This is a genomic window from Gimesia benthica (genome assembly GCF_009720525.1).
Lineage (GTDB): Bacteria > Planctomycetota > Planctomycetia > Planctomycetales > Planctomycetaceae > Gimesia > Gimesia benthica.
Window position 1 is genome coordinate 1,153,429 of the sequence record NZ_CP043930.1, and the last position, 57,671, is coordinate 1,211,099.

At 50.3% G+C, this 57,671-nt stretch carries 35 protein-coding genes and 1 pseudogene (2 of these 36 only partly in view); 14 read left to right on the forward strand and 22 right to left on the reverse strand.

The window, feature by feature from the left end; genetic code table 11:
- Positions 1 to 165, forward strand: partial view of a Gfo/Idh/MocA family protein gene (locus F1728_RS04610; RefSeq protein ID WP_155363102.1) — the 3' portion only. Its footprint begins 1,212 nt before the window's first position; only the last 165 of its 1,377 coding nucleotides appear in the window; its start codon lies beyond the left edge, outside the window; it ends in the stop codon at positions 163 to 165.
- Positions 166 to 343: 178 nt separating this feature from the next.
- Here F1728_RS04610 and F1728_RS04615 read toward each other — a convergent pair whose 3' ends face one another.
- The 4 genes from F1728_RS04615 to F1728_RS04630 form a co-directional block, all read right to left on the reverse strand.
- Positions 344 to 1,018, reverse strand: coding sequence for a class I SAM-dependent methyltransferase (locus F1728_RS04615; protein WP_155363103.1), 675 nt, complete (start codon positions 1,016 to 1,018; stop codon positions 344 to 346).
- 288 nt (positions 1,019 to 1,306) lie between these two features.
- Positions 1,307 to 2,233, reverse strand: coding sequence for a universal stress protein (locus tag F1728_RS04620; protein ID WP_155363104.1), 927 nt, complete (start codon positions 2,231 to 2,233; stop codon positions 1,307 to 1,309).
- A 280-nt stretch (positions 2,234 to 2,513) separates the two neighbouring features.
- Positions 2,514 to 2,714 carry a carbon storage regulator gene (locus F1728_RS04625; protein WP_155363105.1) on the reverse strand — a complete coding sequence of 67 codons (201 nt, stop codon included), beginning with the start codon at positions 2,712 to 2,714 and terminating at the stop codon, positions 2,514 to 2,516.
- A gap of 44 nt (positions 2,715 to 2,758) precedes the next feature.
- A complete protein-coding gene (locus tag F1728_RS04630) occupies positions 2,759 to 3,178 on the reverse strand; it encodes a hypothetical protein (RefSeq protein WP_155363106.1) in 420 nt (139 codons plus the stop codon).
- A gap of 341 nt (positions 3,179 to 3,519) precedes the next feature.
- Between F1728_RS04630 and F1728_RS04635 the strand changes: the two genes are divergently transcribed.
- The 6 genes from F1728_RS04635 (at position 3,520) to F1728_RS04660 (ending at position 13,640) form a co-directional block, all read left to right on the forward strand.
- Positions 3,520 to 5,601, forward strand: a complete 2,082-nt coding sequence (locus F1728_RS04635; RefSeq protein WP_194242681.1) for a sensor histidine kinase — start codon at positions 3,520 to 3,522, stop codon at positions 5,599 to 5,601.
- A 2-nt stretch (positions 5,602 to 5,603) separates the two neighbouring features.
- Positions 5,604 to 6,263, forward strand: coding sequence for a response regulator (locus F1728_RS04640; protein WP_194242682.1), 660 nt, complete (start codon positions 5,604 to 5,606; stop codon positions 6,261 to 6,263).
- 77 nt (positions 6,264 to 6,340) lie between these two features.
- A complete protein-coding gene (locus tag F1728_RS04645; protein ID WP_155363109.1) occupies positions 6,341 to 9,061 on the forward strand; it encodes a cation-transporting P-type ATPase in 2,721 nt (906 codons plus the stop codon).
- A gap of 239 nt (positions 9,062 to 9,300) precedes the next feature.
- On the forward strand, positions 9,301 to 9,798 hold the full coding sequence (locus F1728_RS04650) for a cytochrome c (RefSeq protein WP_155363110.1): 498 nt from the start codon (positions 9,301 to 9,303) through the stop codon (positions 9,796 to 9,798).
- Between the two features lie 273 nt (positions 9,799 to 10,071).
- Positions 10,072 to 12,441: a phosphoketolase family protein gene (locus tag F1728_RS04655; protein ID WP_155363111.1), complete on the forward strand. Its 2,370-nt coding sequence runs from the start codon at positions 10,072 to 10,074 to the stop codon at positions 12,439 to 12,441.
- Positions 12,414 to 13,640: an acetate/propionate family kinase gene (locus F1728_RS04660; protein WP_155363112.1), complete on the forward strand. Its 1,227-nt coding sequence runs from the start codon at positions 12,414 to 12,416 to the stop codon at positions 13,638 to 13,640. Before F1728_RS04655 ends, F1728_RS04660 begins: the two co-directional genes overlap by 28 nt.
- A 167-nt stretch (positions 13,641 to 13,807) precedes the next feature.
- Here F1728_RS04660 and hflC read toward each other — a convergent pair whose 3' ends face one another.
- Complete coding sequence (hflC, locus tag F1728_RS04665) at positions 13,808 to 14,845, reverse strand: protease modulator HflC (RefSeq protein WP_194242683.1); 1,038 nt, start codon at positions 14,843 to 14,845, stop codon at positions 13,808 to 13,810.
- A gap of 45 nt (positions 14,846 to 14,890) precedes the next feature.
- Complete coding sequence (gene hflK / locus F1728_RS04670; protein WP_155363113.1) at positions 14,891 to 15,898, reverse strand: FtsH protease activity modulator HflK; 1,008 nt, start codon at positions 15,896 to 15,898, stop codon at positions 14,891 to 14,893.
- A 480-nt stretch (positions 15,899 to 16,378) separates the two neighbouring features.
- Between hflK and F1728_RS04675 the strand changes: the two genes are divergently transcribed.
- Positions 16,379 to 16,663, forward strand: a complete 285-nt coding sequence (locus F1728_RS04675) for a sll1863 family stress response protein (protein WP_155363114.1) — start codon at positions 16,379 to 16,381, stop codon at positions 16,661 to 16,663.
- Positions 16,664 to 16,716: 53 nt separating this feature from the next.
- The gene (locus tag F1728_RS04680) at positions 16,717 to 17,199 is read left to right on the forward strand and encodes a TspO/MBR family protein (RefSeq protein WP_155363115.1); all 483 of its coding nucleotides are present in this window, start codon (positions 16,717 to 16,719) and stop codon (positions 17,197 to 17,199) included.
- 304 nt (positions 17,200 to 17,503) lie between these two features.
- Here the strand turns inward: F1728_RS04680 and F1728_RS04685 are convergent, their stop codons facing one another.
- From F1728_RS04685 to F1728_RS04715, 6 genes and pseudogenes are all read right to left on the reverse strand, one after another.
- Entirely contained in the window at positions 17,504 to 17,701 is a 198-nt protein-coding gene (locus tag F1728_RS04685; RefSeq protein WP_155367309.1) for a cold-shock protein, read from the reverse strand.
- Positions 17,702 to 18,349: 648 nt separating this feature from the next.
- Positions 18,350 to 18,793, reverse strand: a complete 444-nt coding sequence (locus tag F1728_RS04690; protein ID WP_155363116.1) for a carboxypeptidase-like regulatory domain-containing protein — start codon at positions 18,791 to 18,793, stop codon at positions 18,350 to 18,352.
- Between the two features lie 98 nt (positions 18,794 to 18,891).
- Positions 18,892 to 19,883 (reverse strand): annotated as a pseudogene (locus F1728_RS04700) (DUF1559 domain-containing protein).
- Positions 19,884 to 20,511: 628 nt separating this feature from the next.
- The gene (locus F1728_RS04705) at positions 20,512 to 20,820 is read right to left on the reverse strand and encodes a hypothetical protein (protein WP_155363119.1); all 309 of its coding nucleotides are present in this window, start codon (positions 20,818 to 20,820) and stop codon (positions 20,512 to 20,514) included.
- Positions 20,821 to 21,439: 619 nt separating this feature from the next.
- Positions 21,440 to 21,757, reverse strand: a complete 318-nt coding sequence (locus F1728_RS04710) for a hypothetical protein (RefSeq protein WP_155363120.1) — start codon at positions 21,755 to 21,757, stop codon at positions 21,440 to 21,442.
- A gap of 47 nt (positions 21,758 to 21,804) precedes the next feature.
- Entirely contained in the window at positions 21,805 to 23,181 is a 1,377-nt protein-coding gene (locus F1728_RS04715; RefSeq protein ID WP_228030506.1) for an SLC13 family permease, read from the reverse strand.
- A gap of 852 nt (positions 23,182 to 24,033) precedes the next feature.
- Here F1728_RS04715 and F1728_RS04720 point away from each other — a divergent pair.
- The 3 genes from F1728_RS04720 to F1728_RS04730 all read left to right on the forward strand — a co-directional run bounded on the left by F1728_RS04720 (position 24,034) and on the right by F1728_RS04730 (position 29,697).
- A complete protein-coding gene (locus tag F1728_RS04720; protein ID WP_155363122.1) occupies positions 24,034 to 24,405 on the forward strand; it encodes an STAS domain-containing protein in 372 nt (123 codons plus the stop codon).
- A 153-nt stretch (positions 24,406 to 24,558) separates the two neighbouring features.
- Positions 24,559 to 28,299, forward strand: a complete 3,741-nt coding sequence (locus tag F1728_RS04725; protein WP_155363123.1) for a DUF1553 domain-containing protein — start codon at positions 24,559 to 24,561, stop codon at positions 28,297 to 28,299.
- A gap of 84 nt (positions 28,300 to 28,383) precedes the next feature.
- Complete coding sequence (locus F1728_RS04730) at positions 28,384 to 29,697, forward strand: DUF1501 domain-containing protein (RefSeq protein WP_155363124.1); 1,314 nt, start codon at positions 28,384 to 28,386, stop codon at positions 29,695 to 29,697.
- A 192-nt stretch (positions 29,698 to 29,889) separates the two neighbouring features.
- Here F1728_RS04730 and F1728_RS04735 read toward each other — a convergent pair whose 3' ends face one another.
- The 4 genes from F1728_RS04735 to F1728_RS04750 form a co-directional block, all read right to left on the reverse strand.
- Positions 29,890 to 30,255 carry an integrase core domain-containing protein gene (locus F1728_RS04735; RefSeq protein WP_155363125.1) on the reverse strand — a complete coding sequence of 122 codons (366 nt, stop codon included), beginning with the start codon at positions 30,253 to 30,255 and terminating at the stop codon, positions 29,890 to 29,892.
- Positions 30,256 to 30,318: 63 nt separating this feature from the next.
- Complete coding sequence (locus F1728_RS04740) at positions 30,319 to 30,951, reverse strand: hypothetical protein (protein WP_155363126.1); 633 nt, start codon at positions 30,949 to 30,951, stop codon at positions 30,319 to 30,321.
- A 485-nt stretch (positions 30,952 to 31,436) separates the two neighbouring features.
- The gene (locus tag F1728_RS04745; RefSeq protein ID WP_155363127.1) at positions 31,437 to 32,333 is read right to left on the reverse strand and encodes a coiled-coil domain-containing protein; all 897 of its coding nucleotides are present in this window, start codon (positions 32,331 to 32,333) and stop codon (positions 31,437 to 31,439) included.
- A 668-nt stretch (positions 32,334 to 33,001) separates the two neighbouring features.
- Complete coding sequence (locus F1728_RS04750) at positions 33,002 to 33,538, reverse strand: PH domain-containing protein (protein ID WP_155363128.1); 537 nt, start codon at positions 33,536 to 33,538, stop codon at positions 33,002 to 33,004.
- Positions 33,539 to 33,769: 231 nt separating this feature from the next.
- On the opposite strand from F1728_RS04750, the gene F1728_RS04755 reads away from it, so the two are divergent.
- Together F1728_RS04755 and F1728_RS32830 are read left to right on the forward strand one after the other, a co-directional pair.
- Positions 33,770 to 34,165, forward strand: coding sequence for a DUF7133 domain-containing protein (locus tag F1728_RS04755; RefSeq protein ID WP_155363129.1), 396 nt, complete (start codon positions 33,770 to 33,772; stop codon positions 34,163 to 34,165).
- Positions 34,116 to 34,262, forward strand: coding sequence for a DUF7133 domain-containing protein (locus F1728_RS32830; protein ID WP_449267413.1), 147 nt, complete (start codon positions 34,116 to 34,118; stop codon positions 34,260 to 34,262). The genes F1728_RS04755 and F1728_RS32830 overlap by 50 nt, the downstream gene beginning before the upstream one ends.
- 31 nt (positions 34,263 to 34,293) lie before the next feature.
- Here the strand turns inward: F1728_RS32830 and F1728_RS04760 are convergent, their stop codons facing one another.
- The 6 genes from F1728_RS04760 to F1728_RS04785 form a co-directional block, all read right to left on the reverse strand.
- The gene (locus F1728_RS04760) at positions 34,294 to 34,584 is read right to left on the reverse strand and encodes a hypothetical protein (RefSeq protein ID WP_155363130.1); all 291 of its coding nucleotides are present in this window, start codon (positions 34,582 to 34,584) and stop codon (positions 34,294 to 34,296) included.
- Positions 34,585 to 34,635: 51 nt separating this feature from the next.
- Entirely contained in the window at positions 34,636 to 35,505 is an 870-nt protein-coding gene (locus F1728_RS04765; protein WP_155363131.1) for an SDR family NAD(P)-dependent oxidoreductase, read from the reverse strand.
- Entirely contained in the window at positions 35,505 to 37,076 is a 1,572-nt protein-coding gene (locus tag F1728_RS04770; RefSeq protein ID WP_315853513.1) for a cytochrome P450, read from the reverse strand. Before F1728_RS04770 ends, F1728_RS04765 begins: the two co-directional genes overlap by 1 nt.
- A 495-nt stretch (positions 37,077 to 37,571) precedes the next feature.
- The gene (locus tag F1728_RS04775) at positions 37,572 to 38,105 is read right to left on the reverse strand and encodes a sialidase family protein (protein WP_155363133.1); all 534 of its coding nucleotides are present in this window, start codon (positions 38,103 to 38,105) and stop codon (positions 37,572 to 37,574) included.
- Between the two features lie 237 nt (positions 38,106 to 38,342).
- Entirely contained in the window at positions 38,343 to 40,952 is a 2,610-nt protein-coding gene (locus F1728_RS04780) for a protein kinase domain-containing protein (protein WP_155363134.1), read from the reverse strand.
- A gap of 309 nt (positions 40,953 to 41,261) precedes the next feature.
- Positions 41,262 to 57,671, reverse strand: the 3' portion of a protein-coding gene (locus F1728_RS04785) for an Ig-like domain-containing protein (RefSeq protein WP_155363135.1). Its footprint extends 5,439 nt past the window's final position; only the last 16,410 of its 21,849 coding nucleotides appear in the window; the start codon falls outside the window, past its right edge; it ends in the stop codon at positions 41,262 to 41,264.

Genomic DNA, 57,671 nt, shown 5'->3' on the forward strand with positions numbered 1-57,671 from the left:
CCCGTTGAGGTCGGACATTCTACCGCCAGTATTTGTCACCTGGGTAACATCGCCATGCGGCTGAAACGAAAACTAAAGTGGGACCCGGAGAAAGAACAGTTCATCGGTGATGACGAAGCCAACCGGATGCTGCAACGCCCCTATCGCGAGCCCTGGAAAATCTGAAACGGAGACCGTGTTCCCAGTAGAGGCTTTCGATCAGATATATTTGTGGGTTCGTGTATTTCGTGGCTAGCAAAAAAGCAAATGTAAATTCTTGACATTTCAGGTGGTTCAAAGATGGAAACAAGTTATTTAACAGACTCATCTACATAATCCTATTGTCGCCCTCAGGGCAGGTCAGTTATGTTGCGTCAAAATCGAAGTCGAAATCGAAGTCGAAGTCGCTATGATTACGTAAGACAGAACCGTGTGTGCTGTTCTTCTGCCAGACAAATATTTCCAGGGGAGGCAGGTTCCAGAGAACCACGGAGCGATGCTTTGGCTGACCGAAATATTCGAATGCCAGATCGCAGACCCTACTGCGGAACTGATAGGTGACAAAGCTCCCGCCAGGCGCTAAGGTGTCATAAATCGATTCAATCAGGGAATGCCCCTCTTCGGGAGACATTACTGAAAAAGGTACCCCGGAAACAATCACATCGGGAGACGCAAGCTGGTAATGTTTGAGGATCTCCCGTAGATTTAATGCTGATCCTTTTTCAACAATCAATCGAGAATCTGTGAGCCGCCGAACCTGGTTCACGAATTCATTGACGACTTCAATACAAAGCAGAATAGACTGCTGAGGTAGTTGATTAAGCAGTGCCCGCGTGGTTTCTCCGGTGCCCGGCCCCAATTCAACAACCACCTGAGCAGCCTGCAGACACTCCAGTGAACTCAGTTTTCGCTGCAGGTAAATGGAACTCGGAAGAAACGAAGCCACCCGTAATGGATTCTCAAGAAAACCACGCAGAAAACAAGGTAGTATGGAGGGACGTGGAGAATCAGCTTCAATGAATGATCGAGAATTATCCATACTGAATATTTCTTAGGTTAGTATCACCAAGCTCTGAATTACGCGAATCAAATTTAGCAATGATTCCCAGAGATCTGATGCGGAATTCATTGTTCGCTACTTAAACGCAGTTAAACAGTATGTCATCCCCATGGTCTTTATTACCAGATCTTATCAGAAAAAGGACAAGACTGTGTCGAGCATCCCGGCATATAGTATTTCTTTATGTACCCGTTCGGACAGGTTAGAGATAAAACGGTCAACTCATTGTTCCCAGAAAAATAGATACTACTTTGGACTTTATCAGCTTCAGCTTGTTACAGGTGAAACAAAATCTGCAGGTTTGACTGCCAAAACAGAACAGTTGATTTGTGGAAGTAATTTTTCCGCTGTATTCCCTATTATCAATCCACTAATGCCCGTACGTGCGATGGTGCCCATAACAAGCAGCTCGATACTGTGCTTTTCCACCAGACTCAAAACTGCGATATCAGGTGGTGTGGAAGTGACGATGTGTATCTGTGGATGAGTTTTCAGCTGGAAATCAGTAAGCTGAGATTCGATATGGCGTTTGACTTCGAGCGGAGTTTTCAGATTGCTTTCCTCATGCTGGAAAGTAGAATGCCAGGAGTCAAATTCCGAATGTTCCTGTGAGTGAACTACATGGAGTTCCGAGCCGTGTAATTCCGCCATGGCGGCCCCTAGCTCCAGAGCGAGATCGCCAACAGGACGCAAGCAATGTGCAACCAGGATCGATTTAATCTGTGAATCTGATTGTGGCTGTGTAATCCATACAGGAGATGGACATAGTCTCAAGAGCTTCACACCAGTGCTGCCCAGCAATATTGATTTGAACGGGCCCAGATGTCGGGTTCCCGCTATCACCATATCGTATCCATCATGTACCACCTTCAGAATTATCTGTCGCCAGCTTCTGCCGAAACAGACCTCACTGTCAGCCTTGATTCCTGATTCTTTCGCTTGCGAAACCAGCCTGTTCAAGATTTCTTGAGCAGTTGTGACTATAGAGTCCTTCTCATTAGACTCTTCAATCATCCGTTGAGTTTCAGCAGAAACATCCAGGGTAAAAAAGAATGTGAGCTCTGCAGAATTCGATCCGGCCAACCAGATGGCGCGCTCTACCGCTTCCTGAGAGGCAGGTGAAACCTCATCTGAAACGAGGTGATCTCCTGATGACAGGTCAACACCCACTAGAATTTTTTTAAACCGCTGCATGAGTTCTGATCTACTCCATCCTTAATAGTGGATTGTTGCCCCTGAGGGTGATTTTCAGGTACCAGATCATATTGCTACCTGAAATACTTCTAAAAATCATCCTTTTATCAACCATTCAGTATATTTTTCGATGAATCATGATTCAACCAAATCCAGACCTTAGTAGTCGTGGCGGGGAATTGGCTATGCGACATGATAAGAAAATATCCCTCCCAGAGACTCCAAGGAATGGACAAACGGATCTGTATCATGCTGATGGCCGCAGTGACTGAGACCAGAGCTAAGACACCCGGGTGGGACAACTTTCTTCAAGCAAGGCCTTCCTATTGCCTGATTGAGAAAGATCGTTCCGGCGGATGATGACATCTGCCGGTGCAGTCACTCCCAGTTTCACTCGTTTCCCGCGAATCGAAACCACTGTCAGCTCGATGTTATCACTGATAACAACTCTTTCACCACGCTTACGAGTCAGGACCAGCATTGTACTCCTCCCAAAACTGGAAACGTTATGAGTGCCTGTTGAGATTACTGCGCAACTTTCCGCGAATGGCCTGAGCGCCTCTCTATCGGTTGCTGCGGGACGACTTCCACAAAATTCAATAATTTTATGAAGCCGGGAACATTTCGGACGGTTTCTTGAGCTACCTGCTTCTGATGCCAAGATGTTACCTGGCCACGCAGGATCAGAACCTCTGCTTGTGCTTCACATTCCAGGCAACGTATCTCTCCGTAATCACTGGAATGTAATAGATGACGAGCACCGGCGGCGGACAAGCTGCACACCCCTCTTTCGCCAGCGCTCGCCGGGAGAGTTTCGAGAGAAGGCTGCCCCTTTGTGAGCTCTGTCTCTGTTTGATGCCCGGTATTCATGGAAGTCCTGCGTTTGCTACCTGCGTGAGCATCTAAGTCAATCATATTCATTTGGTTCAAAGTGGCAGTACTCATTACAATCCTCCCTGCTAATTGATCAAAGTTTGTTTTGCAACCAGTTCACTTCTAGTGTCTAACCGCTGTTACCACTATCGCAGATCATCAGAATACTCAGACGATCTGCTTCGGCGAGTTGGGACAGATCTACTGGGATAATCCGTTCTGTTTCTCCAGTGCTCAGCTTAACTGCGACGATTTAAACTGCTGATTCCTGAACTATTCTGCCTCTTTTCGTCATAAACATGTTCCTGTTCGCATTACAGCATTGAAACCGCCTACGCCCCTCGCTGTGCGTCAGATTCTCACGCTTTTTAGTGGCGGAATTCTGACCTCAATGTCGTAAAATTATGCATAGCATGGCAACTTCTACAATAGATGTTAACACCATTTCAGGAATGGCGGATTCCGCTATTCACGGCAGAATTTTGCTTTGTATAATTTTCCTCAAGGTCCTTAATAGAGGTCCCCTTTCGGGCTCATCTAAAACCGTTTTCAGCGAGAAGCACGTCCAGGCTATGGTTGAGAAACAACATCGGCAAATGCAATTGGAAGACGAATTCCGCTACCATCAATTACGAGACGCCGTCGCCGACTATCACTACCACGTTCTGCTGGAAAACGGACATATTCTTGAAAAGCAACATGGGCCGAAGTGCGCTGCTATCACCGGCTATCGGCCCGAGGAATACGCCGCAACTCCCCGTCTGTGGATCGACCTTGTCCATGAGGGCGATCGACCTGCTATCGAACGACAAATTGAACTGGTCCTTTCAGGGGAACAGCCAAAGCCGTCTGAATTCCGTATCCGACGCAAAGATGGACAGCTCCGCTGGCTCAGGAAACTGATCATTCCTTACTATGATGCTGACGGTCAGTTAACCGCCTATGACGCGCTGTTGCGGGATATCACAGAAACAAAACTTGCACAGCAATCTCTTCGACAAAGTGAAGAAAATTATCGCTTACTCTTTGACGACGACCTCACAGGAGATTATCTCGCCACGCCTGAAGGTGAAATTCTGCTGTGCAATCGTGCGTTTGTCGACATGTTCGGTTTTGCAAGTCAGGAACAGGCTGTCGGTAGTAGTCTACAGGACTTTTACTCAGATCCTTATTCATGGGCTGCGTTCATCGAGAGAATCCGTGATATGGGGGCGCTCGATCGATTTGAACGCATTACACGTCGCAACGACGGCAAAGCCCTGCATGTTGTTGAGACCGTCATCGGAACCTTCGATGAACAGGGAAATCTTATCCGACTCAAAGGGTATGTCTTCGATGATACCCACTCCCGGGTTGAGAACGCCAAGCTCCGGCAACGCACGATTGATCTGGAAGAAGCTGTGCAGCAGCGCACGAGGGAAATACGAGCGGAACGCAGCCATCTTGAAGCGATTCTGGATTCGGCCCTTGACGCGATCATCTCGATAGACAGCCAGGGGGTGATCCAGACCATAAATCGTTCTGCGGAGAGATTGTTCGGTTATACCCGGAATGAAATGATCAACCAGAACGTGAGTATGCTCATGCCGGCTCCTTATAGCGAAGAGCACGACAGCTATATTAAACGGTATCTACAAACCGGCAAACCCCGAATTCTCGACTCAGTCCGTGAACTTGTTGGTCGCCGGAAAGATGGCTCGACATTTCCCATCGAAATTTCGATCACAGAAGTCGATCATCTGCAGGTATTCACCGGGATTGTCCACGACATCTCCGAACGCAAACAGCTTCAGGCTCACGTTCTGCAGATTGCTGAGGATGAACAGCGACGAATCGGGCAGGAACTGCATGATGGGATTGGTCAGGAATTGACTGGACTGGCTTTGTTTGCAGGCACGCTTGTCGAACTTCTGGATGCGATTCCAGAGGAATCGAACGAAGAAACTGCACGCCACTTACAAACAGCTGAGTTTTCCCGACTGCGGGCTTTAGCTGCGAGAATCTCCTCACAACTCAATGAGACGAATGTGCATGTCAGGCGTCTGGCCCATGGCGTAATGCCTGTGCAGATTGAGCCTCGTGGATTGCAGGCGGCACTCGCAGAGCTCTCAGCCTCGATTAATACACATCCTCGCGTCACATGCCGGTTCGAGTCCTCAGCAAGCGTCGTGCTTGCCGACAATGCCACAGCCACCCACTTGTATCGAATCGCACAGGAGGCGACCAGTAACTCTCTGCGCCACAGTCAAGCCACAGAAATCAGTATTATATTAGAAGGTGACGAAGATTATGTCGTACTTGAAGTGAACGATAACGGCATTGGAATCAGACCTGACAAAGACGGGGATCAATCGAATCAAGGGATGGGAATGGGGTTAAGGACCATGCAGTATCGATGTGGAGTCGCAGGTGGAACATTCCACATAGAAGCCGATCCCTGCGGCGGGACATCAATCAGATGTCTCGTACCGACCAAACTGATCAAGGAGTGCTAAACATGTCTATGCAAAGCATGCCTGCGAGAATCCTGATCATCGATGACCACCCCTTGGTCCGTGAAGCCCTGGCAACGCGCATCAATTTTCATGCTGACATGGAGGTCTGCGGTGAAGCAGGTACCGAAGAGGAAGCAATTTCACTGGTTTGTCAATTGAGTCCTGATCTGGTACTTGTTGATATCGCTCTGAAAAGTGGGCACGGTATCGAGCTTGTCAAGCAGATCAAACTGAGACACCCCAAAGTTAAGACTCTCGTCGTTTCCGGATTTCAGGAGTCACTGTATGCAGAGCGCGCTCTGCGCGCAGGAGCACTGGGCTACCTGAACAAGCAGGAATCTAATGAAAAAGTAATCGATGCGATCCACACTGTGCTGCGCGGAGAGCACTTTGTGAGTCCTGATATCAGCCAGAGGCTGATCAACCAGTCGCTGGGTTGCGTGGAAGCAGCAAAGACCCCGATCGAGAGACTTACTGATCGAGAGCTCGAAATCTTCCGGCTGATTGGTGAAGGCCTCACCAGTGGCATGATCGCAGAGCAACTGTTCCTGAGCCCTCACACCATCGATTCTCACCGTAACAATATCAAACGCAAGCTGGGTCTCAATAATGCTGCTGAGATGTCCCGCTCTGCTGTTCAATGGCTGCTGGAAAACGGGTAAACATGAATCTGTAACTTCCCAGTAAGTCCTGCTCATTCCGAGATGTAATCAGACTGCCATACTGATGAAGGAAGCCCATGGAGATCTTGTTTGAAAAGCATTTACACCAGCTCGATGCAGAAGAGATTATTACGCTGCTTGACAGCGATCCGCAAAAAGGGCTGGACCGATTTGAAGTTGAATCCCGGAGAGAACGGTTCGGTCCCAACGCAATCCCGGTTCGCGACGGGCATAGCCCACTGATCACATTTCTCCTGCAGTTCCATCAACCACTGATTTATATCCTACTGGTTGCGAGTGGTATTACTGCAGCTTTAAATGAGTGGATTGATGCGGGGGTGATCTTCACAGTGGTAATGGTCAATGCCACCATTGGATTCCTGCAGGAATCCAAGGCAGCTAAAGCCCTGGAAGCACTTTCCAAGATGACTGTCACTGAAGCACGGGTGTTGCGCAGTGGTGAAATTCATCAGATTCCATCGGTTGAACTAGTTCCAGGCGACATCATATTGCTACAGTCCGGCGATAAGGTTCCAGCCGATCTGCGACTGATGCGCAGCCGTGACCTGCAGATTGACGAATCAACGCTGACGGGTGAATCAGCGCCGGTGCCCAAGGCAGCTGAGACGCTACCCGCCAACACACCCCTCGCAGAGCGACGAAACCTGGCGTATTCCACAACTCTTGTTACCTACGGACAGGGGCGGGGAATTGTCGTTGCTACAGGCGCAAAAACTGAAGTCGGGCGAATAAGCACTTTGGTGTCCACGGCAGACGTTCTGGAAACGCCGCTGACACGTAAGATCTCCGCATTCAGCCGCCTGTTGCTGATCGTGATCCTGGTATTAGCAGCCCTCACGTTTGCTGTTGGTGTCATGCGGGGCCAATCGGGCTTTGACATGTTCATGGCAGCGGTCGCATTGGCCGTCGGTGCCATTCCGGAGGGATTGCCAGCCGCTGTGACAATTACGCTGGCCATTGGAGTTTCGCGCATGGCACGCCGCCGTGCGATCATACGAAAGCTGCCCGCTGTTGAAACCCTGGGAAGTACCACTACGATCTGCTCTGACAAAACGGGCACATTGACAGTTAATCAAATGACGGTGAGAGAGGTCTATGCTGCAGGACAGAAATATGAATTATCGGGAAGCGGCTATTGTCCCGACGGCATGCTCGATCCCAGGACCGGTGTCGCTTTGGCAGATAATGCTGCCGCACGCGAATGTCTGCTGGCAGGATTGTTGTGCAATGATTCAACACTCATGCAGAAGGAAACTCACTGGGATGTCAACGGTGATCCTACCGAGGGAGCTCTGCTCGTTTCGGCAAGAAAAGCCGAGTTAGACGATTGGCAAGCTCAACAATGTTGGCCGCGGCTCGATTCAATTCCGTTTGAATCGCAGCATCAATACATGGCGACACTCCACAACGACGAGTCTGGTGATACACGTCCCGTCTACGTGAAAGGAGCAGTCGAAGTTATCCTCGATAAATGCAACCTGGCTTTAGACACGAAAGGCCAGCCAGTATCTCTGGATTCGGACGTGATCCAGTCACAGCTCGAGGAGATGGCTTCACAGGGACTCCGGGTATTAGCTTTTGCGCGAGGAAAGCTTGCAGCCGAGAGTAATGAGATCGATCACGGTGATATCACCAATCTCACCTTTCTGGGGCTGCAGGGTATGATCGATCCACCACGGCCGGAGGCGATTGATGCCGTGCGGACATGTCAGGCGGCAGGTATTCGCATCAAGATGATTACTGGTGACCACCCGGTCACGGCCCGAGCAATTGCCAGAAAAATTGGCCTCAATGGGACTGAAATTGAGACAGAACAAGCTCCACTGGTAATGACCAGCCAGGATCTGGCTGAAAAAAGCGACCAGGAATTGATTGACATCGCCGAAAAAGTCAGCGTTTTTGCGCGTGCCACACCTGAGCAGAAGCTTCGCCTCGTCAAGGCGTTACAGACCAATGGTCACATTGTGGCCATGACCGGGGATGGAGTAAATGATGCCCCTGCTCTGAAGCAGGCAGACATTGGTGTGGCGATGGGTGTGGGGGGGACAGAAGTTGCCAAGGAAGCCGCCGACATGGTTCTGACTGACGATAACTTCGCTACGATCGAAGCTGCTGTGGAGGAAGGTCGTGGTGTGTTTGATAATCTCACGAAATTTATCGTCTGGACGCTGCCCACGAATATGGGTGAAGGGCTGGTAATCCTGGCGGCGATCTTTGCTGGAGTGACCTTACCCTTGCTTCCGGTCCAGATCCTGTGGATCAACATGACCACTGCCGTACTCCTGGGACTGATGCTGGCTTTTGAGCCCAAAGAACCGGGTATCATGCGTCGAGCACCCCGCAATCCGAAAATCCCCATTCTAGATAAAGTCCTGATTCTGCGTATCTGTATCGTAGGCTTTATCATGCTGGTCGGCGCATTTGGTTCCTTTGAATGGGCACTCGGGCAAGGTTTGAGTGATGCCGCTGCAAGGACAGTCGCCGTTAATGTTTTTGTGATGGTTGAAATATTTTATCTCTTCAACTGCCGTTCGTTGACCAAATCGATGTTAGCCCTGGGACTGTTTACCAATCGCTGGATTGTGGTCGGGGTTGCCACAATGATGGCCCTGCAACTTGCTTTCACTTATTTACCACTGATGAATTACCTGTTCCACACTGCTCCCATCGGCTGGGATGCCTGGTGGAGAATATTGCTTACTGGTGTTGGCGCTTACGTCATTGTGGGGTTCGAAAAGTGGTTGCGTCGCAAATGGGCTCAGCGTCCCAGCGTTTAGCTCAACCAAACCACCTGATCTTTCGGATCATACGTGCAAAGACTGACAGATGTGTCGAAGGAATAGTAAGGTGAATAAGGATTTCAACTTGACGTTTACTTATTGGTTGTGAATTCACTGTCATTGCAGACCTGAGTGGCTGCGCGCTGTGACATAAAGGATCGCTTGGGACTACGCCATGGCCTAACCGTCCTGAAGATGACCTTAGTGGAATCACGGTAGCTGAGGACGAAATAAAGATGATACTTGCCGATGACAACAACGCTCCTGAATCTGTTGAAAGGGAGCCTCCGATGAAATCCCAAGTCCGTTCCTGGATCGTGACAATATCAGTCAGTGCCGCTGCGGGAGCATTCCTGTTCTGGTTTATCCAGTTGATCTGGCAAAAGGCCGGTGAAATCGACAGTGCCCCAAGCCGCTATGGGTTCAAAAATCAAGTAATGCACCGCAAGTCAAAAGAAATGCATGACATTCTGGATGAAATGGTTGCAGGAGACCTGGAACGTGTGCAGATTTCAGCAAAACGAATGAAGCGCTACGGCAATATGATTAGCGGGTTTCTGAAAAGCGAATCCTACGACAAGTACAGTGTAGATTTTCAGCAGGCTGTAGACGAACTGGCCACTGCCGCTGCCCAGTCTGATTTCAACAATTCACAGGAAGCTGTCCTGCGTCTTGAGCAATCATGTATTGAATGCCACCAATTACTCAATAACCGTGAAATCAAGAGTGAGTGATCAAGCGAGATTTAACATTATTCAACAGGGACAGGAGCAACGTGACGAGTGAGTAGCAATGTAAAGATTGCAAAACAGCGTATTCCGTTACGAAAGTGATCACGGAAATGAAGCCAAGCTGCTGCGTCAGAACTCGAATCTGTCATGATCGACACAAAATCACAGCAGGCATTTCTTTCGCCCGACGCGGGGTTGTCATCAAAGAAATGCCCCTTCGTGGTTCTTCTAACGAACATTAATATTTTATTACCCATGTAATTGAGGATAAATCAAATGTCGAATCCACTCAGCACTGAAGAGCTCAATGGGATCGACGCCTATTGGCGGGCCGCAAATTATCTGTCGGTGGGTCAGATCTATTTATTCGACAATCCACTGCTCAAAGTCCCCTTACGGAAGGAACATATCAAACCAAGACTGCTGGGACACTGGGGAACGACACCCGGCTTGAACTTCGTGTACGCTCATCTGAATCGTATCATCAAAAAATTCGACTTGAGCATGATGTATATCACGGGACCGGGCCACGGAGGACCGGGTCTGGTAGCCAACACATACCTCGAAGGGACATATACCGAACATTATCCGAGCATCACGCAGGATGAAGCCGGTATGCAGCGGTTATTTAAGCAGTTCAGTTTCCCGGGTGGAATTCCCAGCCATGTCGCTCCGGAAACTCCAGGCAGCATTCATGAAGGAGGTGAATTAGGCTACGCTTTATCACACGCGTTCGGCGCCGCTTTCGATAATCCCGATCTGATTGTTGCCTGTATCGTAGGCGATGGCGAAGCAGAAACGGGCCCGCTGGCCACGAGTTGGCATTCCAACAAATTTCTCAACCCGATACACGACGGCGTCGTGCTGCCGATTCTACACCTCAACGGTTACAAAATCGCCAATCCCACGGTATTGGCTCGCATCAGCCACGAAGAGCTTGACCAGTTACTGCGTGGATACGGTTACACACCGTATTATGTTGAGGGCGACGATCCAGACAAGATGCATCAGCAGATGGCGTCAATCCTTGATCAGGTGGCTCATGAGATTCAACAGATCAAACGACAGGCGCGGGAGAACAATGATCCTACTCGCCCACGCTGGCCCATGATCGTGCTGCGAACTCCCAAGGGCTGGACGTGTCCGCGAGAAATCGATGGAAAGCAAGTCGAAGATAACTGGCGGAGTCACCAGGTACCTATGGGAGAAATGCACGAGAATCCGGACCATGTAAGACTGCTCGAGCAATGGATGAAAAGCTACCAGCCTGCAGAGCTGTTTGATGAACAAGGAGCCCCGCGACAGGAACTCACGGCACTTGTGCCCCACGGTGAACGACGGATGGGAGCCAACCCGCACGCCAATGGCGGCCAGTTACTGAAAAGTCTATGTCTCCCTGACTTTCGAGACTATGCCGTCATATTTTCCAGTCCCGGCAGCGTCAAGGCAGAAGCCACGCGTGTTCAAGGCAAGTTCATACGCGACGTGATGAAAGCGAACTTGCCAACCCGTAACTTTCGCATCTTCAGCCCTGATGAGAACGCCTCAAATCGCTGGGGAGATGTGTTTGAAGTCACGAATCGCGGTTTTGTCGGAGAGACCTTACCGGGTGATGATCACATTTCTGCAGATGGTCGGGTATTGGAGATGCTCTCGGAGCACCAGTGCCAGGGTTGGCTCGAAGGCTACCTGCTCACCGGTCGGCACGGATTTTTTAATTGCTACGAGGCATTTATCCACATTATTGATTCCATGTTCAATCAGCATGCTAAATGGCTCAAAGTTTGCAATCATATTCCCTGGCGACAACCGCTTGCATCGCTGAATTATTTGTTATCTTCACATGTCTGGCGGCAGGATCATAATGGTTTCAGCCACCAGGACCCGGGGTTTATCGATCATGTAGTAAATAAAAAAGCCAATATCATTCGCGTCTACCTTCCACCCGATGCCAATTGTCTGCTCTCGGTCACCGACCATTGTTTACGCAGCCGTAATTATGTCAATGTAATTGTGGCAGGCAAACAACCAGGGCCACAATGGCTCAATATTGACGAGGCGATCGAGCATTGCATTGCCGGCGTCAGTATCTGGGACTGGGCCAGCAACGACCACGGAGATGAACCGGATGTGGTACTTGCCTGTTGCGGAGATGTACCGACACTCGAAACACTGGCTGCAGTGGATATCCTGCGACGTGTGCTCCCGGAGTTAAAGGTCCGCGTCATCAATGTCGTCAATCTGATGAAGCTGCAAGATCCGAGAGAGCATCCCCACGGGCTGTCTGACAGGGAATTTGACATCATGTTCACAACGGACAAACCGATTATCTTTGCTTTTCATGGATATCCCTGGCTGATTCATCGACTGACGTATCGCCGCACTAATCATAAGAACCTCCATGTGCGCGGTTATAAGGAAGAAGGCACGACCACGACGCCGTTTGATATGGTTGTCCTGAATGACCTGGATCGTTTTCACCTTGTAGAAGATGTCATCGACCGTGTCCCCAAACTCGGGGCTAAAGCCGCTCACATCAAGCAGAAATTACGAAATAAGCTGATTGAACACAAGCAGTACATCACGGAGCATGGACAGGACATGCCAGAAATACGTGAATGGAACTGGCCACAGGCGGAGCAGTAAATCAGATGAGTATTCTCGTCCTCAACGCAGGATCAAGCACGTTGAAATACGCTCTGTTTGATGATGCCGCCAAAACAGAACTCGCTGGAGGAGTCATCGACTGGCATGGCAGCGACTCTAGCGCCACGTTTCACTTTCGTACATCGGGAACCGAAGACAGTCATACCCTTGTGGGAAGCCCTGATTACCGGATGGCAGTCAATGAAATACTGGATCGCTTAACTGCCAATGGTTTTGATAAACCAGTCACCGCGGTCGGTCATCGCATCGTCCATGGCGGGCCGGCGTTCAACCAAGCTGTTTTGATCGACGACCGTGTGCGTGAAGAGCTTGAGCAGATCAGCACTCTTGCTCCACTTCACAATCCACCGGCTTTAGCCGCAGTGGAGGCTGCCCGCAAAGTTTTCCCAGATGCAGTTCACATCGCTGTATTCGACACGGCCTTCTATTCCGCCTTACCGAGACGTGAGGTAGTGTATCCGCTACCTTATCAGTGGTTTGAGGAATACGGCATTCGCCGTTATGGGTTTCATGGCATCAGTCATGCCTACTGTGCGAAGCGTGCTGCTGAGATACTCGAACGGGAGGACGATTCGAATCTTCGATTGATCATTTGTCATCTGGGCAACGGTTGCTCGGCAACTGCTGTTCGGGGGGAACAGCCCGTGGCAACGACAATGGGATTTACTCCCCTGGAAGGTTTAATGATGGGAACGCGCAGCGGCTCCATTGATCCAGGTATTTTATTACACCTCATGGAGCAGCACCATATGAAGAGGGATCACCTTGACGAAATCCTGAACCGACAAAGCGGCCTGCTGGGAATTTCCGGCGTATCATCTGATTTTCGGGAAGTAGAACAATCAGCAAATGCTGGCCACAAGCGGGCGAGTCTGGCCATCGAAATGTTTGCCACTCGCATTCGCTCAACGATTGGTGCTTTCGCAGTGACGCTTGGAGGCATCGATGCATTGATATTCACGGCCGGTATTGGAGAACACTCCCGGACTCTTCGCAGCCGTGTGTGTGCAGGATTGCAGTCCCTGAACGTGTTGCTAGACGAAGATAAAAATCAGGAGCGCTCGGCCGATTCGGACATTGCGCAGGTGGATTCAACAGCGCGCATCTTAGTCATTCGAACTCGAGAGGAACAAGATATCGCTCATGCTGCGCAACGCCTTCGCGAGGAATCATCGTGATTTACCTGCCGCATTTGAGGAAGCGAAGCGTCATTCTGGCCTGTGCAGTCTGGTACTATGCAGACGGGTTGAGCGATCATAAAATCGTGCCAGATTCCGAAGATTTATGTATTGCTATCGTGGGGCAATAAAGGTGGAGTAGAGATCCAGAATCTTAAGCGAATTATCTAATTCTCCTGCTTATCTGTTTCTTTTTCTTTGAGATTCTGAACCGCGTCCGGAGCCGGAGCTTCCGACTTGAGGTAGCGGAAGTAATCGGAGTCACTGCTGAGAATGGCAGTGACGCCTTCGCCGAGGGATTCCGAATAGCTTTCCAGTGTCCGTAGAAAACTATAGAACTCCGGGTCACTACCGAAGGCTTCACTGTAGATGCGGGTCACTTCAGCATCGGCTTCCCCGCGAATGATCTCTGCCTCTTTTTGGGCTTCACTTTCAATCTCGGCGAGCATGCGTTCGGTTTCCCCTTCAATCTCCGAGGCGCGCCCCTGACCTTCACTCCGAAATTGTTCGGCGATTCGTTGTCGTTCGGCAATCATGCGTTCAAAGACCTGCCGTTGGACTGACTCGACATAGTCGAGCCGTTTGATCTGGATGTCGACCAGTTCAATCCCGTACTGAGGCATCTGCTGCTGAGCGGTTTTGAGAATATCCCGGACCATTTCCCCCCGTCCAATTTCCACTTTCTGAAGCAGGATCTCTTCTTCCCGTTCTCCAGTCATGGTCCGTTGCAGATCTTCTTCCGTGACCTCCCAGTCTTTGGACCGGACAATATTGACTAGCGGGCTGGAGGCGATTTTGTCGCGCACGACTGAATCGAGGATATCATTGAGCCGGTTCCGGGCTCCCGCTTCGTCCTGCACACTTTGCAGGAATTTGAGGGGATCGACAATCTTCCAGCGCGCGGTAGTATCAACAGAAATAAACTGTTCTTCAACGGTAGGAACCTGATTCGGATCACCGTCCCAGGAAAGCAGGCGTTTGTCGAACTTGCGAACTTCCTGAATGAAGGGAATGCGGTAGTGGAGCCCGGGCTCGGTAACGGGATCGCCGACGGGGGCACCGAATTGTACGACGATCGCCTGGGTCGCTTCGTCAATCGTAAATACCGAAGCACGAGCGACCACAGCCACGACGACAATCAGAACAATCATCAATGGAATGAGGTACTGTCGAAATGCGCCGAAGCGACGAAATGAAATTGACATGGTAAGCCTCTAACAGGAATGATAAATCAATAAGGGTAATTTGCGTTAGCGATTCTGGACAGGGTTATTCTTGTCCAGATTAAGCAGTGGAATGGGCGATTGTCCTCCAGGTTCAATGATATAAATTTTGCCGAGCGAGGGGAGCACCTTATCGAGTGTTTCCAGATACATTCGTCGCCGTGTCACTTCTGGTGCAACCTTGTATTCTTTCAGGATTGCTTTGAAGCGGGAGGTCTCCCCCAGCGCCCCGTTAACACGTTCAGCCCGATAACCTTCCGCCGTCGCGACAACCTGCTTCGCCTTACCCCGTGCGGCCGGGATTTGCTGATTCTGCTTTTTCTCGGCTTCGTTGATCAGTTGCTCCTTCTCCTGTTCGGCCTGATTGACTTCGTTGAATGCTGGTTTGACTGAATCAGGTGGGTTTACATCCTGTAATTCTACGGTTCCGATCCGGACTCCCATGTCGAAGGAATCGAGTAGATGCTGGATTTCTTCCTTGGCGTTCAAGGCGATTTCGACACGCTTGATCGTCAAAACGTCACTTCCCAGGTTATTGCCGACAATTCTCCGCATCACTGCTTCGGAAATATCCCTAATCGTCTTGTCGACCTGTTCCACCCGGTGCAGATACTTGTCCGGGTCGTCCACGCGGTATTGCACGACCCACTCCACGTCGACAACTTTCAAATCACCGGTCAGCATCAGCGATTCATCGCGATGCTCTTCGGATTTACGATAAACGGCAGAAGTTCCTTCCTGGGCGGCGGTCCGAAAACCGAATTCCTGTTTAAGCACGCGCGCCGTAGGCACGAATTCCTGCTCGTCGATGCCGAAGGGGAGTTTGAAATGCAGGCCCGGATCTTTGATTGCGATCACTTTGCCAAACCGCTTGACCACGGCTTGACCTTCCGGCTGAACAGTATAATAGGATGTGAAAATGCCCCAGGCGATGATCAGCCCCAGGATGACAAACAGGATAATCCACATGACGCGCGATACGTCGATGTCAGCCAACCATTCATCGAACTGACTTCGCTCTCCGGAATGACGCATGGCAGAGATACTTTCTTTAAAACAGTCTGATCGAGAGAGAACGGTACGAAACAATGACCAGTACTGGAAGATCGATCAGGTAACAAATACTTTCGACATTCCTCTAGTCTAGTTCACATTAACGGGATTGCAAACCGGGCTGTTTATCATGATCGCATACACGGCTGAATCCACCCTGCACCGTTATGCCGGCCTCTTCGGAGTGTACGGCATGCTGGGGATCGGACGTAGGCTAATCTGCCTCAGTTTCCTCGTGTTGGTACGGAATTGGAACCTTTTTGATTATATGACCTCGAAGGGAGGTTAAGACCCTGCGGGAATATTTCTGGAAAGTCCTGACAAATCGCTGACAATACGTTTCAGCAACATAGCATATGGCACTCACAACATCGTCCCCCGCGGTTGACTCGATTAATCTCGGTAAATGGCTAGAATGATTAGAGGTGTCTTTAATTCACACAAATCAACTGGAGTCGAAATATGTCCCGTGACGCCTATGTGGAGAAACTCAAAGCCCAAATAGACGAATGGAACGCTAAGCTGGATCAGTGGGAGGCCAAAGCACGAGAGGCAGAGGCCAACACGAAAATCAGCTACGAGAGACGCCTGAACGAGTTACGTCAACAGCGGAACGAAGCCCAGAGTAAGCTGGACGAGCTGCAATCCGCGGGGGAACAAGCCTGGGAAGATCTCAAAAGCAGCGCAGAGAAGGCGTTCTCCGACTTGCAGGCCGGCTTTGAGCGAGCATCCTCTCATTTTCAATAGGATTGCCACGTGAATCAATCGCAATACCTCGATCCCAAAAGGGAGGAAACAGTATGACCGAACGCGCTCGCTGGACCGGCCTCGTGGTCTTTATCGTTGTCTGTCTGGGAGCGGGCGGTCTGGGAGCCATCGCAACCACGCCCGAGATCGAGGGCTGGTACAAGACCATCGAGAAGCCGATGTGGAATCCACCTGACTCTGTTTTTGGCCCAGTATGGACTACGCTTTTCTTGATGATGGCGATCGCAGCCTGGATGGTCTGGAAACCGGAAGGGGTAAAGGCCGCGAGGATGCCTCTCACGCTGTTCGCAGGACAACTCAGCTTGAATGTTGCCTGGTCATGGATCTTCTTCGGCATGCATGAACCCGGCTGGGCGTTTGCGGAGATCGTAATCCTCTGGCTTGCTGTCACTGCGACGACTGTTACATTCTTTCGATACTCAAGCGTCGCCGGCTGGCTGATGGTGCCGTATCTTGCCTGGGTCAGCTTCGCCAGCGTGTTGAACTTCACGATCTGGAGATTGAACGCCGGGTAAAGTGCGGCGAGATCCCAACCATTCCGGGAACGCACAGCTTTGAAAAGTTAGCGTTTTGTCTCAAGCCTTGTCGCCCTGTACAACAAATGTATTGCAAGCCCCCAATTTGCAGAATAGTAATGTACCGAGACGACAACGATTTTTCAGCCCATGCCGGCCCGATAACAAAACTCATGTTGATCAGCAGGAAGTCGAGGCGCATAAAAAAAGCCGACGATTTCTCACCGGCTTCTGTGATCACTCTGATAAGGCATTGCAGGTCATTGACGACAACCCCAGTCAGACTTCATCATGGGGTTGGAGCTCAGATAGCTCGAACGTTCTCAGCACGTGGGCCCTTAGGACCTTGTCCTTCAGTGTACTCAACACGTTGACCTTCTTGAAGATCATCGAACCGGATTCCTTCAAGATTTGACATGTGGAAGAACATATCTGTTCCAGTTCCGTTGTCAATGAATCCAAACCCCTTGTCAACAACCCTCTTAATAGTACCTTCAGTCATTACTTCTTCTTTCGCTTCACTCAAAAATCATCCTGAACACATGCAGCAATAAATACATCTTCAAAGCCCAAAAAATCATCGATCAGGAAGACATAATAGTACACAATCATATGTTCAAAGTCAATTCCTGAGTAATCTTTAAGGCGGCTTCTGACTGCAACTTCTTCAGTTTGCAGGTCATCATTGAGCCTGGCTTCCAGGAGATGAATGTCCCGTTGTGGCTCTGCATGTCGATCCGAGCGGGTTTTGGGTTCTCGTGGAGTGATCTGTCCGGTGCCAGTCTCGTCACCGGATTCATGAGTGAAAGTGTTAGAGATCTATCTGTCTGAGATCTATGTCGACGGGGCCGCCGAAGGACCTGATCTGTTCGTAGCAGCTGCGGTCCTGATAGATCTGATCGGGGCCGATGTAACACATGCCGCACTTACTCTACGGATCAGCTTGAAACCACTTCCAGCAATCGTTTTTCGCCACTTATATTGCCGTCCGTTATTGCCATCCGGGAATGCGACCGCCAGTCCTGGGCTATCGTACTCGATGGATGAATCATTTTCTGTGCTCCAAACTCAGTACAGAATATTCCATCGACGGCAATGACGAATTAGTGCCCCCAGTAAAGTAAACAATTTGATCTACACGAATTGTTAATTAACCCGCCGTTTTGAGGTCAAATTGAAATTCATTTTCCCCGTCTTTAACTTCCACTTTAAGCGGACTGGTTTTGCGGTTCCGAAATTTCTCGGGAATATTCTTATAGACTTCCATTTTTTTAGCAGGCTGACCTGGCTCAGGAGGTACAGGGTCCGGATCGGGTGGTAAGATTGTCACGGTATAGTTTCCCAGTACGATATTGGAAATCGTTACACTTCCGTCTGCGTTTAGTTCTCCCCCGCCGCTTTCTCCTGTCTCACTATTTTCCAGATTCACTGAACCGGTCGTTACGGGTTCTCCTGCAAAGCTAATTGAAATAGTCACTCCACTACGCTGTTTGTCGTCACTGGGACTTTGGCTACATCCCACTAAAACAGTTGAACAGAGCAAGCACAAAAAACACAATCTATGCAATTTGTTTTGGCTTAGAAAAAATTTCATCGAAAATCCTTTGGGGTTCTCACTCACAAAATGATGGCTAAAAAAAGGCCCCCGCTGCAGGCAACGGGGGTTCTTTGTCATTATTTAAACACGTCCGCTTAAAACTCGCCGATGACCTGGCCATCATCTCTCACAGCAAGCTTTCTTAACGTGAACATGTCGATATTATCGGAGATAAACCGTACCCCACCGTCGGCCAATAACGCATGAATCCCTCCTGTATGAAATGAATTCAACACGGTATTCACTTCATATTCACTGCTCGCACTGGCATGGGCACTCGTATTCGAAAAGGCATTGGGCGGATGTCTGACTGTTGTCACTCCCCCGACATAACCATTCGTTGTTGGCACGGCAGCGAGATTTCCATTACGAGATTTCCATTATTAGATAAAATCGCCCCGTTGACTGAGTTGTTGACCCAACCGTGCCACCCCCCCAAAGGATTTGCACTCTCTTCTCTACCATTTACATTTCCAGATTGTTCCCCGATGACAATAGTATTACTTGTTCCGTCGGTGCAATCTCGCATACGTTTGGAAAAATAGATCGCCAGTAATCCATTATTGCAGTAGGCGCCGCCGCCAATCACATCTCCCGTACAAACCGTTGTTCGACTGGCTGGATCTGGGGTTGCGCCAGCGATTCCAACATAGTCCATCACCATGCTTTCATTTGCTAACGCGACTTCAGCATTGACCATTCCATGCGGACTGGAAGGACAAACGTAAATAGGCACTCGCAATGTTCGGAATACAGGCTGTAAACTTGAATGTGCCCAAAAACTTCCACTGAAATTGACCAGATTGTAAGCGGGTGCCTGATCAATATAAGGTAGAATCCCAACGCGCCAGTTTGCTCCCGAACGCTGAAATTGAGCCCCAATGGGGAAACTGTTAAATGCATCATGGTAGTTATGGAGAGCCAAGCCAATTTGCTTCATATTGTTTTTGCAGGTGCTACGTCTGGCTGCTTCGCGTGCCTGCTGAACGGCTGGTAAAAGTAAAGCAATCAGGATGGCAATGATCGCAATCACCACCAACAGCTCAATTAATGTAAAACCACGTCTGGATTGTCTCATATTTCGCATAGAATTCCCTCAATAAGATCATGAACATCCAAAAAAGAGGGATTCAAGCGCAAAGTCCCTGGCATTTTCTGAAGATAATTAATCATTAGTTTGTGCTAAATGATGATTTTGCAGTAAATAAAGGCAGGACTCACTACAGGTAGGACTCTCTCAATTAGCAGGTAGGACTCTCTCACTTAGACCGGGATCTCCAATTGGGGGCGAGAGTGAAACCGATCCATGTATATTTATTTACTGATAATAACAGTACGCCCCCCCCTGAGTCTAGCTTCTGCCAAGTTTTTGGCACCTTTTTGCGACCGGGAGTCTCGAGGCTCGGCTGGGCGGCGTCCAAACTGCACCCCATCGGACCGAAAACTGATTTCGGCGTGTAGAGTTCCTTGAGGAGCTGAGTACACTTAAGCCCACCTGTTCAATTCAGACCTCGAGAGGTTGTCGGCGGCGGACTAACCAAACGTTCATTCCGATCAAGAATCGCGGCGAGCAATCTCCTTTGCGTAGCCACTTCGGCTAGTTGGAACGTCACATCCCCGGCTTGGCGTGTCAGCCTGGCCCCGATCTTGATGAGCTTCTTTCCCGGAAAAGATGAGTGACCACTGCTCAACGTCTTAAGCTAATGCCAGTGATTTCAGATTTCGTTTACTTCAGGAAACTGGCGATCATCTGTTTTAGCTCTAGCTCTGCGGAGCCGCCGAAGGACCAAGGTCTGTTCGTAACCGCCGCGGCCCTTGGAGATCTGGTCGAAACGAATGTACCACATGCCGCATTCGCTGTAGGCGGCTACGACGACGAAGTGGTCGGGGGTTTTGTTCTGGACGAACAGCTGATATTCGACGAGCGTTTCGCCGGGGAGTTGGATCATTCTTACCGGCCCGATAGAGAGACAGCTGGCCTTAACGGGGCGGCTGGCGTCGCGGGCATTCCAGGCCAGAATCATCGCGGCTTAAATCTTTTGTGAGAAGTACGCTTGCTGATTCTGCAAGATTTTTCTGATTCACCTCGTCAGAGAAGGCCGGTTGCGATGTGCCGGGAAAGCGGAGGTCTGCTGTTGCAGTTTTTCGCGGACGATGCCTGGGACATCGCATGTAATACGGCCGTTGCCGTAAAATATTTGACTGTCGCTACACAGCTGGCAAAATAGATAACACATTTTCAGTAATAATTCAGACAGAGAGCCGTCCCGGCAGCAGGTCAAACCCCTGTGCGACAAATATTATGAGCCACTCTCCAGTATCTTCGAATGTGTAATCTCAGCAATTACTAACTGCCGTGGGCAGCTCTTAATCTACATTTGCGATTTCATCCTTCAACTTCTGCACAAGAGTGCAATAGCCATTTACACTAGAAAACTCTGAGTCTTGTGGACGGTCTCATTCCTGGGGGAAGCCAACCGATCGCCCGCACTACAGTGTTCAACCGAAAATGCTCTCGCAAATAGATGAGGCATCAGAACGTAATTTCAACGAGCCGGTGTATAGCATGTGGTCTCGGAAAATCGAAGTCCTTGAGTTTCTCTGAGATGCTTTTTGACATCGCCATAGTTGAAACTGGCCACTCTACGGCGGTTCGACTTGCTTCTGCTCCTCAAGTCGTCGACACGCTGCCTCAAAGCCTGTCAGGGCGGCTGTTTGGACCCGACTAAATTCATCGTGAAAATCTCGACCACTCTCGAACGCGGCTGGCCCCAGGGATCGCAGCCACGATTCAATTCCCTTGCCATGATGGTAGTAGTCACTCAACAGGAAACGTGCGACCAGTTGACCACAGGATGCGCACTTTACATAAACGGTTTGCGGCTGACCTGGTTCACTCACGAGCATGTTGCATACATCCGTGGACTGGCACTCCTGACATTTCTGAATGTGAACTTCCATTGCAACAGCCTCTCTTATTGAATGGTCAACTCATGCGACACAATAATTTAGAACAAACCAACGATGTCCCACCACCAATAGCCTGTCGAAAATGCCAGCATCGCTCCGACGACCGCGATCACCAAGCCAGGTTTGAGCATGTCGATTGTTTTCAACTCGCCAGTTCCAAACGCCATTGCGTTCGGGGGAGTCGAAATTGGCAGCGGCATTGCCAACGAGCAGGCAAAAGCCACACCAATCATAACGGGCGTGACGCTGGAGATGGCCAAACCCATAACGATCGGCAAGAGCAGGTTTGCAGTTGCGGTGTTACTCATCACGGACGACATCACAATTGCCAGTAATCCGAATGCCACCATCACGGTAAACACGCTGGAATCATGCAATGGAATATTGCCAATGATCCAATCATCCAAACCACTGAGGTCAATCGCCACGCCAAGACAACCTCCGCCCCCCATCAACAGCAACACGTCCCATGACAAGGCACGAAGGTCTTCGACAGACAATATTTTCAAACCGAAAAAAAGGACCAGCGGAACCAACGCGACAGTACCAGCCGAATATCCATGCGACTCGGTCGTCATCCAGCCCGCGATCGTCACAAGGGTCCCTCCAATGACGATCCATGACCGTTTATTCAACCCGTTGACTGGCTGATCTGCTGCAACCTCGACCTCGCGCTGCTGCCCGCGAAACAGGTAGAGCAGCAATGCCCACGTCAGAGTCAACATCACGACTACTCCCGGAACGCCGATAAGCATCCACATCCAGAACTGTGGTGCCAGCCCGGCCTGACGCATGTATTGCAAGGCGATCGCATTGGGTGGGCTGCCAATCGGTGTTCCCAGTCCACCCAGATTTGCGGCGAACGCGATACCCAGTAGCAAGGCTTGACGATACCGGTCATTTGGTGGCAGACTGCGAATGAACGGCAGGCACAATGCCAACATTGTCGCCGCGGTTGCCGTGTTACTCAGCCACATCGACAGGCAAGCCGTCAAGAGCATGACGCCGAACAACAACCGCGGGATGGAGCGTCCCGTCCGTGTGATGATGGCGAGGGCGATCCGATGATCTAATTGATACTTATGCAATGCAGAGGACAGCACGAAACCGCCCAGAAACAGCAAAATGATATCCGAGAAAAAAGGGGCCAGGAATTTGGTTGCCTCGACGGGATTTCCACTCTGCTCCAAGACTGGCCGCACCCAAACCAGACAACAGAACAGTACCACTAAACTTGTTACAAACAGTGGCACAACTTCAGTGATCCAAAGCGTCGCTGCGATCACCAGCACGACACCGGCAGCTTTTGACGGCCCGTCCATTCCCAAGGGGGACTCCACGATCAACAATACCAGGGCTACCAACGCAGCTGCCGAGAATACTACGTTCTTCCAGGAAACCCTACGCGAAGACAATTCCAGGCCCTTTCCAGCAAATTAGTATGGCGAGACTTCACCAGACAACAACTCACATTTACTTTGTCAGCGTTGCGCTGCACATTCTACCAGCAAATGATTTGCTGATGAAGTGTAAAGGGTTTCTGGACCATCAGGGGAATCATCATCCCCTGGGCGAGATGAAATTTCGCTTCACGGCGTTTGGTAATGATTTGTTCGGATGAATGACGCTGGGGGGCATATTCGCGTCCTCAATTGGTCCAGAATCCTGATTAGTATATCAAGTTCTGGATGCGGTTAAGGGGGCAGGTCAAAGCCACCTGCAGAGAGATCTGAAGCCAGCCCAGGGATCAAGCTCTATCTCCTGTTAGGCTTGAACTCGGCCATGACCCAGATCGACATGGCCGAGCTCCACCCAATGAACTTGACTGGAAGCGGAGCAAAACTGGGAACTGCGAGAATGTGCCCGTGGTGTCGTATCCGCTTTGGGCTGTTCAGAACAAACGCTGGTCACTGGAAAATACTCCGATAGGCCCCGCTCCCGGATCGCTGGGCTGGTAGACGGCCAAGGTGGCGAATAATCCATACGAATTAGACGCGGGGAAGTGTTGTTAGTATATTATTATCATAGGGGAGGAGGCGAGGCTGGATCGGTTCCAGGCTCCCTCCGAAGGAGATGTAAAGATAGACGCTGGCTGAAAATCTGCCTCTATGACCAATTCATCAAAATAGGTCAGTTTTTTCATTTCAAACCGGCTATTTCATTGTAATTGATCACACTCTGCAGAGAGAATAGAGGCGATTTTTAGATCAATCTGAGATTATGATCCCCCAGACCCTGAAACTCTTCAAGCAAGCGGGCCCTGATTGATGCTAGAGAACTTTGAAGTATTTGAGGTTGAACTGAGTACTCCAAATTTGATTGTGATTCCCCTGGGATCGACGCTGCAATTTCACTACAGCAACGTCCAGGTTGAATCCAACAAGGTATTAAGACTCTTCAACTCTCCAGAAATTAAGAATGTGATCATCGACCTTTCAAAAGTTGATTATCTAGATTCAGTCATCATCAACTCGATCATTCGTTACCTGCAGCAGGCCAGACAGACTGGGGGACAGGCCTTCTGCTGCAATGCCTCTGAGAATATGCAAAACATTCTCAAGTGCATCAGAGTAGGGACTCTCTGGCCGTTATTTGATACCCGGGAAGAAGCCATCGACTCCATCACCACAAATTTATAAACCTCTGATTTCTATTTTTTAGACGAAGAACATGCACCCGGTTTAAGGGGCAAGGTCAAAACGACACAACACTTAGTCTTGTGACTGGTGTCATCCTCGGGGGCAAGTCACTACTGTTGTGACCATGATAAGTTATTGAGGAAATTATCAGGTATGTACTGGACGCGACTTTTACTGATTCTAAGCTTGACTTCCCACCATGCGTGCCCACTGCATGCCGATGAGGCAGCGCCAGTCGCCAGATGGGATTTCTCGACTGAAGAATCGACTTCCTTATCCATTCATGGCAACGTGACCCGCGATCAGGCCGGTCCTGTTCCGCCTGAGTTTCCAGACTTCACAAAAGATAACACGGCGGTCCACCTTGATGGTAAGGGGGCATACATTGCTGTCCAAGATCCCGGGGACAAAAGTATTTTCGACTTTACTAATGGCGATACCATTACAGTTGAAGCTTGGGTTAAGGTTGAGAAAATTCGAAATGGACAGCCGATGTATGTCATCGGGAAAGGACGGACTCACTCTCCGCATGTTGCGCCTGACAATCAGAACTGGGCACTGCGCGTGGTTGGTGCCGGAGATGCCGTGAAACTCGGCTTCTTATTCGCAACACCTGCCTCCCCCGGTTCCAAAGGCCCCAACTGGCATCGCTGGACATCAAAATCAGGATTTGCCGTAGTAACCGGCTGGCATCATATCGCGGTGACTTATCGATTTGGTCAACCCGATTCTATTCAAGGCTGGATTGACGGTCGACCCACTGACGGCATATGGGATCTGCAGGGAGCAACCAAAGTGGCTCCCGTAGTTGATAACGATCAGATCTGGATCGGATCATCCATGGGCGGCAATACCAGCAACAGCTTTAACGGCTGGCTGGATACGATTGCAGTCTATCGAACCAGATTAAGTAACAACGTCATCGCATCGCATTTCCATCGACTCGGCGGCCCGCGCACCGTGGGACCTGCGCCCGAAATCATGCCCGAGATTTCCAATGTTCCACCGGGGCAGGTTCTGGTCACATTTTCCGAAAGCATGCCCGCCTCTGACCGCTGGTTGAATGAAGGCGAGAAATGGCCAAAGGAAACCTCCCGCTGGCTGGGGAATGAATTTCTGCTCCCGCGAATTCCATTGCGTTATGATGCCTGGGGCATTCGATCCAGTTGGAAAGCGCCGCTGCTGGTTCGCATGGCTGCAGATGTGGAACTGGAGCCAGGAAAACATCGGCTCTTACTGAGAGCTCGTGCTCTGGGGCGATTATGGATTGACGGCAAGGTTGTGGCACGCACAAAAGCGCTCACATATCGTCCTCCCAATGGTGAAGAACCAATCACGCCACTGGCCGAGCCCCCGTTGCCCGGTGTCCGAGTGAAGGGGTATCGGATGCAGGAAGTCTTTGGAGAGATAACAATCCCTGATGATGATAAAGGCAAAACCCGACTCTGTCGCGTGGTGCTGGAACTGGTAACCGGTGGAAAGAACCTGCGCACTGAAACAGGTGAAGTCTGCGTGGCAATTCAGACGGACAACGGAAAATCCTATGCAGTCATTCGACCTCAACACCAGGATGCGCTTCCCCTAACCGACGCCGCCATTAATCCCGTGTTGTCACAAATAGAGGCTGCGATCTCTCGACTGGAAGACGAGACCCGACTGAAGGCAGCTACGAGTCAGGATGACTTCTGGGAGACACGACATGCTGCCGCCCGAGCATGGGCGTCACAACACCCTGCTCCGGAAATTCCCACCGTTGCGGATTCTGCGATCAACCACCCGATTGATCGCTTCCTGGTCAGCAAGATTGACAAAGCACTCTTAGAATCTTCGGCCACCGATCGCAGTCAGGCAGAACACTTTCACAAAACAATTCTGCCACTCCTGCAAGAGAATTGCTTCCGCTGCCATGGAGACAAAGATAAAGGCGGATTAAGACTGAACACCAGAGAGAATGCATTGAAGGCAGGCGATTCCGAAATCCCGGCGATTGTTCCCGGTGATATTTCAGCCAGTGAGCTAGTGGAACGCATTCGAGCACAAGACGAAAGCATTCGTATGCCTCCGACTGGAAATGGCCTGAGCAAGCAACAGATCGCAGAACTGGAGAAGTGGATTCAACAGGGGGCGATCTGGCCTGCCGTTCCACTGGAGGCCTCCGAAGTGGCGTTGGCCCCCGTCATCAACGACGAAGCATTTCTGCGGAGGATTTATCTCGATACCGTGGGAGTCCCGCCGACCTTGGCTGAAGTTCGGCAGTTTCTGGAAGATTTCGATCCGGACAAACGCAACCAACTGATTGACCGGCTGCTGGAAGACGACCGCCTTGCTGACCATTGGGTCAGTTATTGGATGGATTTACTGGCTGAGAATCCGACCTTACTGAATGCCTCGCTGAACAGCACAGGCCCCTTTCGCTGGTTTCTGTATGATGCCTTACGCGATAATAAATCATTCGACAGAATCGTGACGGAACTTTTACTGATGCGCGGCAGTCCGCATGAAGGTGGCAGCGCCGGTTTTGCAATTGCTGCAGAAAATGATTCGCCTTTTGCTGCCAAAGGGCATATCATCGCGTCCGCATTTCTGGGAATCGAACTTCAGTGTGCACGCTGCCACGACTCCCCCTATCACAGCACGACTCAGCGCGATTTATTCTCACTGGCTGCGATGCTGAACCGTAAACCTCTGACGGTCCCCTCGACCAGCCGCGTGCCTGATGCATTCTTTGAAAAGAAAGCCAGAGAGTCTCTGATTCGGGTCACTTTGAAGCCGGACGAAACGATTCAGCCAGACTGGCCGTTTGCTAGTGTTACCGGAGCCGTTGATGGTCCGAAAATTGACAGGCTCATGTACAACCCACAGGACACGCGGGAACGGTTAGCTGCGTTGATCACTGCACCGGAAAACAAACGTTTTGCCTATGTGGTCGTCAATCGTTTGTGGAAACAGCTAATCGGGACAGGAATGGTGGAGCCAGTTTATGACTGGGAAGGCCGCAAACCAAGTCATCCGAAGATGCTGGACTGGCTGTCACACCAGTTTATCAGTCATGACTATGATCTGAAGCACGTCATTCGCCTGATTGTTACTTCTCAAGTTTACCAGCGAGAAGCGACTGGAAACAACGGAACGAAACCTGAAGCGCTGCGGTTCTTTACTGCTCCTGAGAAACGCCGACTGACTGCGGAACAGATTGTTGATGCCATGCATACCGCGACCGGAAAACAGTTGGACGTTGAAGAACTTACCTTTGTGCACGATGGTCAACGAGACGTCAGCAATCGTCTGTCATTGGGACGCCCCAGCCGTGCCTGGATGTTTGCGGATTTAAAGAATGAGCGAGACCGGCCGAGCCTCTCTCTGCCTTATGCCCGTACCGTCACTGATGTTCTGGAGGCGTTCGGCTGGACTGGATCTCGTCAGAAACCGATCATGCATCGCGAAACGGAGCCGAATGTACTGCAACCGGGAGTATTGGCGAACGGTACTCTTTCCATGAACCTCATTCGTGTGTCAGATCAAAGTGAGTTGGCCCAGTTGGCTGTCGACAGCAGGAAGTCTGAGGAAATCATTGAAGCGTTATATCTTCGTTTTCTATGTCGTCACCCAAACCAGGAAGAACTGAATACATTCAGTAACGCATTGGCTCAAGGGTTTGATTCCCGTCTGCTGCCGGCAGACGAAATCGTGCCTGTTCAAGAACCATCTCCCTTACCGCAGGTGACCTGGTTTAACCACTTGCGACCGGAAGCTAATACTATCCAGCAGAAGGTGGAGCGACGTGTCCGTAAGGGGCCACCAGCCGATCCGCGTTTACGTCCCGAATGGCGGGAAGTTTATGAAGACATTATCTGGAGTCTGATGAATCATCGGGAATTTGTCTGGGTTCCTTAGCGATCTCTATTCATTTTCTCGACCTGTGAGATGTTTCTGAGTATTATTTCTTGATTTAACTGACCTCAAACACGGCATTACGAGATGCAATCATTAAAAAATCAATGTGCGGTACCCTCTTTCAATCGACGCGAGTGCCTGGCCGCGGGAGTGGCATTAGCGGGCGGACTGGCGACCTCAAAATTCAGTCTGGGTGAAACCTCATCAAAACTGATTCGCGGCAAAGCCGAGCATGTGATTTCGATCTGGCTTGGCGGGGGGATGGGACAGATTGACACCTTTGATCCCAAGCGAAAAGGAGATCCCAAGACCAGGAAGGCGGGAGCCTACTATGACTCAATCGATACCGCAGTGCCGGGTGTGCAACTTTGTGAGCATCTTAAGAAGCTGGCTCCCCTGATGGATCGTGTTACGGCTGTGCGAACGGTCAATCATGAATCGATAGACGAACATGCTGCCGCCACAAATCGCATGCACACCGGTCGCTCTATTAGTGGTACAGTCACCTATCCCTCGCTTGGTTCGTTGGTAACCCACGAACGAGGCGCGGTCTCTGACGGCGCTCCTCCTTATGTCTTAATCGGTTATCCGAATGTGACACGTGGTCCAGGCTTTCTAGGGGCCGGCCATGGCTATCTCTATTTGACCAATACCAATGAAGGTCCGGCAGGATTGTCTCGACCAGATCATATCACATCTGACCGACAGGCGCGACGAGAATCATTCCTGGCTGTTTTACAGAAACAAGGAAAAGCAGCCAGCGAACAGAAAGTACGCGACTATGAAGCCGCTATTCAACAAAGTTTGAAGCTGAGTGGGCCGGAATTTAATCAGGCCTTTCAACTGGATAAAGAGCCAGCAGAACTGCGAACAAGGTACGGTGGAGAATTTGGTCAGCGCTGTCTGTTAAGCCGCCGGCTTGTGGAACGAGGTGTTCGATTCATTGAAGTCTCGCATAACCTGAACTTTCTAAACGGGGCTGGCTGGGATGTGCATTACGAGGGGATTTTGCAGCAGCACAAACTGATCCAGGAAATGGATACAGCAGTCGCAACCTTGATTTCCGATCTCGAACAGAAAAAACTCCTGGATAAGACTCTGATCGTCATCACGACGGAATTTGGTCGTCCACCGGAATTTGACAGCGGCGGAGGACGGGGACATCAGGGAACCGCATTCAGCTGTGTTCTCGCCGGCGGCGGTCTGGCACACCGTGGCGCATGGGGAGTGACCGACGAGCTTTCCAAGAAAATCGTCGAAAACCCAGTGGATCTCCCAGATTTCTTTGCCACGATTCTCGCCTCTCTGGGGATCGACTACACGAAGAATCTCTATGCCAACGATAGACCCATTCCCATTACAGATGGCGGTCTACCTGTCAAAGAACTGTTTGCATAGCCTATAGCCCTGCTATTTGTCAGGACATTCGTTGGGTACAAAAAGACTGTCGCCCGTTAAGTCCCATAGCCTATTGATCTTTGAAAACAAAATCTGGTGCAAGAACTGACGTGAAGGACTGTTGGTTGCGACCTTTTCGAAGAAAACGCACGTACGGTCAGCATGAAGAAATCACTTGCTTATTGATTTGATCTACGCCGCAATCCGCTTATACGACTTGATCAGCCCGCCGAGATGTTCCTCGCAATGGATCTCATTAAGCTTGATCACCTCGAATTCCGGCGGTTGATTGGCACAACAGGGCGGCAGATGTTCTCGTGAGCTGTGCGCTCGATGTTTGTTGTAATAGTCAACGAATTCCGAAACTAGATAATCGAGATGCGTCTTGCCAAATGCGATGAAATGATTCAGGGCTTCGTATTTAATCGTTTGCACAAACCTTTCGACCCGGGCATTCAGATTGGGAGATCGGATCGGTAGCCTCTTCGGCTGGATGCCTTTGTTCTTTAGAAACTGCTTGAACCTAATTGAGAACTTCGTGTCTCGATCATGGATCAGGCAGGTTGGCCTCTCATCCCGGTTGGCAACGTGGTTTACAAATGCTTCTGCCTGTTTCGTGACTCAGGCAGAAGCCGGACTTCGCGTTGAGGGTGTCACAAAGACTTCACGCGTCTCAAGATGCATGAAAACTAACACATATAAATCGACTAGCCCCCGCGGTGTCACGGCTCGTTTCGTAAAGAAATCACATGCCCAGAGCGTTTTCGAATGAGTTTTGAGAAACTGGTCCCAGGTGCCGGTACTTCGTTTCGGACTCGGCTCGATCCCTGCTTCCTTGACGATATTTTTCACCGTCTGACGACAGATCCGGGAAATGCCGAGTTTCCTAAGTTCACCCAGGATGCGAGTGTAGCCGAACCCCGTTTCACGGGCGATCTTGAGAACAAGTTCTCGCAGTACGGCACTCTTTCCTGACCGACCAATGAGCTTTTTCTTCCGGCTTCGTTTCTCTTCCCGTACCCAGCGATGGAAGGTGCCGGGAGTGACGATCGTGATCAGTTCGTTGATCGCCGTTCCGAGCGGCTTGCCATATTTCAGGAGCTGCGCACGTTCGTGAGGTTTTGTATGAATCTCTCCAGGGATACGGTCCCGCAGAATCCGGTTCTCATTTTTCAAATAGAGGACGTATTTAGCCAACAGGCTGTCGGAAGCAGTAGCGATCAATGTCAGCAGTGGATGAAAAAGTTGAATCATGGTGGTAAAATGGGTCTCGGTAGTAACATGCTGTAAAATAAGGAGATGTCATTTTATTTGTCCCCCACTGAGACACAGTTCACATTCGATGGACGACCTATTTCCGTGCTCTGCGGAACCTTCTACGACGGCAGGGCCGCACAGTTGACGTAGCTCACCTTAGATACCGGTGTCGCGGCTGTCTTAAGCTATTCCAGAAAAGTTCGAAAGCCTTGAGTCACCTCAAAATCACCGTAGAGGCTCGAACTTTTGTAAGCTCCTTTCGTTTCACGGCTCCCAGAATCAGCCCAAGTAAAAGTCTTTAAGAAGAGGGTTTTGTATGTGACGGGGCAGGTCAATGACCACCTTGGCTGCCTTGCCTGGCATAAGAGACCTCCCGGTCTCAGTTGAGAAACTGTAAATTCTCGGAAGTCTGCCACAAAACTCCGATTCCATGCCACACCGATTGGCGGATCGACATCTAGTCTCTCGTGGCTCCAGCCTCGCTACTCGCCCTTCTTTGCCGTCGCCAGTCGTGCTTGTGAATCCGCCAAATCGAATTGTCGCTGGGCCGTTTCGTATGCTCCGAGTGCCCCGGACCGCGAACGCTGTACTGCCTGTTGATCAAGTTGCACCAATGTCTGAAGCTTTTTCTGGTACTCGCTCATCTTGCCATTCGCAAAGGCCAATTCAGCCTCCAAGTCGATCGTTACACGTTTGAGATCGGCAATGGCTATTGGCGACAATCTGCCGTAGGACGCCTGCAATTCTTCCTGATTTAAGGCGACTAGGATTCCGAGGTATTTGATCACGCTCTCTTTATCGTCGTTGACGACTGCCAATTCGTAATAGGCTTGGGCCAGTTCTTTCTGCGACCGGCGTAATGTGGCCCGGTCGATCTGTTTTTGTGCGAAGAGCCGAGCGTTTGCTTCCGCCGATATTTTCACAGTCGCAGTCAATTGACCCAATGCGCGGATTTGCGCCTGCTTGTCCCCTGATGCATTCGCGAGACGCACGCGGCGATAAACCGCTTCTTGTTCAATGATCGCCAGTTGAGCCGCGCTGATCGCTCCTTGAGCGGCCGCGTTACGCGATTGCTGCAAAGCGGCATTGTCCTGCTCGACCAAAAACCGCAATTGTGCGACCACTTCGCGTTGGTTTCCTTCTGCTTCAGCCAACAGAATCTTCGATTCAGCCAATGCCTCGCGGACTTCCCGCACCTTGTCTGGAGAAACGCCACCGGCATCGTAAAAACGAAGCAAGTCCGACAACGCCTTCTCGGTTCTTGTAACCGCAGTCCGGGCATAACGCACGAGTGCATCATTCTGGCGACCTGTTTGGGAATACGCAGTCGAAGTCAGCAACAAAACAACACAAACAAAGAATAATCCAACAGCACGCATGGTGACGATTCCTAATCAAGTGACATTGCCCCGATCTTAGTACCAGCCTGAGTGAGAGAATCGGGGTTCATGGGGCCGGTGTTCTTCTGGAGTGAGGCCGTAGGCTGAACGGAAGAAGAACACTGCGCGTCAAATGCCGCAGGGGTCTGGTAATCCAATGCACTATGCAATCTAAGATGGTTGTAGTCAAGCCACCAGTGAGCTTCCGCCACGCTAAGGAACAACTCGCAGTTGACCTCCTCCCGATTTCTGTGGTTTCACAACCAGGTCAGACTGCAGGAGAGGTTATACTCTGCAAGCGGGACGGTTGAGAGATTTTATAAACGTTCGTTATTGCGAACATCTGCTAAATTACGCTCGATGAACACCTAGTCGTGCTGAACTGAATCCGTTCTTCCCATATTCGAATTCAAAACACCGTTTCCCCGTAAAGAAGGACGAAAACCGGAATATCATTGAAAGTACTCAATAGTACCACCACGAGTTCCAGCAGCATCTATCACCTATAAAGATAGACCAACTCCAGACAGAAATAATTTTACTGTAGATCTTTTTCTGTCATAGACCAACGTACGGACAAATCGGAAAATGACAGTGCCATTCAGCCCTGCCCCCTTTAATAATCTCTCGCAATGATCAGACGATCTTTTAGACTACATATCCAAATCCTAACGATCTTTTACCTTGTTCAGCAGATCCGCAAGTTCCTCCGTTGTGCCTGCCAGCGTGTTGCCCCCCACTATGCCATGACAACCGGACCATGCAGACATAGATTTCCTCCCGCTAAGGGCCAGTATTTCGGGTTTCAGCTTGTAGCCCACAAACTTGTCCCATCCAATACTGATCACAATGAATTGCCCCTCAATGTCGTCCCATCGCCAGGAATCTCTTTGAAATAGTTTCTCGAAAACAAACCCATCCTCTGTAACAATGACTCGTGGGCGACCTCTGATCATAGCGACCAACTGTAAAAGAATGCTCACCGAGACTGCTGATAGACATGCGACTACAGTCCAGCTGCCTACTCCCAAAAGACCGATTGAGATGCAAAGAATTCCGAAGACCATCAACAGGTTGCCGACCAGCAACACTTTGAGTCGCTTTGAAAGTGTAGATGGAATTATTGTTACCATCGAAAATCTCCATTTAGCTGCGGTTCCACGAAAGTCGGATGAACAGTAAATCGTTTTCTCGGCATTTTTCATACTCCCTAAACTATGTCCAAAATTGAAATGTTACCACATTTCAGGTGGACTCGGTTAAGGGGGCTAGGTCACGGTGATTAACGCTGACTCAATTTGCAATACCTTGAAGTGAGTTGTTCCCAGCCATTATAATTCTTGTATAGATGCAAGCTTCCCAGATTCATTGAAACTACAATATATTATTTCCAGGTCTCCGAAATAATATCAGAAACCAAGCCTACCGGAATCATTATGAAATACTCGTTCTTCCTGCCATTTGCGCTCATTATTGCATCGCTCACTCTGACGACTGATCACGACTGCCATGCTCAGGAAACAATCAGTCGCAAAGTGACCAAAGAGGACATGCCACGCATTCCATCCACTGCACCGGACAAGGCTCTGGATACATTCAAACTAGCCAAAGGCTTTACACTGGAAATGGTGGCTGCGGAGCCAAGTGTCGGGGATCCCGTGGACGCCTGCTTTGACGAACATGGTCGCATGTTTGTCGCGGAAATGCATGGGTATCCCTTTTCTCAAGAGCCGACCAAGCTGAACCCGGAGAGGGGGCAAAAAGTACGCCGGCATCATTCGCATGCTGCAAGATGGCGATGGTCGCTTGGACAAGAGTGTTGTCTTTGCTGACCAGAGCAGCTGGCCGACGTCTGTCTGCTGTTACGATGGCGGCGTGTTTGTGTTTCGGTCGCGCGCTGGACAGACAGCCATGAGCTTTCGTGTCTGACTGGACCCGATTCAGTCCATTCAACTATCGATTACGCCCGGACAATCAAATCGGAGTGATGTACTTTCAGTCGAATTAACAGTGGAAGTGCCAGGACACAGAACAATCCTGCACACCCCCAGGCGGCATGGCGATTCTTGGCAACGGCGTAGGCACTACATCCCCAGAGGTAGGTCGCGGTACCAAGCAGGTACGGCCCCAGAAACACCAGTGTTTCTGTCGGCTCAACCAGATTGATCAGGAATACGGCCGGGCTGCCGAACTTCAGGATCAGTCCACAAGTGATGATCCACCAGGCACGCTTTCGATTTTTAGGATCCATTTTCTTGACTCCAGATAAGGCTGGTTTATGCAATTGTTATTTACCGGCTGTTCAGGCAGCCCGCTGCCCCCCGCTTTCGGTAAGCAACTCAGGTGAAGGATGTAATTCACATGCTGTCTTCGAATGTCGTTTTTTGGGTCGTCGCCTCATTACTTTCAGAAATAATGACGGCATCATACGCTTGCAGAACCAGAGAAATTTTGCCAAAGGCGTCACAACCACAAGCGGCTGATTCTTCTGGATGGCTCGAACTGCTTTGGCTGCGACCGTTTCAGGTGTCGTTGTGAGCCAGGCAGGTGGAGTGCGAACCTGACGCGAACTTCCGATACGAGGTGAGTTCTGAAAAATCTGGGTATTTACAAACCCGGGACACAATGCTGTCACCCCCAGAGTACTGCGACCATATTCTGCCAGCAGGGATTCACTAAGTCCCAGCAAGCCAAACTTACTAATGTTGTAAGCCGTGAGTTTACTGCCGGCAACCAGACTCGCTAAACTCCCGACATTTAAAATATGGGATTCGCTCTGCGACAGCAAAGTTGGCAGTAGTTGGCGAGTCAACTCGATCGGCGCCAGTAAGTTGACACCCAGCAGCTGGTTCCATTGCTGCTCTGTCATCTCATCGGTGGGGCCATAGCAGGCGATCCCGGCGTTGTTGACCAGAATATCGAGCCCCCCCCACTCCGAAAGCAGGTCTTTCAGGCAGTCTGTGATCTGAGTCGTATCGGAAAGGTCGCAGTATCTCCCAATCACTGCCACGCCTGCATCCTTCGCCTGTTCGACGACGGGCAACAGGCCAGCCTCGTCGATATCCAGCAAATAGACATTGACGCCTTCTCGCGCCAGACTCATCGCAATTTCACGGCCAATCCCCGCAGCGGCTCCGGTAATCAGAGCCCTCTTTCCATTTAAAATTTTCATCAGGCAGCATCTCCATACGTGTTGACTGATTTAGAAATGTTTGATTTGCCATACTTGATCGAGGGAAAGCCTGTTTTACCTGATTCTGCTCTTGTAAAGTCAACCATCTCATGAATATTCCCCTTCACAGGGACAGCTGCGAACTTTCGGTCTTGCTGATGGACACGCATTGCAATACCGCTTTTCGGGCTCAGCGTCAGCTTAACCATTCGATCGATTCGAGATTGCGGTACCACTGCTAATCGAAACGCCTGCAGAATCATTGCTAGACTGATCTTGATAATCGTCATCCCCAGTGTGTATCCCAGGCAACTTCGAGGCCCCGCCCCAAATGGGAAATATTCATAAGTATTGGGCTTGATCGTAAACCACCGCAGCGGATCAAATCGGTTCGGCTCCGTAAAAAGATCCGACATATGGTGTGTGACATACTGACTACACATGACTCTATCACCTGGGCGGACCCGGACACCACCCAGTTCTGCCTCTTTGCGGGCGACTCGATAGGTAATTGGAACGGGTGGCAAGATTCGCATGGCTTCCTTGATCGAGGCATCTAGTAAGGGTAGCTGGTCTAATTGTCGGATCGTTGGCGCATCACCGGCCAGAACGTGGTGTAATTCATCGAATAATTCACCCATAATAATTGGGTGTTGAGCCAGCAGAAAGAGTGTCCAGGTCATTGCATTCGCGACAGTTTCAAAACTGGCTACGAATAGAAATGTAGCTGGACCAATCAGGTCAGGAATCAATTCAGAGTCGGAGTCGCCCTGATAGGCGCGGACCATCATCTCCAGAACGTCTGAGCGGGCAGCAATCGATGCCTGTCGTTTATCCAGCATTTCCTGAATCGTTGCGGTGATCTCCTCTCCACGCCGGATTAAATCGCGATAGGGAGTTCCCGGCAAATTTAATCGAAGCGAAGCTGGCGATACATAACTCTGTTGCATAAACAGTTGAAGAGACTCACCCAATGCGCGGGAGTCTTCCAGAGATTCACGTCCAAACAGCAACCGGCAGGACAGGTTTCCAGATAAGGTACGCATCTGCTCCCAGATTTCAACTTCCTGCCCGTCAGACCAGCGACCTATGAGTTCGTTCGTCAAGGCCACAATATCGGACTGATACTCCTGGACGGCATGCTTTTGAAATGCAGGAAAAACAGTTTTTCGCAGGGACCTCTGCTGGTTAACTTGGGGCACATTGAAACCAACGCGAATCCGATTCAGCCCGGAGTCCCGCGGGCCACGAATACCGACCGAACCTAGACGAAACGTCTTCTCATCCTGGAGGATTCGACGGTTGTTATCCGGTCCAAATCCAACGACAAATTTACGCTGTTTTCGTCTGTAAGGAACCGGGGATCCTACGGCGAATATCTGGCCGTATGTGCGATGCATCTCAGCGCAACATGAGAGTGGATCACGGAAAAAATGAGTGTACCAGGGTAACGCTTTGAAACCTTTGAGGACTTGAGGATGATCGCTGATTGCAGACAAAACGGTGTCCCTCTGTGTTTTATCACGAAATCTATACCACAAGCCCTGTAATGCTGCAGCAGTGTCGATCAAAGACTGTACCCAACCTTCTAATGCAAAAAGGTTTATATGTCTATCTTTTCGGATAAAAGTCAGTTAAACTTTATGGTTTTTTCCGATTGTCCTGAATATCGTAAATAATTCTCAGAAACGAGTCAGGAAATTGCATAACCAATTTATGACCTGTCTCCTTTAACCGCTATCGGAATTTGATCAACTGTTCTGGCTTCTGGATAAATTGAGTAGGATGCAAACATGCCCACCAAACGTCTTTATCCGAACAGATCATTTCCAGACTACGTTATGCTGAAGTCCCTCTCGCCCTGGAGACGATGATTCCCCTGATGTATATAAATCTGAGAATTCACCTGCAGGCATACGACAATAGACTTCGGGACTACGGCGGTTTTCGGATGGATCAGGCGAAACTTCTCAACGAGTTGAAGAAAGATAATGCCGGCTCAACAAACTGCTGGCGGAATCGGAACAGCCATGAAATCAACAATACATGAAATAGCGTAAACGGTTTCATTCGTGTGGACGGCCCGCTTCAACACCAATCGTATAAATGACAGGAGTACGGCTTTTGTAACCCTTACTCGCCCGAGACGTGGTGATGATGATGTTAACAGTCTGGCGGTCTTCAAAAGAGTGCCAGTGTGAGAGGTTCACATCTTTTTCATTAGGTTGTTTAGTGTCAATCACAACTAAGTTATCTCGAATGATTCCATAAGTCTTTGGATCGACCTCTCCGATGACCAGAGGCCAGCGGGGATGATTGGCCTGAGGGTTTATTTTTTCATCGCGGTTTTCAAGCCACCAGGTATCACTGATGTTTCCAATCCAGTACGTACGGCCATTTGAGTGAGTGATTAGTTCAGACATCGAAGAGGGAGATAAGAAAAGTTCGCCATCAGAGTAGGCCCAGGGCTCTGGCTTACTCCACTTGTGTCCGCCATCTTTAGAGATGCTGATCCACTTCCTACTGGGTAGTTTGTTCGATGGATCTCTCTTACCTCCATTACTGCCTCGCATAATGCAGATGATGTTACCATCTGGCATTTGAGCCAGAGTCGGTTCATACAATCCGCGGACTGAGCGTTTACCATCATCTTCGATCGGTTCAGACGACTCCCATTCAATATCGTTGTCTTCAGTCCAGCGTCCGATTAGGATTCTGGTTTGCAGCCAGTGCCAGCCCTCGCCGGGGTTCTAAAGATTTTTACCAATAGTCCCAAGTACCACAGACTCGACTTTTAGTGCAAGTACAACGCTTTAGTGGCGTATCGTTGGGGCAGCTCATTCCGTTTTGAAATCGCTGGCAATTTTGCACTCCGGCAGGGCTTTCTGCAGAGCGGCGATGCCTTCTGGCGTGACTTGGGTCTGCTGTAGTTCGAGTTTCTCCAGTTGCTGCAGCCCGTAGAGATGTTTCAAGCCAGCATCGGTGACAGGTATGGCTATCAGACTTAGATCATTGAGTTTTTTTAAATTAGCGAGCTGCTCCAGGCCGGCATCAGTGATCCTGATATTGTAAACTAATAATTCAACTAGATTTTTATGTCTGGCGATCTGTTTCAGACCGGCATCGGTGATGCCAGTCCCTCCCACATTGAGTACTTCCAGATCCCGCATCCCCTGCAGGTACATTATCCCCTCGTCCGTTATCTGACCATTTGTCACAGTGAGTACTTGCAAATCCCGCATCCCTTTCAGGTGCTTCAAACCCTCATCTGTAATCTGATGATTTGCATGAATAAATAACTTCTCAAGTTTTGTCAGGCCTGTGAGATATCCCAGACCGGCATCATCAATTTGTGAACTGGATAGATCTAGGGAAATAAGCTGTTCCAGCTCTCCGATACTCTGCAGAGCCGCGTGGCTAATAGACGATTTGTAGACTGCAATACTTATTAGGTTTAATTTTGTGAAATATTTAAATCCGTCCCCAGTGATCGTCGAAAGATTCATCCGGAAATTTTGCATTTTCCCTAGATCACTGAAATGTTTTAGACCGTCTCCTTCGATCTTAAACTCATGCAGATTCAGTCCGTTTAAATTCTTAAGATATTTGAAATATTTAAGATCCTGTTCCTGTAATGAACTCCCATTGAGCCCTAAGTCGAAAAGGCAACTCAGGTTGGCCAGACGCTGCAGATCGTGGGCTGCGAAAGTGGCATCACCCAGGTCGATCAGTAAGAAGTCAACTGGTTGATCTGGAAAATCTTTGATACTGGTAACCAGAAGATTCTCTGCATTGATGGCGACAGCCCCTCCCACACTCAGTATCCACTCGACGATCTCCCGATCCGACATCGGAAATGGCATCACCGGGTCTGACTCTGCTGTGTCAGCAACAGCCAGCGGCACCAGGCGGACCTTGATGGTTTCTGTTTTACCCGACTTGACGGTGAACTGGCGGGTGAAGGTTTCGAAGCCCCCTTTGGTCACTTTGAGGGTGTGCGTTTTCGCATCGGCTGTGACCTGAATCGGTTCCTGGTTTTTCCCCGTGCTGATCGTGATTTTCTGTTCGTCATCCACAGAGACCATCGCACCGGCCGCTGCTGGCTGATCGACTTCCAGTATGACTGTCCCTGCGGGTGTCTCGAGTTTGAACACGATCCCTGCCATAAAGACGAATCCAGCCAGCGCCAGTCCTGCGATGACCCTGCCCCGTTTGCTCTTTGACTTCCGGGGGCGTTGTAGCGGCTGGAAGGCGGTTCCGTTCAGGGTGTTATTCAGAAAATCGGAAGTCGGGTTGGGGTCCTGTGTGCCTGCTTCGATTTCTCCGGCCGGCATGACAATTGTCGGGCTGGACTCCCCTTTTTGTGACTGCAGGAACTTTTGCAGTTCCGGATCTGAAGGCTTCGAATTCATGGTTGAAGCAGGATTCAGCAGATCGCATTTTTCGATCGCGTCGATCACGGCCTGCATCGACTGAAAACGGTCTTCCGGCAGCTTGGCGATCATCTTCTGATAGATGGCATCGACACTGGGGGGAACCTGCACATTTGCCGAAGTGAGAGAGGGAATGGGCTGATCGCGATGGGCGAGGATGCGGTTGACGACCGTCTGTCCGCCATAGACCGAGTTACCGGTCAGTAAATAATAGAGCGTACAGCCCAGGCTGTAGATATCGGAGCGGTTGTCGGCAGTATGCGTACTCTGGGCCTGTTCAGGCGACATGTAATCAACGGTACCCATAACACTGCCCGATTGAGTCAGCGCGGTGGCCGGGTTCTCTTCATCCACTTCATCGATGCGGGCCAGGCCCATATCCAGGATCTTAATCGTCCCGTTATTGTCGAGCAGCATGTTGGAGGGTTTGATATCGCGATGAATAATGCCTGCCTGGTGCGCGTACTCGAGACCTTTGGCCGCCTGCAGGATGTAGTCCAGTGCCTGCCCGACTGAAAGCACGCCCTGCTTTTTCACCAGCTCGGAGAGATCGGTGCCTGACACATATTCCATCACCAGATAGTGAGTATCGTCGACCTCGTCTGCATCGTATGCCGTGACGATATTAGGGTGAGACAGTTTCGCTGCCGCCTGGACCTCGCGCTGAAAGCGACGGATTACATGCTGATCCTCCGCCATTGCCGTCGGTAAAAGCTTGAGCGCGACCTCGCGTTGCATCCGACGATGCTTCGCCAGGTAGACGTCGCCCATGCCGCCTGAGCCGATCTTGTCCTGAATCACATAGTTCCCAAAGCGGAGCTTATCTCCCTGTCCCTGGTAGACCATCTGGGCCTGCAAGCGGGTGACTTTTTTGTGCTGGACCAGCAGCTTACCCAGGTCCTCGGCTAACTCTACAGGTGAGGACTGTGAATCCTGTAAAGCAGCAATTTCCTCCTCAGAAAGAACACCACTTTTCTCCAGCTGGGATATAAATTGTTCCAGAGTCATTGTCATGGCGGGCAAACTGGCTCAATTGAGAAAGAAATAAATGGAGCAAGAGGGGTTAAACTACTAAAAACATGATTTTGGGCAAAGACCATTGGTTGGAGTGAGGCGGGTCAGTGAATCCTGTATCCTCCAGCTGTGTTTATAAACTGAGCTTATTTTTCGTCTTACGAATGCTAAGTCTTATGGAAACAGCAGGCTTGTTGACGTTAATTCATGTTTCCCCATTTTAGTCAGCAACCACAGATGGCACAAATTAAATTCTCTCCAGTCTGGTAAACAGTAATTCTGGCCAGCATGGAGAATGGAAACAAAGGATTAAAATACCAGAAATCCGTTATCGTCTTTCAGGGATGCAAAAAAGTCATCGGACTCCTCTGACCAGTCTGCTAACTTTCGTTCGCCCGGATCCAGCACCGCTTCCATCAGTCCTTCTTCCTGATGTTCATAACCCAGCAGGTGCCCCAGTTCGTGACGAATTACTGTCCAGAGATCAATCAAACCAGCAGCCTCACTGTCAGGCAAGGCGATTAACGACAGCTGGCTGTCATATTGAAACTCACTGTGATCCCAGGGCGTCTGATCAACAAACCAGCCATAGCCGGCCGCACTGGCATCCAGATAGATCGTGTCCCCTTCTACCCTGCCCAGTGTGTTCCCCGACAGATCGACAACCTCGACCTGAACCTGTGCCAGCTTCTGCTGTCCTTCCTCGGACAGTTTTGGTCGCATATCATCCACAGCACTCTGCAGAGCGGTCTGTGCCTGGTCTTGAGTCAAGATTTTTGTCGATTGCGGGGCATCGAGGAGCGATGAAACCTGCAGCTGCTGATCCCAATCCTGGGGGTAATTATTGGGATAAATCACTTCCTGCTGCTGCACTTTTGATTTATTGTAATTCGTGGCCAGTAAGATCAGGTCTCGAAAAGCGACGCGACCACTCCGGTTAAAGTCGCTGAACCAGGCATACTGTGAACTCGACTCCGCAGTGAAACTGTTGTAAACACTCGCAAACAGCAGCAGATCGCGGAAGCCGATCTGGTCATCATCATTCAGGTCATAGGGATTGGCCCAGATCACAGCAGCGGAATGATCCACGTTCGCGTTCTGGCTCACCCGCTCACTTCCCAGTCCGATCTGCGAATTCTGAATTTGGAAACCGAGATCATGCGGACCAATGCGTTGCCCCTCCAGATCCAGCAGAACGTTATCCTCGGCCAGTGATTCAAATCGGATTCGTGCGAACAGCAGCAGCGTATTGATTCCCAGGTCCGTTAAATCGGTTGTCGCTGACAGACCTTCGACCAGACCGTCTTCGTCGTTGATCGTTCCGGACTGATTCTGGGAAAATGCTGCCCCGAATTCGATGCCGGTCGCTGAGGTCAGATCCGTCAGATACGCCAGGTCCAGCGAAACCGATGCGATCCCCTGGGAGTTCAGGTCTTCGGTACTCACCCAGAGTTCGAGCCAGTAACTGTCCCACTCACCCAGCCATTCCACCTCAGCGGACAAGGATTCCGTTTCTCCATTCGCGTCAGTTACAGTTGGATTGTTCATGACCCGCAAGGAGACGGTTTCCAGCTCTCGCACTGTAACAACAAACGTTCGAGTCAATGTGGCATTGTCAGCGGTTGTCTCCAGATCACCATCCAGGCCACCATCTTCTACGATGACCGTAATTGTAGCGGTCCCCGTCTGATCAGCGACAGGAGTGAAGCTTAGACTGCCGGTTGCATCCGCCGACGAATAGTTGACCACCGGATTTGCAATTAACCCCGGATTATTGCTTTCCGCCGTGACACGCAAGGGCTGCACTTCGCCACCACCGGCGGTAATTCCACTCAATACCACCGTCTGCTCATGTGCATTCGTCCATAGCAAGAGATCGTCGAGATGATCCAGTTCGGGGTCATCATTCTGCGGGCTGACGGTGATGTCGAATGTCAGCTCAATGGATCGGTTATCTCCCGTGGTCTCCAGCAGATGATCCGCACCTCCATCTGTTATCACGAGGGTAATCGTAGCGGTCCCGGTCTGCTCCGGCGCCGGTGTGAAAACCAGGCTGTCTGTGGTATCGCCGGCGAGATAGTTTATCTGGGGATTCGGAATCAGGGATGGCTGACTGCTCGTGGCCGTCACGCTTAACGGTTGGGATGTGCCTCCCGCAGTCGTAATCAGAGAGAGAGGAATCGTCTGTTCGCCAGCATCCTCATTGAGAATGAGATTGGGGAAATCTGAAAGCTGAATAAACAGGTCTCCGAAGTTGTCGATCATGATCGGCCCCTGGTATGAGTCGACCGTGATGTGATTGGCTTCGATATCGATGTCCGCATCACCTGCCCCACCGATTCCTGTTACCGTCTGCAAAAATAGACTGTCGCTCTGGATCAGGGTGTTTTCACTTGAAGAATTATCAAGAATCGCACCGCCTGTTGAAATCAGCCAGACATCCCCCGCTGTAATGATCTTTCCCAGTTGAATCGCGAGACCTGCAGTGAGCTGGACGGTATTTGCCGTAGCATCAATGACACCGGTTTCTGCAAAACGGATCAGAGAATCAGCCTGGATCGCAACCATGCCGCTGGTTGTCAGGGTGCCATCGATGTTAATCTCATTGGCATTCAGCTCCACATTTCCAGGTCCAGAATCAATCGTATTCAGTGTCACCGAATCGTCGTTACCGGCGTTGATTGTCAGATTAGCCGTGAAAGTCGAATCGACCGGGTTGACAATGATGGTATCCGATCCTGTACCGCCGAAGACTTCGGTATTGATTGTCAGCGTGCCAGTCGGATTTGTGAAGACAACCAATTCTCCGAGCGTGGAATCAATTTGAGTCTCACCATCCCCCGTATCGCCATCATCAGACAGCGTGATCGTCTCTGCATCGCCAGTGAAACTGAAGCTGCGATCGATCGCGGCAATCGTATCCAGCACCGGTTCCAACCCCGTGTAGGTAATCGCTGCTGTCGTCTGGCCGTTATAGAAAATGCTGCCATCATTTTCGTTGATAAAACGATGTTCAACTGAAGTCGCTGTTCCACCGTAAATCTCCAGCATATCTTCCGTCGACTGCCCCCCTCCTTCGAACAGGACTCCTCCCAGAGGCGCAAACAGTCCTTCCGACGGATGATTGATGACCAGCCGGTCATCTCCTTCCAGCCCCAGGAATGTCAGGTCTGACAGTTCCGTGAACACCACAACCGGCTCGTCATTGAATTGAAATGTTCCGGAGTTGGCACCAGTTGCATTGATCGTTAAGACATCGTCACCCGCTGTTCCTTTCAGTGTCAGGCTGCCGGCCAGAACGTGTGTATGCACTCCGATATATGTAATATCCTGATAGGAACCACTGAAAGAGATCTGCCCCTGATCCGTCCCACTTACAGTGTGCGTAGCAACTTCGCCTTGGGGAACATAATAAATCAACTCATCATCCAGCGTCTCCGTCTGAGACCAATGATAGCCCTGAACTGTGATCTGAGAACTCAGACTGGGAACAATCTTATATAAATCCGCCTGGGAGTTGCCATAAACAAAAGTACGATAAGAGGATCCCAGTGTGATCAATTCCCCAGCCAGATCCAGCACACCTCCGAGTCCATCGGCACTGTCATAATTAATTTGGAAATAGATGTTATGTGCTGTCGTTTGTAGCAGGGCCTGTTCCTGAATTGTCACATCATCGTCGGAATATAGGGCAACATAGCCTGTCTCCGATTGCAGCGTCACCCCTGAGTGAACCAGAATATCTTCATCCGGACTGGCTACTGACGAGTCAAACGACCAAAGCAAGAGACTTTTATGAGCAGATACATTCTCGAGCACCTCCAGGCTCCCGACAGATCGAACTGAAACCCGCTCATTTGTGGATTCAACTCCCTCCAGTCCACTAACGCCCCCAATGATCAGATCACCGGTATTGGTGATGTCAATGATCCCATAAGCAACTGCCTCCAGAGTTCCGACCTCAGTCCGCAGAAAATCACCAATGAGACCATTAACTGCAGACAAAATCGCTCGCGACGCTCTAATATTTACACTGTCAGTACCGTTAGCAATGTCACCAGTTTTAGAAGTGATCTCGACGGTCCCCGAACTGATCACTTCCATGAGCTCAATCGTATTCTCTGCCAGCAGCCTGAGATCTCCATCACCCGTATTGAGCGAACTGTTTGTATTCGGAAAATCAATTGTAATCGCGACAATATCCAGGTCGCCTGCCCCGCTTACAGCTCCTGCGATCTGGACCGTTTCTCCATAGATAGTGATCTCACCACTGCCCAGATTTAAACCGTCGCCCAGCATCACATTCAGATTCTGATTATCATTGAGGATCGTAACATCCGCATGGAACCCTTCCCCCATGGAATTCAGAGTCATGAGCGGGTCATAGTTAGGATGACTTTCTACGCTCACCGACAGAGCTTCGGAGGGAGAACTGAATGTCAGCAATGTTCCATAATTGGAATCGATGGACGTCAGCCCTGATCCGGCGTCATTGACTGTCAAAGTCTGTGAGTTAATTGAACGGTAATTTAATTTGAGATTTTCCACAGTCCCCTGGTTGCGAACTTCTTCCAGATCAAAGTAACGGATCGCAGGAGTCGTTATTCCCTCATAGTAGACAGTCCCCACACCTTCAAACAGAAACTCCATTTGAGCCTCTAAACTGTTACCACCCACAATTTCCAGAGTGTCGCCCAGTGTCTCTCCTTCACTGCCTCCCACAAAGTTAATGCCACTGCCCGGTTGGAAGACCCCATCAACGGGATGATTGATTACCAGCTGATCATCTCCACTCAGACCAAAGAAGGTGAGACTTTCAATATCAGCAAACGGGTTCACCTGACCGTCATTCAATTGCCAGGTACCGGAAGCAGCCCCTGTGGCATTGATGGTCAACACGTCATCACCGGTTGTGCCAGTCAACTGCAGGTGTGCATTATCCACTACGGGCGGCACTCCAGCATTGATTACGGTCTCAATCTCATAATATTCAATGTTCTGAAAACCATCCGAATAGCTGATGACACCACTACCTGTAGTACTGCCAGCCGTATCTGTGCCGGTCACACCTTCCGGGGTGTAATAGTAGATGGTGTCGCCCGGAGAGGTTTCCGTTCCCGGTGCTCCACCTGCAATCCAGATCTGATTTTCCAGACCGGGATAAATATAGAATGAATCGGAAAGCGTTCCTCCAAATATGTTAACAAGATCATTACGCTCGACCAGTTGCCCCCTTAAATCGAGCCGTCCTCCCTCGCCGTCCAGAGCACTTGTACCAACCCGGAGATGAATATCACCCCCACTCAACAGGCTGTTATGCTCCAGCGTCAGATCATCGCTTGAGTACAGCTGAATAGAAGCATAATCCGACGCCTGTAATACAACCCCCGACTCAATCACCAGGTTGTGATCCGCACTCGCATTATCGACGGCTTCCATAGTATAAAGCCGAATATCTGAAGACCTGATGTCTTCCTTGACCGTCAACCCTCCATAGGTTCTAACACTAACCGCACCCGCCAGAGAGTTGATTCCTACCAGTTCGCTAATCCCACCGACAGTCAAATCCGTCAAGTTGATTAGGTCAACACCATAATAAGCATAGGCTTCCAGGAACCCAATCTCTGTGCGCAGAGATCGAATCGCGGCCTTTTCCGAGATCAACACAGCTGAAGCGGCGGTAAAACTGTTACTCGCTCCCCCTCCCTGAATATCTCCATCATGCGTCGTCACCTTGACGTCACCGGTGGTTCGCAGCCCCCCAACAATGATACGACCATCGGATTGCAGTTCGATGGTTCCCGCGCCCGCATCAATCTCATAATCCCAGTCGGTAAACGAAATCGTACTTCCATGAATCGTAACATCACTCGTACTGCTGACATCACCAGCGACGGAGACTTCCCCCGCATCAACGATGAGCTTTGCCCCGCCCAGATCCAGGCCATTGTTCAAGATCACCGCTTCCTGTCTGTCCCGTCCCACCTGCAGGGTCCCGGTCATGCCTGAGCCCAGCGAATTCAGTTGAATGGTGGCGGCTTCAGTGTCTCCCACAACGGCCAGAGTCCCTGTAAAACTGCCAACCAGCACAGAGGCGTTACCGGTCACTCGGGTCTGAATACCATCATCGGAGGACACCGTCAGACTGTCCCCGGTCAGAGTCGTCTCAGCAGTACCCATCTCTGAGACGATGGTAGGCACTCCCAGGTAACGAATGGTCGCCTCCGAGGCACCGTTAAAGTAGACCGCATTCTGACCTGCCACCAGGCGATGTTCTTCTGAAGTGGCATATCCTCCCTGAAGTTCCAGCACGTCCCCGGCCTGACCACCGGCATCGTACAAGACTCCATTCGCGGGATTGAAAATCATGCCATCAGGATTGTTGATCAGCAATCGATCGTCGCCCATCAATCCATAAAAGACCAGTTCATCGATACTGGAGAACGCCACTTCCGGGCCGGAGTTCAATTGCCAGGTTCCGGAATTGGCATCGGTGGCATTTATCGTGAGCACATCATCACCGGCAGTTCCAACGATTTTTAACTGGCCGGAGAGTTGAGCAGGATCTCCCTGCTGCAGTGTTTCAACGTTGTTATAAATGATGTCTTTATAATCGCCCGTAAATGTAAGAGTACCATTTGCATCACTTGACGGAACCTGAGCTAATATGACTCCCTCGGGCAGCAGGTAATTCAGCGTATCACCGATCAGGTCTGGATTAGCAGGCGAATCAGCAAGTACACCAATATGGGAATTCAGGCTGGGGGTGATCCAGAAGGTATCAGCCTGCGTGCTTCCATAAAGGTAAGCACGATAAGAGGGGCTCTGAGTTACCAGATTTCCATCCAGATTGAGTACTCCTCCGACACCATCCGCACTTTGATAATTAACCCGTAAATAGATATTGGAAGAGAGAGTCTCAAGCGTCACCTGTTCCTCGATTATCAGGTCATCATCGGAATACAGGGCAACATAGTTTGTTTCGGAATGCAGCCTCACCCCTGAATGAACCAGGATATCTTCATCCAGGCTGGCTACTGACGAGTCCTGCGTCCAAAGCAACAGGTTCGTATAAGAGGATACGTTCTCCTTGACCTGCATACTCCCCAAAGACCGGACGATCACGCGACCATAAGTCGATTCGATCCCTTCCAGTTCACTGATACCTCCGATAATCAGGTCTCCAGTATTGGTGAGGTCGATATAAGAGTATGCAACCACTTCGAGATTTCCAAGCTCGGTCTCCAATCCGAGGACAGCATCATTTTCGGCAGACAGAATTGCTCGCGAAGCCGTTATATTATTCGCGCTACCATTGCCGTCATAGATCCCGCCAGTCAAAGAGGTGATCTCCACGTCCCCTTTGCTGATCACTTCCTTGAGTGTAATCGAACTCTCTGTCAGCAGTCGGAGATCGCCATCACCTGTATTCAGGGAACTGTTTGGATTGGGAAACTCGATCGTAGTCGCGACAACATCCAGGTCGCCCTCTCCGGTGACAGTTCCTGCGACCTGGACGGTTTCCGCATCGATGGAGACATCGCCACTGCCCAGGTTTAGCCCATCACCCAGAGTGATGCTGGTATTTTTATCCCGATCATTAATAATCAAGTCAGCTGCGAACCCCGCTCCCAGGGAATTCAGATTGATCTGGTAATCATTCAGTGGTTGATTACCAAACTGCAGCGTCAGAGTCTCGATGGGCGAGATCAGTTTTAACGGGGTGCCAAAAACGCAATCAAAGGCAGTCACACCTGCCCCGGCGTCACTGATTGTGAGTGGCTGTGTTCCCGGAAAGCTGTAATAGATCTGCTGATTTGTAACCGAAAGCTCAGAAGACAATTCTTCCAGATTGAAGTGATTGATCGCTGGTGCTGCCCCATTACCGTAAAAAATCCGGCCACGATTATCAGCAACGAACTCAAACTCGCTGTCTTCAATCACACCCCCGATGATTTCCAGGGTGTCTCCCAGCGTCTCGCCCCCTGTACCACCACCATAGTTGATACCTCCCGCAGGGTGAAATACGCCATCGACCGGATTATGAATCACCAGCCGGTCATCACCTTCCAGACCAAAGAATGTGAAGCTTTCGATGTCATCAAAACTGACTACTGGCCCAGCATTTAATTGCCAGGTTCCGGAATTCGAATCCGTCGCGTTGACCGTCAAGACGTCATTGCCGGAAGTACCAGCGACTGAGATCCAGGCTGGATCTGGTTCAGGAGGCGTGCCTGCATTTTCGATCGTTTCTACATCGACATGCAGTATCTCCTGATAGCCTCCTGAAAAAGTGACTGTTCCCACGGTGGTACTGGAACTGGACAACATGGCCGTGACACCTTCCGGGGTGTAATAATACAGCGTATCCGCCGGAGAAGTTGGATCGTTAGCATCAAGATAAATCCGGTTCCTCTGACTGGGGCTAATGTAAAAGGAATCCGCCTGAGCCCCACCATAAATCCCCGCATATGAGCCCCCAAAAACGGTCAGTTCTCCCAGTAAATCCAGCCTCCCTCCACTGGCATCATCACCTCCTCCAACATCAACGTTGAGATAGACACTGAACGAAGTCAGCAATGCATTCTGTTCGATCAGCAGGTCATCACATGATCTAAGAGAAATACTAGAGCCGCCCTGCAGGTACACTCCTGAATTTACAATCAGATTTCGATCAGCAGAGGGATTATCAAAATCCAGTGTTGAAAGAGTGATCCCGCCCAGTGAGATCAGATCTTCACTGACCTGCAGGTTGCCATAGTTATAGACACTGATCCCCCCCGCCAATGTTTCGATTCCCACCAGATCACTGATCCCACCAATGGTCAGGTCCCCGGTATTACTGATAGCGCCCCCATCATAGGCGATCACTTCCAGACGACTTAATTCTGTATACAGCTGATTGGAATAACCAACATTGCCTTGTTCTGCAGACATCACGGCAGAGTAAGCTTTGATCAGGGACGCCCCCGTGGTGACTCTACGAATATCTCCATTCAGCGAAGTCAGTACCACAGTTCCTGTCGTTGTCAGATTGCCAACGATCAGGTCTTCACTGGATATCAGTTCGATGTTTCCTGCACCGGCATCAATCCCACTGTTCGCATCTGCAAATGTAATCGTGTTTGCTTCGATCTGAAGATCACCAGAACGCGTGACTTCACCGGTCACCTGCGCGGAACCTGCGCGGATTGTGAGATCTGCGCTGCCCAGATTCAGGCCATCGTTCAAGATCACAGTTTCCTGTTGGTTTCCACCGATCAGCAGCGTCCCCAACATTCCCGATCCCAGTGAATTGAGCTGAATCGTCGCGGATGGTGAGGTTCCCTCTACCGCCAGGAGACCAGAATAACTTGTAAAGAGCACTCCCGTATTTCCGGTGACTCGTGTTTGCACACCATCATCCGAGGAAACAGTTAGACTCTCACCCACCACTGTGGTCGCCACGGCGTCGGTATCCGCGATGACAGTTCCGAGGCCCTGATAACGCACGGTGGGGTCCACAGAACCGTTGAAATAGATCGCATTCTGGCCCTCGTCCAGCCGATGTTGCACGGACTGGACTGTCCCCCCTGCGAGTTCCAGTTCGTCCCCTGCCTGACCGCCAGCATCATACAGAATTCCACCAGTCGGATTGAAAATCGCTCCATCGGGATGATTGATTACCAGCCGGTCATCGCCCGTCAGACCATAAAAGACCAGTTCATCGATATCGGAGAACGCCACCTCCGGACCAGCGTTGAGCTGCCAGGTTCCGGCATTTTCATTTGTGGCGTTGATCGTGAGCACATCATCGGCGGCTGTTCCTTCAAATCTTAGCTTACGCGCCAGTTGATCAGGATTACTCTGCTCGAGTATTTCGATATCTGAATATTGAATGTTGTCATATCCGCCAGTGTACGAGATAGAGCCCTGGGACTCACTCGTGGAATTCTGAGTAGCGGTCTCTCCCTCCGGAACCATGTAAAACAGTGTGTCACCAACCAAGCCTGGAGAAGCAGGTTCGTTACCTTCGATCTCGATCAGAGCCCCTTGGCTGGGTGTAACCCGGAATGAGTCCGCCTGTGAACTACCTGTAATGTTAGTAACATAATTCGATCCAGAGGTGTTTACCTGCCCTATTAAGTCCAGTATGCCTCCCACCCCATCTGTACTGTCGTAATTGACTCGTAGATTGATTTCAGTTTCAGACCAAAGCCGTGCCTGTTCTTCAATCTTCAGATCGTCAGCGGCATTTAAAGTGATAGAATTAAACTGCGTAGAAATAATTACATCTGACTTAACCTGAATATCTTCACTAAGACTGGCACTTGCAGAATCCTGTGTCCATAGCACGACAAAATCAAAAGCTCTGACATTTTCGCCTACTTGCATACCTCCCATAGTCTGTACCGAGACCCACTCATCAAATGATTGAATCCCCTGTAGATCACTGACTCCACCAATCACCAGATCACCGGTATTAATGATCTCAATGCTTCCTCGTGCAACCGCTTCCAGATATCCAATCTCCGTCTCCAGGGATAGAATCTCACCCTCATACTCAGCATCGAGAATTGCCTTAGAGGCTGAGATATTCGTAGCGCTGCCATTATTATCAATAATATCACCCTCAATGGTGGTAATATCGACGGTCCCCGTCGTCAATACATGTCCCAGGTAGATGCTTCTCTCTGCCTGCAGGCTAAGGTCGCCAGCACCGGTATCAAGCGAACTGTTGAGGTCAGTAAAATCAATTGTTGACGCCGAAATATCCAGATCGCCTTCGCGAGTCACGGCCCCAGCAATTTGAACGATTCCAGCCTGGATACTGACTTCCCCGCTCCCCAGGTCCAGTCCGTCATTGAGTATGACGGTTTCCTGTTTTTCACTACCTGCCTGAAAAGTCCCCGTCAATCCGGATCCCAAGGAATTCAGTTGTATGGACGCAGCTCCGGTATCCCCCGCGACTGATAACGTCCCCGTGAAACTCTCAAATACGACGGATGTGTTAGCCCCGGTCACATGAGTCTGAATGCCATCATCAGAAGAGACTGTCAAATTGTCCCCGGTCAAAATCGTCTCAGCCGTATCCAGTTTAGAGAGAACCCTGGAGACTCCCAGATGGCGAATCGTAGCCTCAATACTTTCGTTAAAGTAGACCGCGTGCTGGCCTGCTACCAGACGATGCTCTTCTGAAGTTGCGAATCCCCCTGTGAGTTCCAGTTCGTCGTCCGCCTGACCGCCGGCATCGTACAGAATTCCGCCCACCGGATTAAAAATCATCCCCTCAGGATGATTGATCACCAGCCGGTCATCACCAGTCAGACCATAAAAGGCGAGTTCGTCGATCGCAGAAAAAGCCACCGCTGGTCCGTCATTGAGCTGCCAGGTTCCGGAATTCACATCAGTCGCATTGATCGTGAGCACATCATCGCCGGCAGTTCCATCAATTCTCAACTGGCCAGCCAGTTGAGCAAGATCTCCTTCCTGCACAGTTTCAATACTCGTAAAATCGATGTATTGATAACTGCCTGAAAATAAAATGATTCCATTGGAGACATTCGAAGGGGTTAAGGTGGCCGTCTCCCGGTCTGGAGTAAGGTAAATCAGTGTGTCTGCAATGAGATCAGGGGCTGCCGGATTATCTCCGTATACTACAATAACGGAATTTTGACTCGGTGCTATCAGGAAGGCATCGGCCTGAGGACTGCCAACAATCACTGCGCGATATATGGGATCCAGGATCTTCAAATTCCCGACCAGATTCAAAACGCCTCCGACACCATCAGTACTTTGATAATTCACATGTAAATAGATGTGAGTACCAAGCGCCTCCAACGTGGCCTGTTCCTCGACCGTGAGATCATCAGCAGAAAAGAGGGCAACATAATCGGTTTCCGATTGCAGCGTCACCCCTGAGTGAACCAGGATATCTTCATCCAGGCTGGCTACTGACGAGTCCTGGGTCAAAAGCGTCAGACGTTCATAAGCAGATACATTCTCCTCTACCTTCATGCTTCCCACAGACTGGACGATGACCCGCCCATAAGTCGATTCAACCCCTTTCAGTTCACTAACGCCCCCGATGATCAGGTCGCCGGTATTGGTGATGTCGATATTCCCATATGCCACCGCTTCCAGATTTCCGACCTCGGTCTCCAAAGAACTGATAGCACCGTTTTCGGCAGACAGAATTGCTCGCGAAGCCGTTATATTATTCGCGCTACCATTGCCGTCATAGATGCCGCCAGTCAAAGAAGTGATCTCGACGTCCCCTGTGCTGATCACCTCCTGGAGCGTAATCGAATTCTCTGCCAAGAGGTTGAGATTACCATCACCCGTGTTGAGGGAACTGTTTGGATTGGGAAACTCGATCGTGGTCGCCACAACATCCAGGTCTCCTTCCCCGCTGACGCTTCCTGCGATTTGGACAGTCTCTGCACTAATGGACACATTGCCACTGCCCATGTTTAGTCCATCTCCCAGAGTGATGCTGGTATTGTCATCCCGATCATCAATAATCAAGTCGGCACTGAACCCCGCTCCCAGGGAATTCAGATTGATCTGGTAATCATTCAACGGTTGATTGCCATACTGCAGAGACAGTGTCTCGATCGGTGAAATTAATTTCAAAGGTGTGGCATAATCGGGATCAAAGGCGGTCATGCCTGCCCCGGCATCACTAATCGATAGAGGCCGTGGCCCTGGAAAGCTGTAATAGATCCGCTGATTTGTAACCGAAAGTTCAGAAGACAGTTCTTCCAGATTTACATGATTGATTGCTGACGCAGCCATGCCTCCATAAAAAACCCGGCCTCGGTTATAATCAATGAACTGAAATTCGCTGTCTTCGATCGTCCCACCAATGATTTGCAGGCTATCGCCCAGTGTCTCGCCGCCTGTGCCTCCACCATAGTTGATGCCTCCTGCCGGATGAAACACTCCATCGACCGGATTATTAATCACCAGCCTGTCATCACCTTCCAGACCAAAGAATGTGAAGCTTTCGATGTCATCAAAACTGACTACAGGCCCAGCATTCAATTGCCAGGTTCCGGAATTCGAATCCGTCGCGTTGACCGTCAAGACGTCATTGCCGGAAGTACCAGCGACTGAGATCCAGGTGGGATCTGGTGCGGGGGGAGTGCCTGCATTTTCAATGTTTTCTACATCGACATGCAGTATCTCCTGATAGCCTCCTGAAAAAGTGACTGTTCCCACGTTGGTGCTGGAACTGGACAATGTGGCTGTGACGCCTTCCGGGGTATAATAATACAGTGTATCCGCCGGAGAAGTTGGATCGTTAGCATCAAGATAAATCCGGTTCCTCTGACTGGGATTGATATAAAAGGAATCCGCCTGAGCTCCACCATAAATTCGCGCTTGTTCGCCCCAAAAAACGGCCAGTTCACCCAGTAAATCCAACCTCCCGCCACTGGTATCATCACCTCCCCCTACATCAACGTTGAGATAGACCCTGTACGAAGTCAGCAATGCATTCTGTTCGATCAGCAGGTCATCACATGATACCAGCGACATTCCAGAGCCGCTCTGCAGGAACACTCCCGAATCTACAATCAGATTTCGATCAGCAGAAGGATTATCAATATCCAGTGTGTACAGAGCCACCCCGCCCAGAGATATCAGATCTTCACTGACCTGCAGTTTGCCATAGTTATAGACACTGATCCCCCCCGCCAATGTTTCGATCCCCACCAGATCACTGATCCCACCAATGGTCAGGTCCCCGGTATTTCTGATAGCGACCCCATCAAAGGCTATAACTTCCAGGCGACTTAATTCTGTATACAGCTGATTGGAATAACCAACATTGCCTTGTTCCGCAGACATCACGGCAGAGAAAGCTTTGATCAGGGACGCCCCCGTGGTGACTCTACGAATATCACCAGTTAATGAAGTCAGTACCACAGTTCCCGTCGTTGTCAGGTTGCCAACAATCAGATCTTCACTGGAAATCAGCTCAATCCCTCCGGCACCGGCATCAATCCCACTATTCTCATCGGCAAACGTAATCATGGTCGCCTCGATCTGCAGATCACCGGAGCCTGTGACTTTACCGGTCACCTGCGCGGAACCGGCGTGGATCGTGAGATCCGCACTGCCCAGATTCAGGCCATCGTTCAAGATCACAGTTTCCTGTTGGTTGCCACCGATCAGCAGCGTCCCCGACACTCCCGATCCCAGTGAATTGAGCTGTAGCGTCGCTGATGCCGAGGTCCCCTCTACCGCCAGGAGACCAGAATAACTCGTAAAGAGCACTCCCGTATTACCGGTGACTCGCGTTTGCACGCCATCATCTGATGAAACAGTTAGACTATCCCCCACCACTGTGGTCGCCACAGCATCGGTGTCCACGATGACAGTTCCCACACCCAGATAACGCACGGTGGGGCCCACAGAACCGTTGAAATAGATCGCATTCTGTCCCTCGTTCAGCTGATGTTGTACGGACTGGACTGTCCCTCCTGTGAGTTCCAGTTCGTCGCCGGCCTGACCACCGGCATCGTACACGATTCCATTCGCAGGATTGAAAATCATCCCCGCAGGATTATTGATCAGTAGTCGATCGTCGCCCGTCAATCCATAAAAAGCGAGCTCGTCAATCCCAGAAAATGCCACCGCTGGTCCGTCATTCAACTGCCAGGTTCCAGAATTCGCATCAATCGCATTGATCGTGAGCACATCATCGCCGGCAGTTCCTTCAACTCTCAGCTGATTGGCCAGCAACTGCAAATCAGCCTGCTGCAGAGTTTCGACTCCTGAATACTGAATGTCATCATAATCGCCTGTAAATGAAATCTTGCCAAACGTATCGCCCGACGGAATCACGGTCACAGTCTCTCCCTCCGGAGTGATGTAACTCAAGCTGTCTGTTATCAAATCAGGTGATGCAGGACTGTCTGCCAATACGCTGATGTGCGAATTCAGACTGGGGGCGATCCTAAATGAATCTGCCTGGGAACTGCCATAGACCGACGTGCGATAAAAGGGTCCCCAAGTGGTCGTCTGACCAGACAGATCCAGAACACCGCCAACTCCATCGGCACTGTCATAATTGACATTTAAACTGATGTAATAAGCAGGCGCCAGTATTTCAGCCAGTTCTTCGACAGTTAAGTCGTCGTCCGCATACAGAGCGACTTCGTCATTTGCGGCATGGATCGCTACACCTGACTTCACAACAATATCTTCATTCAGACTCGCCACCGCCGAATCCAGTGTGGTGAGCGAAACGCCATTATGGGCTGTTACATTTTCGTGGACTTCCAGTCGTCCCTGTGTCTCGACGATGACATCCCCGCCCGTCGATTCCACACCATCCAGTACACCGATGCCACCAAGGATTAGATCTCCGGTGTTGCTGATTTCGATGCTCCCATCAGCCACGGCTTCGAGACGTCCCATCTCCGTCTCCAGGGTATTCCCAATGCTGCCGTTAACCGCAGACAGAATTGCCTGAGATGCCTTGATATTGTTCAGACTGTCGTTGCCGTCAGTGATGTCACCATTCAAGGACGTGATCTCGACAGTCCCCGTGCTGATGACTTCCGTGAGATTGATTGTAGTCTCAGCTTGCAGCCTGAAATCACCGGCACCGGTATTGAGCATGCTGTTGGCGTAGGGAAAGTCAATCGTAGCTGTCACGATTTCCAGATCACCTGTCCCGGTGACAGATCCGAAAACCCGCACTCTTCCCGTATTGATCGTGACATCAGCACTGTCCAGATACAGGCCATCTGTCAGGATCACGGTGTTGTTATTGTGTCGATCATTGATGACAAAGTTGGCATCGAACCCTGCACCCAGTGAATTCAGATGAATATAATACTGGTCACCTTGCAGTGGTCTGTTTCCGTACTGTAAAGACAGTGTTTCGATGGGTGTCTCCAGCTTCAGTGGTGTGCCATAAGCAGTATCAAAGGCAGTCTTACCTGCCCCGGCATCACTGATCGACAGAAGTGTGGCTGGAATATTGTAATAAAGCTGCTGCTCCGTGACAGACAACTCAGAGACCAGTTCTTCCAGATCGAAGTAATTAATGGCGGGAACAGCCAGTCCGCCATAAAAAACCCGGCCCCGATCCTCGGTCAGGAACTCAAATTCGCTGTCAGCAACAAATCCACCAATAATTTCCAGGGAATCGCCCAGCGTCTCCCCCCCCGTGCCTCCGATGTAATCAACACCTGCTGGCGGTTGAAATACTCCATCCACAGGATTATTGATCACCAGACGGTCGTCACCTTCCAGCCCAAGAAAGGTAAAATTCTCAATGTCCGAGAAACTGTTTATCGGCCCATCATTCAGTTGCCAGGTACCTGAGTTTGCACTGATGGCGTTAATCGTGAGCACATCATCACCGGCTGTTCCAGTAACTCTTATATGGCCAGCCTGTTGCTGCAGATCATCCTGCTGCAGGGTTTCAACAAAATTATAAATGATGTCTTTGAAGCCCCCTGTGAATAAAACGCGACCATTCACATCATCTGACGGAACTAAAGTCGCACTCTCCCCCTCGGGAACAGAGTAAATCAGCTCATCTTCCAGCGTCTCAGTCTGTGACCAGGGAATGTAGCCTCGAACGATGACCCTGGAATTCAGGCTGGGGGCAATCTGATATAAATCCGCCTGGGGGCTACCGTAAACCTGAGTGCTATAAGAGGGATTTTGAGTGATCAATTCCCCAGCCAGATCCAGCACACCTCCGAGTCCATCGGC

What these genes read in the sequence shown, in the direction of transcription:
- F1728_RS04750 (WP_155363128.1), bottom strand. Translation starts at nt 33,538, where the DNA reads ATGAAAAATGCCGAGAAAACGATTTACTGTTCATCCGACTTTCGTGGA.
- F1728_RS04640 (WP_194242682.1), top strand. Translation starts at nt 5,604, where the DNA reads ATGTCTATGCAAAGCATGCCTGCGAGAATCCTGATCATCGATGACCAC.
- F1728_RS04745 (WP_155363127.1), bottom strand. Translation starts at nt 32,333, where the DNA reads ATGCGTGCTGTTGGATTATTCTTTGTTTGTGTTGTTTTGTTGCTGACT.
- F1728_RS04725 (WP_155363123.1), top strand. Translation starts at nt 24,559, where the DNA reads ATGTACTGGACGCGACTTTTACTGATTCTAAGCTTGACTTCCCACCAT.
- F1728_RS04780 (WP_155363134.1), bottom strand. Translation starts at nt 40,952, where the DNA reads ATGACAATGACTCTGGAACAATTTATATCCCAGCTGGAGAAAAGTGGT.
- F1728_RS04630 (WP_155363106.1), bottom strand. Translation starts at nt 3,178, where the DNA reads ATGAGTACTGCCACTTTGAACCAAATGAATATGATTGACTTAGATGCT.
- F1728_RS04650 (WP_155363110.1), top strand. Translation starts at nt 9,301, where the DNA reads ATGATACTTGCCGATGACAACAACGCTCCTGAATCTGTTGAAAGGGAG.
- F1728_RS04685 (WP_155367309.1), bottom strand. Translation starts at nt 17,701, where the DNA reads ATGACTGAAGGTACTATTAAGAGGGTTGTTGACAAGGGGTTTGGATTC.
- F1728_RS04740 (WP_155363126.1), bottom strand. Translation starts at nt 30,951, where the DNA reads ATGATTCAACTTTTTCATCCACTGCTGACATTGATCGCTACTGCTTCC.
- F1728_RS32830 (WP_449267413.1), top strand. Translation starts at nt 34,116, where the DNA reads ATGCTGCAAGATGGCGATGGTCGCTTGGACAAGAGTGTTGTCTTTGCT.
- F1728_RS04705 (WP_155363119.1), bottom strand. Translation starts at nt 20,820, where the DNA reads ATGATTCTGGCCTGGAATGCCCGCGACGCCAGCCGCCCCGTTAAGGCC.
- F1728_RS04710 (WP_155363120.1), bottom strand. Translation starts at nt 21,757, where the DNA reads ATGGAAGTTCACATTCAGAAATGTCAGGAGTGCCAGTCCACGGATGTA.
- F1728_RS04760 (WP_155363130.1), bottom strand. Translation starts at nt 34,584, where the DNA reads ATGGATCCTAAAAATCGAAAGCGTGCCTGGTGGATCATCACTTGTGGA.
- F1728_RS04730 (WP_155363124.1), top strand. Translation starts at nt 28,384, where the DNA reads ATGCAATCATTAAAAAATCAATGTGCGGTACCCTCTTTCAATCGACGC.
- hflC (WP_194242683.1), bottom strand. Translation starts at nt 14,845, where the DNA reads ATGTCAATTTCATTTCGTCGCTTCGGCGCATTTCGACAGTACCTCATT.
- F1728_RS04635 (WP_194242681.1), top strand. Translation starts at nt 3,520, where the DNA reads ATGGCAACTTCTACAATAGATGTTAACACCATTTCAGGAATGGCGGAT.
- F1728_RS04660 (WP_155363112.1), top strand. Translation starts at nt 12,414, where the DNA reads ATGGAACTGGCCACAGGCGGAGCAGTAAATCAGATGAGTATTCTCGTC.
- F1728_RS04655 (WP_155363111.1), top strand. Translation starts at nt 10,072, where the DNA reads ATGTCGAATCCACTCAGCACTGAAGAGCTCAATGGGATCGACGCCTAT.
- F1728_RS04690 (WP_155363116.1), bottom strand. Translation starts at nt 18,793, where the DNA reads ATGAAATTTTTTCTAAGCCAAAACAAATTGCATAGATTGTGTTTTTTG.
- F1728_RS04720 (WP_155363122.1), top strand. Translation starts at nt 24,034, where the DNA reads ATGCTAGAGAACTTTGAAGTATTTGAGGTTGAACTGAGTACTCCAAAT.
- F1728_RS04680 (WP_155363115.1), top strand. Translation starts at nt 16,717, where the DNA reads ATGACCGAACGCGCTCGCTGGACCGGCCTCGTGGTCTTTATCGTTGTC.
- F1728_RS04625 (WP_155363105.1), bottom strand. Translation starts at nt 2,714, where the DNA reads ATGCTGGTCCTGACTCGTAAGCGTGGTGAAAGAGTTGTTATCAGTGAT.
- F1728_RS04775 (WP_155363133.1), bottom strand. Translation starts at nt 38,105, where the DNA reads ATGCCAGATGGTAACATCATCTGCATTATGCGAGGCAGTAATGGAGGT.
- F1728_RS04620 (WP_155363104.1), bottom strand. Translation starts at nt 2,233, where the DNA reads ATGCAGCGGTTTAAAAAAATTCTAGTGGGTGTTGACCTGTCATCAGGA.
- F1728_RS04765 (WP_155363131.1), bottom strand. Translation starts at nt 35,505, where the DNA reads ATGAAAATTTTAAATGGAAAGAGGGCTCTGATTACCGGAGCCGCTGCG.
- F1728_RS04615 (WP_155363103.1), bottom strand. Translation starts at nt 1,018, where the DNA reads ATGGATAATTCTCGATCATTCATTGAAGCTGATTCTCCACGTCCCTCC.
- F1728_RS04645 (WP_155363109.1), top strand. Translation starts at nt 6,341, where the DNA reads ATGGAGATCTTGTTTGAAAAGCATTTACACCAGCTCGATGCAGAAGAG.
- F1728_RS04755 (WP_155363129.1), top strand. Translation starts at nt 33,770, where the DNA reads ATGAAATACTCGTTCTTCCTGCCATTTGCGCTCATTATTGCATCGCTC.
- hflK (WP_155363113.1), bottom strand. Translation starts at nt 15,898, where the DNA reads ATGCGTCATTCCGGAGAGCGAAGTCAGTTCGATGAATGGTTGGCTGAC.
- F1728_RS04675 (WP_155363114.1), top strand. Translation starts at nt 16,379, where the DNA reads ATGTCCCGTGACGCCTATGTGGAGAAACTCAAAGCCCAAATAGACGAA.